Source organism: Mycobacteriales bacterium, assembly GCA_035995165.1.
Taxonomy (GTDB): Bacteria; Actinomycetota; Actinomycetes; order Mycobacteriales; family CADCTP01; genus CADCTP01.
Genome location: DASYKU010000136.1, coordinates 1 through 42,413, shown reverse-complemented (window position 1 = coordinate 42,413; position 42,413 = coordinate 1). Strand labels below are relative to the sequence as shown.

At 73.0% G+C, this 42,413-nt stretch carries 42 protein-coding genes and 1 pseudogene; 32 read left to right on the top strand and 11 right to left on the bottom strand.

The window, feature by feature from the left end:
* The 3 genes from VGP36_23070 to VGP36_23060 form a co-directional block, all read right to left on the bottom strand.
* A partial coding sequence (locus VGP36_23070; GenBank protein ID HEV7657592.1) for a succinate dehydrogenase/fumarate reductase iron-sulfur subunit occupies positions 1–746 on the bottom strand: 746 nt, incomplete at its 3' end.
* Positions 747–752: 6 nt separating this feature from the next.
* Entirely contained in the window at positions 753–2,699 is a 1,947-nt protein-coding gene (locus VGP36_23065; GenBank protein HEV7657591.1) for a fumarate reductase/succinate dehydrogenase flavoprotein subunit, read from the bottom strand.
* A gap of 9 nt (positions 2,700–2,708) precedes the next feature.
* On the bottom strand, positions 2,709–3,524 hold the full coding sequence (locus tag VGP36_23060; protein ID HEV7657590.1) for a hypothetical protein: 816 nt from the start codon (positions 3,522–3,524) through the stop codon (positions 2,709–2,711).
* 178 nt (positions 3,525–3,702) lie between these two features.
* Here VGP36_23060 and typA point away from each other — a divergent pair, with 178 nt between their 5' ends.
* From typA to VGP36_23000, 12 genes and pseudogenes are all read left to right on the top strand, one after another.
* Complete coding sequence (gene typA / locus VGP36_23055) at positions 3,703–5,559, top strand: translational GTPase TypA (GenBank protein HEV7657589.1); 1,857 nt, start codon at positions 3,703–3,705, stop codon at positions 5,557–5,559.
* 256 nt (positions 5,560–5,815) lie between these two features.
* Positions 5,816–7,543 (top strand): ABC transporter family substrate-binding protein, encoded by a 1,728-nt coding sequence (locus VGP36_23050; GenBank protein HEV7657588.1) that lies wholly within the window; start codon positions 5,816–5,818, stop codon positions 7,541–7,543.
* 158 nt (positions 7,544–7,701) lie between these two features.
* On the top strand, positions 7,702–8,691 hold the full coding sequence (locus VGP36_23045; protein ID HEV7657587.1) for an ABC transporter permease: 990 nt from the start codon (positions 7,702–7,704) through the stop codon (positions 8,689–8,691).
* A gap of 25 nt (positions 8,692–8,716) precedes the next feature.
* A complete protein-coding gene (locus VGP36_23040) occupies positions 8,717–9,655 on the top strand; it encodes an ABC transporter permease (GenBank protein ID HEV7657586.1) in 939 nt (312 codons plus the stop codon).
* A 78-nt stretch (positions 9,656–9,733) separates the two neighbouring features.
* Positions 9,734–10,744, top strand: a pseudogene (locus tag VGP36_23035) (ABC transporter ATP-binding protein).
* A 257-nt stretch (positions 10,745–11,001) separates the two neighbouring features.
* Positions 11,002–12,069, top strand: a complete 1,068-nt coding sequence (locus VGP36_23030) for an oligopeptide/dipeptide ABC transporter ATP-binding protein (GenBank protein HEV7657585.1) — start codon at positions 11,002–11,004, stop codon at positions 12,067–12,069.
* A gap of 23 nt (positions 12,070–12,092) precedes the next feature.
* Complete coding sequence (mshB, locus tag VGP36_23025) at positions 12,093–12,983, top strand: N-acetyl-1-D-myo-inositol-2-amino-2-deoxy-alpha-D-glucopyranoside deacetylase (protein HEV7657584.1); 891 nt, start codon at positions 12,093–12,095, stop codon at positions 12,981–12,983.
* A gap of 2 nt (positions 12,984–12,985) precedes the next feature.
* A complete protein-coding gene (locus tag VGP36_23020; GenBank protein HEV7657583.1) occupies positions 12,986–13,543 on the top strand; it encodes a DUF6113 family protein in 558 nt (185 codons plus the stop codon).
* 11 nt (positions 13,544–13,554) lie between these two features.
* Positions 13,555–14,103 (top strand): flavin reductase family protein, encoded by a 549-nt coding sequence (locus tag VGP36_23015; protein HEV7657582.1) that lies wholly within the window; start codon positions 13,555–13,557, stop codon positions 14,101–14,103.
* 66 nt (positions 14,104–14,169) lie between these two features.
* Positions 14,170–16,908, top strand: a complete 2,739-nt coding sequence (locus VGP36_23010; protein HEV7657581.1) for a UvrD-helicase domain-containing protein — start codon at positions 14,170–14,172, stop codon at positions 16,906–16,908.
* A 143-nt stretch (positions 16,909–17,051) separates the two neighbouring features.
* On the top strand, positions 17,052–17,564 hold the full coding sequence (locus VGP36_23005; protein HEV7657580.1) for a 3'-5' exonuclease: 513 nt from the start codon (positions 17,052–17,054) through the stop codon (positions 17,562–17,564).
* Between the two features lie 246 nt (positions 17,565–17,810).
* Positions 17,811–18,023 carry a hypothetical protein gene (locus tag VGP36_23000; GenBank protein ID HEV7657579.1) on the top strand — a complete coding sequence of 71 codons (213 nt, stop codon included), beginning with the start codon at positions 17,811–17,813 and terminating at the stop codon, positions 18,021–18,023.
* On the opposite strand, the gene VGP36_22995 is transcribed toward VGP36_23000, so the two are convergent.
* Positions 18,020–18,949: a GNAT family N-acetyltransferase gene (locus VGP36_22995; protein ID HEV7657578.1), complete on the bottom strand. Its 930-nt coding sequence runs from the start codon at positions 18,947–18,949 to the stop codon at positions 18,020–18,022. The two genes, VGP36_23000 and VGP36_22995, sit on opposite strands and share 4 nt — an antisense overlap.
* A gap of 43 nt (positions 18,950–18,992) precedes the next feature.
* Here VGP36_22995 and fdxA point away from each other — a divergent pair, with 43 nt between their 5' ends.
* Both fdxA and dapC read left to right on the top strand, forming a co-directional pair.
* Positions 18,993–19,322, top strand: a complete 330-nt coding sequence (gene fdxA / locus VGP36_22990) for a ferredoxin (GenBank protein ID HEV7657577.1) — start codon at positions 18,993–18,995, stop codon at positions 19,320–19,322.
* A gap of 7 nt (positions 19,323–19,329) precedes the next feature.
* The gene (gene dapC / locus VGP36_22985; GenBank protein HEV7657576.1) at positions 19,330–20,424 is read left to right on the top strand and encodes a succinyldiaminopimelate transaminase; all 1,095 of its coding nucleotides are present in this window, start codon (positions 19,330–19,332) and stop codon (positions 20,422–20,424) included.
* Here dapC and VGP36_22980 read toward each other — a convergent pair.
* Together VGP36_22980 and dapD are read right to left on the bottom strand one after the other, a co-directional pair.
* On the bottom strand, positions 20,421–21,257 hold the full coding sequence (locus tag VGP36_22980; GenBank protein ID HEV7657575.1) for a hypothetical protein: 837 nt from the start codon (positions 21,255–21,257) through the stop codon (positions 20,421–20,423). The two genes, dapC and VGP36_22980, sit on opposite strands and share 4 nt — an antisense overlap.
* Before the next feature lie 11 nt (positions 21,258–21,268).
* Positions 21,269–22,210: a 2,3,4,5-tetrahydropyridine-2,6-dicarboxylate N-succinyltransferase gene (gene dapD / locus VGP36_22975; protein ID HEV7657574.1), complete on the bottom strand. Its 942-nt coding sequence runs from the start codon at positions 22,208–22,210 to the stop codon at positions 21,269–21,271.
* A 58-nt stretch (positions 22,211–22,268) separates the two neighbouring features.
* Between dapD and VGP36_22970 the strand changes: the two genes are divergently transcribed.
* Both VGP36_22970 and dapE read left to right on the top strand, forming a co-directional pair.
* Complete coding sequence (locus VGP36_22970; protein HEV7657573.1) at positions 22,269–22,664, top strand: VOC family protein; 396 nt, start codon at positions 22,269–22,271, stop codon at positions 22,662–22,664.
* Positions 22,661–23,728, top strand: a complete 1,068-nt coding sequence (gene dapE / locus VGP36_22965; protein HEV7657572.1) for a succinyl-diaminopimelate desuccinylase — start codon at positions 22,661–22,663, stop codon at positions 23,726–23,728. Before VGP36_22970 ends, dapE begins: the two co-directional genes overlap by 4 nt.
* Here the strand turns inward: dapE and VGP36_22960 are convergent.
* Entirely contained in the window at positions 23,715–25,436 is a 1,722-nt protein-coding gene (locus tag VGP36_22960; protein HEV7657571.1) for a PQQ-binding-like beta-propeller repeat protein, read from the bottom strand. The two genes, dapE and VGP36_22960, sit on opposite strands and share 14 nt — an antisense overlap.
* Before the next feature lie 74 nt (positions 25,437–25,510).
* On the opposite strand from VGP36_22960, the gene VGP36_22955 reads away from it, so the two are divergent.
* From VGP36_22955 to VGP36_22945, 3 genes are read left to right on the top strand one after another with little or no spacing between them, the layout of a single operon-like run.
* On the top strand, positions 25,511–26,080 hold the full coding sequence (locus VGP36_22955; protein HEV7657570.1) for a hypothetical protein: 570 nt from the start codon (positions 25,511–25,513) through the stop codon (positions 26,078–26,080).
* Positions 26,081–26,136: 56 nt separating this feature from the next.
* The gene (locus VGP36_22950; protein HEV7657569.1) at positions 26,137–26,928 is read left to right on the top strand and encodes a TIGR00730 family Rossman fold protein; all 792 of its coding nucleotides are present in this window, start codon (positions 26,137–26,139) and stop codon (positions 26,926–26,928) included.
* Positions 26,925–27,473, top strand: a complete 549-nt coding sequence (locus VGP36_22945; protein HEV7657568.1) for a TIGR00730 family Rossman fold protein — start codon at positions 26,925–26,927, stop codon at positions 27,471–27,473. The genes VGP36_22950 and VGP36_22945 overlap by 4 nt, the downstream gene beginning before the upstream one ends.
* 147 nt (positions 27,474–27,620) lie before the next feature.
* Here the strand turns inward: VGP36_22945 and folP are convergent, their stop codons facing one another.
* A complete protein-coding gene (gene folP / locus VGP36_22940) occupies positions 27,621–28,484 on the bottom strand; it encodes a dihydropteroate synthase (protein HEV7657567.1) in 864 nt (287 codons plus the stop codon).
* A gap of 205 nt (positions 28,485–28,689) precedes the next feature.
* On the opposite strand from folP, the gene VGP36_22935 reads away from it, so the two are divergent.
* Genes VGP36_22935 through VGP36_22925 form a run of 3 tightly spaced genes read left to right on the top strand, consistent with a single transcriptional unit; the run spans position 28,690 to position 30,256 of the window.
* On the top strand, positions 28,690–29,187 hold the full coding sequence (locus tag VGP36_22935) for a DivIVA domain-containing protein (GenBank protein HEV7657566.1): 498 nt from the start codon (positions 28,690–28,692) through the stop codon (positions 29,185–29,187).
* A complete protein-coding gene (locus VGP36_22930; GenBank protein ID HEV7657565.1) occupies positions 29,184–29,672 on the top strand; it encodes an SRPBCC family protein in 489 nt (162 codons plus the stop codon). The genes VGP36_22935 and VGP36_22930 overlap by 4 nt, the downstream gene beginning before the upstream one ends.
* A gap of 26 nt (positions 29,673–29,698) precedes the next feature.
* On the top strand, positions 29,699–30,256 hold the full coding sequence (locus tag VGP36_22925; protein HEV7657564.1) for a DNA-3-methyladenine glycosylase I: 558 nt from the start codon (positions 29,699–29,701) through the stop codon (positions 30,254–30,256).
* A gap of 8 nt (positions 30,257–30,264) precedes the next feature.
* Here the strand turns inward: VGP36_22925 and VGP36_22920 are convergent, their stop codons facing one another.
* A complete protein-coding gene (locus VGP36_22920; protein HEV7657563.1) occupies positions 30,265–31,053 on the bottom strand; it encodes an enoyl-CoA hydratase-related protein in 789 nt (262 codons plus the stop codon).
* Positions 31,054–31,255: 202 nt separating this feature from the next.
* Between VGP36_22920 and VGP36_22915 the strand changes: the two genes are divergently transcribed.
* The 3 genes from VGP36_22915 to VGP36_22905 all read left to right on the top strand — a co-directional run bounded on the left by VGP36_22915 (position 31,256) and on the right by VGP36_22905 (position 33,281).
* Positions 31,256–31,423 (top strand): DUF3117 domain-containing protein, encoded by a 168-nt coding sequence (locus VGP36_22915; protein ID HEV7657562.1) that lies wholly within the window; start codon positions 31,256–31,258, stop codon positions 31,421–31,423.
* A gap of 386 nt (positions 31,424–31,809) precedes the next feature.
* Complete coding sequence (locus VGP36_22910) at positions 31,810–32,493, top strand: peptidyl-tRNA hydrolase (protein HEV7657561.1); 684 nt, start codon at positions 31,810–31,812, stop codon at positions 32,491–32,493.
* Positions 32,490–33,281 carry an enoyl-CoA hydratase/isomerase family protein gene (locus VGP36_22905; protein ID HEV7657560.1) on the top strand — a complete coding sequence of 264 codons (792 nt, stop codon included), beginning with the start codon at positions 32,490–32,492 and terminating at the stop codon, positions 33,279–33,281. Before VGP36_22910 ends, VGP36_22905 begins: the two co-directional genes overlap by 4 nt.
* A 3-nt stretch (positions 33,282–33,284) precedes the next feature.
* Here VGP36_22905 and glgA read toward each other — a convergent pair whose 3' ends face one another.
* Complete coding sequence (glgA, locus tag VGP36_22900) at positions 33,285–34,436, bottom strand: glycogen synthase (GenBank protein ID HEV7657559.1); 1,152 nt, start codon at positions 34,434–34,436, stop codon at positions 33,285–33,287.
* Positions 34,437–34,459: 23 nt separating this feature from the next.
* Here glgA and glgC point away from each other — a divergent pair, with 23 nt between their 5' ends.
* From glgC to VGP36_22880, 4 genes are all read left to right on the top strand, one after another.
* Positions 34,460–35,680, top strand: a complete 1,221-nt coding sequence (gene glgC, locus VGP36_22895) for a glucose-1-phosphate adenylyltransferase (GenBank protein ID HEV7657558.1) — start codon at positions 34,460–34,462, stop codon at positions 35,678–35,680.
* A 131-nt stretch (positions 35,681–35,811) separates the two neighbouring features.
* Positions 35,812–36,714, top strand: coding sequence for an ABC transporter substrate-binding protein (locus VGP36_22890; protein ID HEV7657557.1), 903 nt, complete (start codon positions 35,812–35,814; stop codon positions 36,712–36,714).
* A gap of 13 nt (positions 36,715–36,727) precedes the next feature.
* Complete coding sequence (locus VGP36_22885; GenBank protein HEV7657556.1) at positions 36,728–37,744, top strand: amino acid ABC transporter permease; 1,017 nt, start codon at positions 36,728–36,730, stop codon at positions 37,742–37,744.
* A 17-nt stretch (positions 37,745–37,761) separates the two neighbouring features.
* Positions 37,762–38,514, top strand: a complete 753-nt coding sequence (locus VGP36_22880; GenBank protein ID HEV7657555.1) for an amino acid ABC transporter ATP-binding protein — start codon at positions 37,762–37,764, stop codon at positions 38,512–38,514.
* Positions 38,515–38,648: 134 nt separating this feature from the next.
* Here the strand turns inward: VGP36_22880 and VGP36_22875 are convergent, their stop codons facing one another.
* A complete protein-coding gene (locus VGP36_22875; GenBank protein HEV7657554.1) occupies positions 38,649–39,290 on the bottom strand; it encodes an O-methyltransferase in 642 nt (213 codons plus the stop codon).
* Between the two features lie 162 nt (positions 39,291–39,452).
* On the opposite strand from VGP36_22875, the gene sigE reads away from it, so the two are divergent.
* From sigE to VGP36_22860, 3 genes are all read left to right on the top strand, one after another.
* Entirely contained in the window at positions 39,453–40,073 is a 621-nt protein-coding gene (sigE, locus tag VGP36_22870; protein HEV7657553.1) for an RNA polymerase sigma factor SigE, read from the top strand.
* Entirely contained in the window at positions 40,070–40,780 is a 711-nt protein-coding gene (locus VGP36_22865; protein ID HEV7657552.1) for a zf-HC2 domain-containing protein, read from the top strand. Before sigE ends, VGP36_22865 begins: the two co-directional genes overlap by 4 nt.
* A gap of 430 nt (positions 40,781–41,210) precedes the next feature.
* The coding region (locus VGP36_22860) for a trypsin-like peptidase domain-containing protein (protein HEV7657551.1) at positions 41,211–42,413 on the top strand (1,203 nt) is incomplete at its 3' end.

The following is a 42,413-nucleotide window of genomic DNA, read 5'->3' as shown; positions in this document are numbered from 1 at the left end:
GGGCGGCGCTTGATCTTGTTGCCCAACCAGACCAGCGGGTCGTACTTCCGGTCGACGACGCGCTCCTTCATCGGGATCAGCGCGTTGTCGGTGATCTTGATGTGCTCGGGGCAGACCTCGGTGCAGCACTTGGTGATGTTGCAGAACCCGAGGCCGTGCTCCTCCTGGGCCACGTCCTTGCGGTCGGCCTGGTCCAGCGGGTGCATGTCGAGCTCGGCCACCCGCATGAGGAACCGCGGCCCGGCGAAGGACTGCTTGTTCTCGTCGTGGTCACGCACGACGTGGCAGGTGTTGTTGCACAGGAAGCACTCGATGCACTTGCGGAACTCCTGCGAGCGCTCGACATCGACCTGCTGCATCCGGTACTCGCCCGGGGCCAGGTCCGCCGGCGGCTGGAAGGCCTGGACCTCGCGGGCCTTCTGGTAGTTGTAGCCGACGTTCGTGACCAGGTCCCGGATCACCGGGAAGGTCCGCAGCGGCGTGACCGTCACGGTCTCGGTCTGCTCGAACGTCGACATGCGGGTCATGCACATCAGCCGCGGCTTGCCGTTGACCTCGGCGCTGCAGGAGCCGCACTTGCCGGCCTTGCAGTTCCAGCGGACGGCCAGATCGGCGGCCTGGGTGGCCTGCAGCCGGTGGATGATGTCCAGCACGACCTCGCCGTCGTTCACCTCGACGGTGTAGTCGGCGAGCTCGCCGCCGGCGTCGTCCCCGCGCCAGACCCGGAAGTGGTGCTCGTACCCCATGCTGGATCAGGCTCCTTCGGGCGGGTCGGCGGGGAGATCGGCCTTCTTCTCGGCACCGGGCAGCTGCTCCAGCTCCGCCGGCGTCATGTACTTCGACAGCTCGCTCCACTCGAACAGCGAGAGCAGCTCCAGCGGCATGGTCGGCAGCGGCTGCCGGGCCACCGACACCGCGTCCTCGCTGCCGGGGTCGCCGGTCAGCGTGCAGACCAGGTTGACCTTGCGCCACTCCGGCTCCATCGCCGGGTGGTCGTCGCGGGTGTGGCCGCCGCGGGACTCGGTCCGGATCAGCGCGGCCTTCGCGACGCACTCCGAGACCAGCAGCATGTTGCGCAGGTCCAGCGCGATGTGCCAGCCGGGGTTGAAGAACCGGCCGCCCTCGACGCTGACCTTGGCCACCCGGCCGCGCAGGTCCTGCAGCGCCAGCAGGGCCTGCTCGACCTCCTCGGCCTTGCGGATGATGCCGACCAGGTCGTTCATAGACTGCTGGAGATCGGACTGGATCGTGTACGCGTTCTCGCCGCCCTTGAGGCTGAACGGCGCCAGCGCCGACTCCTCGGCCGCGGTCACGTCGGCCTCCGCCGTGACCGGCAGCGCGCCGCCCAGGCTCTTCACGTACTCGGCGGCCGAGGTGCCCGAGCGCATCCCGAACACCAGCAGGTCCGACAGCGAGTTGCCGCCGAGCCGGTTGGAGCCGTGCATGCCGCCGGAGACCTCGCCGACCGCGTAGAGCCCCGGGACCTTGGACTGCTGGGTCTCCGGGTTCACCTCGACGCCGCCCATCACGTAGTGACAGGTCGGGCCGACCTCCATCGGCTCGGCGGTGATGTCGACGTCCGCCAGTTCCTTGAACTGGTGGTACATCGAGGGCAGCCGGCGCTGGATCTCGTCGGCCGGCAGCCGGGACGCGATGTCCAGGAACACGCCGCCGTTGGGCGATCCGCGGCCGGCCTTGACCTCGGAGTTGATGGCCCGGGCGACCTCGTCGCGGGGCAGCAGCTCCGGCGGCCGGCGGTTGTTGTCGGGGTCGTCGTACCAGCCGTCGGCTTCCTTCGGATCCGTCGCGTACTGGTTCTTGAAGACGTCCGGGATGTAGTTGAACATGAAGCGCTCACCCTCGGAGTTCTTGAGGATGCCGCCGTCACCGCGCACGGACTCGGTGACCAGGATTCCCTTCACCGACGGCGGTGAGACCATGCCGGTCGGGTGGAACTGGATGAACTCCATGTTGATCAGCGTCGCGCCGGCCCGCAGCGCCAGCGCGTGCCCGTCGCCGGTGTACTCCCAGCTGTTGCTGGTCACCTTGAACGACTTGCCGACGCCGCCGGTCGCCAGGATCACGGCCGGCGCGGAGAAGGCCAGGAAGCGCCCGTTGTCCCGCCAGTAGCCGAACGCGCCGGAGATCCGGTCGCCGTCCTTCATGAGCTCGGTGATCGTGCACTCGGCGAAGACCCGGATCCGGGACTCGTAGTCGCCGGTGTCGCGGAAGTCCTCCTGCTGCAGCGACACGATCTTCTGCTGCAGCGTCCGGATCAGCTCCAGGCCGGTGCGGTCGCCGACGTGCGCCAGCCGCGGGTACTCGTGCCCGCCGAAGTTGCGCTGGCTGATCTTGCCTTCCTTGGTCCGGTCGAACAGGGCGCCGTACGTCTCCAGCTCCCAGACCCGCTGCGGCGCCTCCTGGGCGTGCAGCTCGGCCATCCGGTAGTTGTTCAGGAACTTGCCGCCGCGCATGGTGTCGCGGAAGTGGACCTGCCAGTTGTCCTTGGAGTTGACGTTGCCCATCGCCGCGGCGGCGCCACCCTCGGCCATCACCGTGTGGGCCTTGCCGAACAGCGACTTGCAGATGATCGCCGTGCGCATACCGGCTTCACGGGCGGCGATCGCGGCCCGCAGGCCGGCCCCGCCGGCGCCGATCACCAGGACGTCGTACTCGTGCCGCTCCGGCTGCTCTGTCATGGCTGTCTCCTAACCGACGAATCGGAGGTCGGAGAACCACCCGGCGGAGACGGCCATGACGTAGAAGTCCGTCACCACCAGGGTTCCGAGGGTGGTCCAGGCCAGTTGCATGTGCTTGCCGTTGAGCTTGGAGACGAAGCCCCAGGCCTGATAGCGCACGGGGTGCTTCGAGAAGTGCCGCAGCCGGCCGCCGATGATGTGCCGGCAGGAGTGGCACGAGGCCGTGTACGCCCAGAGCATCACCACGTTGACCACCAGGATCACGTTCCCGAGCCCGAAGCCGAACCCACCGGGGGAGTGGAACGCGCGGACGGCGTCGAGCGTGTTGATCGCCGAGAGGATGATCGCGAAGTAGAAGAAGTAGCGGTGCGAGTTCTGCAGGATGCCGGGGAAACGGCTCTCGCCCTGGTACTTGCCGTGCAGGTCCGGCACCCCGCAGGCCGGCGGCGAACCCCAGAACGACCGGTAGTAGGCCTTCCGGTAGTAGTAGCAGGTCAGCCGGAAGAGGCCGAGGAACGGCAGCGAGAGCGCGGCGTACGGCAGGATCGGCCAGTCGGGGAGGAACCGGCCGAACTCGGCGGCCTCGGGCGTGCAGCCGGTGGAGATGCAGGGCGAGTAGAACGGCGTCAGGTAGTGGTAGTCGGCCACGTAGTACCACTTCTGCATGAAGGCCCGGACCACGGCGTAGAGGATCCACGCGGTCAGCAGGACCACCGTGGTCACCGGCGAGCGCCGCCAGTTGTCCGTGCGCAGCGTGCGTGCCGCGATGGCGGCGCGGGCGCCGGACGCGGTGCCCGCGGGTGTGTCGAGGGTGCCCGAGGCCATGTGTTTCTCCACGTTGAGGTTGCGGCGTCGGCGGTATGGGGGCTGCCGTAGGGCGGCACGCCCCGGGACCGAACGATGCACAGTATTCTGCGCCCGGTTGTTCCGGCATGCCGGGTCGGATGCTGTGAGTCTGGCCACCGGCGCAGGTCAGGCAGGCGTCCGGGTATTCTGGTTAGTCGTGCCCACCAGAAACGACATCCGCGACGTCGCGATCGTCGCCCACGTCGACCACGGCAAGACCACGCTGGTGGACGCCATGCTCTGGCAGTCCGGAGCATTCGGCAGCCACGCGAGTGAACCCGACCGCATTCTCGACTCGATGGACCTCGAGCGCGAGAAGGGCATCACGATCCTCGCCAAGAACACCGCGGTGCGGTACGGCGGGACCCTCATCAACATCGTCGACACCCCCGGCCACGCCGACTTCGGCGGCGAGGTGGAGCGCGCGCTGTCCATGGTCGACGGCGTGCTGCTGCTGGTCGACGCGAGCGAGGGACCGCTGCCGCAGACCAGGTTCGTGCTGCGCAAGGCGCTGGAGGCCCGGCTGCCGGTGGTGCTGGTCATCAACAAGGTGGACCGGCCGGACGCGCGCATCGCCGAGGTCGTCGACGAGACGTACGAGCTGTTCCTGGACCTGGAGGCGAGCGAGGAGCAGATCGAGTTCCCGATCGTCTACTGCCACGCCAAGGCCGGCCGGGCCTCGCTCACCCGGCCGAAGGACGGCGAGACGCCGGACAACGACAACCTCGGCCCGCTGTTCGACACCCTGGTGGCGACCGTGCCGGCACCGACCTACACCGACGGCGTGCCGCTGCAGGCGCGGGTGGCCACTTTGGACGCCTCGCCGTACCTGGGCCGGCTGGCGCTGTGCCGGGTCCACAACGGCACCATCAAGCGCGGCCAGCAGGCCGCCTGGTGCAGGGCCGACGGCACGATCGAACGGGTCAAGATCAGCGAGCTGCTGATGACCAACGGGCTCGAGCGCAAGCCGGTCGACGAGGCCGGCCCCGGCGACCTGGTCGCGGTGGCCGGCATCCCGGAGATCACCATCGGCGAGACGCTGGCCGACCCGGACGACCCCCGGCCGCTGCCGGTGCTGGCGATCGACGAGCCGTCGATCTCGATGACCCTCGGCGTGAACACCTCGCCGCTGGCCGGCCAGAGCGGCACCAAGATGACCGCCCGGCTGGTGAAGAACCGGCTGGACGCCGAGCTGGTCGGCAACGTCTCGATCCGGGTGCTGCCGACCGAGCGGCCGGACACCTGGGAGGTCCAGGGCCGCGGCGAGCTGCAGCTGGCCGTGCTGGTCGAGATCATGCGCCGGGAGGGTTTCGAGCTGACCGTCGGCAAGCCGCAGGTGGTCACCCGGGAGGTCGACGGCAAGATCCACGAGCCGATGGAGCGCCTGACCATCGACGTGCCGGAGGACTACGTCGGGGTGATCACCCAGCTGCTCGGGCTGCGCAAGGGCCGGATGGAACAGATGGTCAACCACGGCACCGGCTGGGTCCGGCTGGAGTACGTGGTGCCGGCCCGCGGGATGATCGGCTTCCGCACCGAGTTCCTCACCGAGACCCGGGGGACCGGCCTGCTGCACCACGTCTTCGAGCGGTACGAGCCCTGGCACGGCGAGCTGCGGACCCGGCCGAGCGGCTCGCTGGTCGCCGACCGCCGCGGCCTGACCAGCACCTACGCGCTGTTCAACCTGCAGGAGCGCGGCTCGATGTTCTGCTCCCCGGGCACCGAGGTCTACGAGGGAATGATCATCGGCGAGAACGCCCGCGCCGACGACATGGACGTCAACCCGACCAAGGAGCGCAAGCTCACCAACGTCCGGTCGTCCTCCGGTGAGGAGCTGGAGCGGCTGGTGCCGCCGCGGCTGCTGTCGCTGGAGCAGGCGCTGGAGTTCTGCCGCGAGGACGAGTGCGTCGAGGTGACTCCGGGTGCGGTCCGGATGCGCAAGGTGGCGCTGGCCCAGCACGACCGCGAGAAGCTGCGGGGACGGCGGGCGAAGGCGAACCTTCCGCAACTCTGACACACTTCCGGGTCACTCGGCGTAACGGCCGGGAGGCGCCCCCTTCGGCCGCCCGGCGCAGCCCCGAGCAGGCCGTTCGGGGATGGAAGGCGGGAGACGCCACGGCCCAACGTCGGTTCGGTCACTCCTTGGTCACGATTGGCTGACCACGTCTGATGCCCCGCACGGACGCTGGCTACTGTCGCCCAGTCCGGCGGCACCCCCCGTTGGATCCGGTGTGCTCCCGCGCATCGCGGGACGGAGGAGGCGCAAGAACGTGAAGTTGTGGAGGAAGTCGGCGCTCATCGCGCCCGCGGTCATCATCGCGATGACCGCCGCTGCCTGTGGTGGTGGCGGAGATAGTGGCAGTAGTGGTGGAACCAGTGGTGGCGGCACGCAGAACGGCGGCCAGCTGGTCTATGGCCTTGACACGGCGTTCCCGGACAACCTGTTCCCGCTGATCTCGGCGGGAAACTCGGTCGCGACCGCGTACGCCGAGATCCGCGTGCTGCTCTCGCCCTACCGGCTGTACCCGGACTTCACCTACAAGCCGGACAACGACCTCGTCACCGGTGAGCCGACCAGTGCGGTCACTGGCGGCAAGCAGGTCGTCACGTACAAGATCAACCCGAAGGCCGTCTGGAGTGACGGACAGCCGATCACGGCCAAGGACTTCGAGTTCACCTGGCAGATCCAGAAGAGCTCGGACCCGAAGACCGGCGGTTGCGCCGACCTGATCTCCACCGTGGGCTACGACCAGATCGCCTCTGTCGAGGGCTCCGACAGCGACAAGACGGTCACCGTCACCTACGACAAGCCGTACGGTGACTGGAAGACGCTGTTCACGCTGTTCCCGCAGCACTCGATGGACAAGGGCAGCCCGACGGCGAACTGCGCCGCGGTCAAGGCCGGCTGGCCGACCGCGTCCGGCATTCCGATCGCCAGCGGTCCGTACCTGCTGGACAAGGCCGGCATCGACTCCGGCAAGCAGATCATGACCCTCACCAAGAACCCGAAGTGGTGGGGCGAGGGGTCGAAGCTCGACCGCATCATCATCCAGAGCATCGGCAACGACCCGACGGTGTCGGTCAACGCGCTGCGCAACAACGAGGTGCAGCTGATCTACCCGCAGCCGCAGCTCGACCTGGTGAAGCAGATCAAGGGCCTCGAGCCGACCGTCACCAGCAGCACGAACTTCGGTCTGTCGTTCGAGCACCTGGACTTCAACACCAAGGACGCCCAGCTCGGTCAGCTGCCGATCCGGCAGGCGATCGCGTACGCGTTGAACCGTCCGGACATCGTGGCCAAGACCGTCGGCCAGTTCGACGGCCGCGCGCAGGTCCTGAACAACCGCTACCTGGTCAACAACCAGCCCGGGTACAAGGACAACAGCGGCGGGCTGTACGCCAAGCAGGACATCTCCAAGTCCGACGCGCTGCTGACGGGTCTCGGATACGCCAAGGGTGCCGACGGCATCTACGCCAAGGGTGGCCAGAAGCTGTCCTTCGAGATCATGACCACGCAGGCCAACCCGCTGCGTGAGGCCACGATCGACGTCATCACCCAGCAGCTGAAGCCGGCCGGTATCCAGATCAAGAAGTTCCTCAACCCGGACATCTTCGCCGGGCCGGAGAAGCCTCGCAGCCTGGAGGGCGGCCAGTTCCAGATCGCCCTGTTCGCGTGGGTCAGCTCGCCCGCGGCCAGCCAGAACGCGTCGATCTACGCCAGCCCCAAGGGCGACAGCATCGGCCAGAACTACAGCCGCGCCGGTGACCCGGCTGTCGACGCCCTGCTCCCGCAGGTCGCGGCGGCCACCGACGCGACAGCGACGCAGGACCTGAGCAACCAGGTGGACTCGCTCCTCTGGAAGGACATGTACACCCTGCCGCTGTTCCAGAAGCCGACGTTCCTCGCGTACAGCAGCAACTACACCGGCATCGTGGAGAACGCGACCAACGCCGGTCCGCTGTGGAACTCGACGGCGTTCGCCCGCAAGGCGGGGTAGTCAGCACGACCGAGCAAGGGCCGGCTGTCCGTAGCCGGTAGCTAGGAAGGTTGGTGGCCTCCCGGGACGGGAAACCCCGTACCGGGAGGCCGCCTCCGTCTTCCGTCCAGCACCCGACCATCTCCCGGTGGGTGATCTCGCGGCGTAAGGTGACGCTCATGCTGCTGTACAGCATTCGACGCATATTGGCGTCGATCCTGGTGCTGCTGGCCAGCTCCGCGCTGGTCTTCGTGCTGACCGCGCAGACGGTTGACCCCCTCTCGCAGTACCGCACGCGACAGCCCGTCCCGTCGGCCGCGTTCTTCGCCCAGAAACGGGCTGAGCTGGGCTTGGACAAGCCGATCCTGGCGCGTTACTGGGACTGGCTGACCGGGGTGCTGCACGGCGACTTCGGCAACAACATCAACGGGGTGCCGGTCCGCGGTGACCTCTTCGAGCGGCTCGGCGTCACCGCGCGCATGGTCGCGGCCGCGATGCTGCTGGCGATCGTGCTGGCGGTCATCGTCGGTGTGGTCACCGCGGTGCGGAAGAACAAGGCCTCCGACTACGTCGCGACGATCATCTCCTACGTCCTCATCGCGCTGCCGGTGTTCTGGTTCGCGGTGCTGCTCAAGGTCTTCGTCGCGATCAAGTTCAACCAGCTGGTCGGCAAGACGTTGCTCTACACCGCCAGCGAGGAGTCACCCGGCATCTCGACGTACGGGACGACCGCGGAGATCTTCAAGGACCGGTTCCAGCACCTGGTGCTGCCGACGATCGCGCTCGCCGCGATCACGTACGCGGCCTGGAGCCGGTTCCAGCGCGCCTCGATGCTCGACGTCATGAGCTCGGAGTACATGCGCTTCGCCCGCGCCAAGGGTCTGCCGTACCGGAAGGTGCTGCTCAAGCACGGCCTGCGTAACGCGCTGATCCCGACCACCACCGTCGTGGCCCTCGGCATCGGCGGGGTCTTCGGGGGCGCGATCATCACCGAGACAGTGTTCAACTGGAACGGTATGGGGAGATATCTGACCCAGAGCGGACTCGGTCAGAACGACATCAACGTCGTGACGGGATGGCTCATCGTCTCGTCCTTCTTCATCGTGTTGTTCAACCTCATAGCTGACCTCTTGTACGCGGTCCTGGATCCGCGCATCCGGCTGAGCTGAGGAACTCCGAGGGAACGAGGGCGACATGACCACCGATGTCCAGCAGGCAACGGCGCCGCCGCGGAGTACCGCCACGGCCCCGGTCGAGCGTGAGTTCACCGTCAAGTCCCGGAGCCAGACCCAGCAGGCCCTGCGGCGTTTCCTGCACAACCGGCTCGCCGTCGGCGGGCTCGCGGTGTGGGTGTTGATCCTGCTCGTCTCGTTCATCTACCCGCACTTCTACAAGTACGGGTTCAGCGACCAGGACTCGGCCGCGCTGTCGGTCGGCCCGGGCACGCTCGGCCACCCGCTCGGCACCGACGAGATCGGCCGTGACCTGCTGGCCCGGATGATGCGCGGGATCCAGCGCTCGACGTACATCAGCGTGATCTTCGTGCTGATCGCCGGCTTCCTCGGGATAACGGTCGGCGCGGTCGCCGGCTACTTCGGCCGGTGGATCGACAACATCCTGATGCGTGTCGTCGACATCATCCTGACCGTGCCGATCCTCGTCGCGATCATCGTCATCGCGGCGAACTTCCCCAGCGCCCGGTCCCCGCTCGGCATCGCGTTGTTCATCGCGCTGCTCGGCTGGATGGACCTGGCCCGGATCGTGCGCTCGACGTTCCTGTCCCTGCGCGAGCGGGAGTACGTGGAAGCGGCGCACGCGCTGGGCGCCTCGAACCGGCGCATCATCCTCAAGCACCTGATCCCCAACTCGCTCGGTCAGATCATCGTCTGGGGCACCCTGGGCGCGGCGACGGCCGTCATCAGCGAGGCGGCGCTGAGCTACCTCGGCTACGGCGTGCAGGGATCGGACACCTCGCTCGGCTCGCTGGTGGCCAACGGCGCGCAGGCGGCGGAGACCCGGCCCTGGTTGTTCTACTTCCCGGGCCTGGCGATCCTGCTGATCGTGCTGTCGATCAACCTGATCGGCGACGGCATCCGGGACGCCTTCGACCCGTCGGCCAACCGGGTCCGCTGACCCCGGTCCGACGGCCCCACCTCACCCTCACCGCACACCCCGTCCGGAGTTCTCCCGGGCCTTGTCGAGCGGAGCCCTATGTCCACCCTGACCGACACCACCGAGCAGGACCGTCGGTCCAGCACGGGCGCGTTGTTGGAGGTCGACGACCTCAACGTGCGCTTCCCGACCGACGACGGCGTCGTGCACGCCGTACGCGGGGTGAGCTTCGCGCTGCATCCGGGTGAGGTGCTCGGCATCGTCGGTGAGTCCGGCTCCGGCAAGTCCGTGACCTCGATGGCGGTCATGGGGCTGCTGCCGGGCTCGGCGAACATCACCGGGTCGGTCAAGTTCCGCGGCCGGGAGCTGCTCGGCCTCGGCGACCGGCAGTTGTCCGCGGTCCGCGGCAAGCAGGTCGCGATGGTCTTCCAGGACCCGATGACCTCGCTCGACCCGGTCTACAAGATCGGCGTGCAGATCGCCGAGACCGTCCGGCAGCACGACAAGTCGGTGTCCCGCGCGGCCGCGCGGGCCCGCGCGGTCGACCTGCTCAAGCTGGTCGGCATCCCCAACGCGGGCGACCGCATCGACTCCTACCCGCACGAGTTCTCCGGCGGCATGCGCCAGCGCGTGGTCATCGCGATCGCGATGGCCAACCAGCCCGAGGTGATCATCGCCGACGAGCCCACCACCGCTCTGGACGTCACCGTGCAGGCGCAGGTGCTGGAGGTGCTCAAGACCGCCCAGGAGGAGACCGGGGCGGCCACCGTCCTGATCACCCACGACCTCGGCGTCGTCGCCGGCATGGTCGACCGCGTCCTGGTCATGTACGCGGGGCGCGCGGTGGAGAAGGGCAGCGTCGAGGACGTCTTCTACCGCGCCCGGATGCCGTACTCGATCGGCCTGCTCGGCTCGATGCCGCGCATCGACGCCGGCGAGAAGCAGCGGCTGACCCCGATCAAGGGCTCCCCGCCCTCCCTGATCAACCCGCCGCCGGGCTGCCCGTTCGGCCCCCGCTGCCCGCTGCACTACTCCGAGTGCGACGTCGAGGAGCCGGACCTGCGCCGGGTCGACGGGCGCGACCACACCGCCGCCTGCATCCGGGTCGAGGAGCTGGTCGAGACCGAGGTCGCGGCCGAGGACATCTTCAGCCAGGACTCCTCGGACACGACGCTCGCGGCCGCGTCCGAGATCGGCGCCGGGGCCGGCGACGAGGCCGTGCCGATCGAGGAGATCATCGCCGCGAAGGCCGAGGCCGAGGGCCAGCCGAGCACGAACGGCACCGCCCCGGCCGAGGCGGCCGTACAGCCGGCCGTCACCGCACGCGCGGACGACGCGGACGGACACCGCGATTCCGAGGAGCGGGCATGACGACGACCGAGGACCAGCCCGCCGCGGAGGCGCGGCACCGCGGCATCGGCACCGACCCGGTGCTCGAGGTCCGCGGCCTGGAGAAGTACTTCCCGATCAAGGGCAAGGGCCTGGTCCGCCGGACCGTCGGCAACATCAAGGCCGTCGACGGCATCGACCTCACCCTCTACCCGGGCGAGACGCTCGGGCTGGTGGGCGAGTCCGGCTGCGGCAAGTCCACGACCGGCCGGGCGATCCTCAACCTGCAGCCGGCCACCGGCGGCTCGGTGAAGTACAACGGGCGCGAGCTGATCGGCCTGAGCCGGGCCCAGATGCGACCGCTGCGGCGCGAGATCCAGATCGTCTTCCAGGACCCGTACGCGTCGCTGAACCCGCGGCTGCCGGTGCTCGACATCGTCGGCGAGCCGTTGATCATCCACAAGGTCGTGCCGCGGTCCCAGCTGCGCAACCGGGTCAACGAGCTGCTGCAGCTGGTCGGCCTGAACCCCGAGCACAACAACCGGTACCCGCACGAGTTCTCCGGCGGTCAGCGGCAGCGCATCGGCATCGCCCGCGCGCTCGCGCTGGAGCCGAAGGTGCTGATCCTGGACGAGCCGGTGTCCGCGCTGGACGTGTCGATCCAGGCCGGCGTGGTCAACCTGCTGGAGGACCTGCGCGACCAGCTCGGCCTGTCCTACCTGTTCATCGCGCACGACCTGTCCGTGGTGCGGCACACCTCCGACCGGGTCGCGGTCATGTACCTCGGCAAGATCGTGGAGCTCGCCGACACCGAGGACCTCTTCGACCGGCCGGCCCACCCGTACACGCAGGCGCTGCTGTCCGCGATCCCGATCCCGGACCCGCAGCGGGAGCGGGCCCGGCAGCGGATCCTGCTGCACGGGGACGTGCCCTCGCCGGCCAACCCGCCCAGCGGCTGCCGGTTCCGGACCCGGTGCCCGAAGTTCGCCAACGAGCTCTCGGACGACCAGCGGGAGAAGTGCGTGACCGAGGACCCGCCGCTGATGGACCGCGGCAACGGCCACGACGCGGCCTGCCACTACGCGGAGGCCCTGAGCCTGCTCTGATCGGCTGCACCTAACCTGAAGGCATGTCTTCCGACGCCGGTCGCCGGCTGCTGCTCGTCCACGCCCACCCGGACGACGAGACCACCAGCACCGGTGCCGCGATGGCGCGGTACGCGGCCGAGGGCGCCGAGGTCACGCTCGTCACCTGCACCCTGGGTGAGGAGGGCGAGGTGCTGGTGCCGGCGCTGTCCCACCTGGCCGCGGCCGAGGGCGACCAGCTCGGCGGGTACCGCTACCACGAGCTGTCCCGGGCGATGGCCGAGCTCGGCGTCACCGACTACCGGCTGCTCGGCGGACCGGGGCGGTGGCGGGACAGCGGGATGATGGGCCTGGACACCAACGCCGCGCCCCGGGCGTTCTGGCAGGCCGACATGACCGAGGCGACGACCGCGCTGGCCGAGATCCTGCGCGAGGTCCGGCCCCAGGTCGTGGTCACGTACGACGAGAACGGCGGGTACGGGCACCCGGACCACATCCAGGCCCACCGGGTCGCGATGGCCGGGGTGGAGGCGGCCGCGGACCCCGGGTTCGCGGCGGCCGGCCCGGCCTGGTCGGTGCCGAAGGTCTACTGGACCGCGATGCCGCGCTCGGCCATCCAGCGCGGGATCGACATCATGATGGAGCAGGGGGAGTCCGGCTTCTTCGGCGCGAGCTCGGTCGACGACCTGCCGTTCGTGGTGCCGGACGAGCTGGTCACCGCCTCCCTGGACGCCCGCAAGTACCTGCCGCAGAAGGTCGCGGCGATGCGGGCGCACGCCAGCCAGATCGCCGCCGACGGTCCGTTCTTCGAGATGATGGACAAGCTGGGCGAGGAGGCGTTCGGGCTGGAGCACTACCGGCTGGTCCGGGGCGAGCCCGGGCCGATGGACGGTCCGGAGGGGCGCGAGACCGACCTGTTCGCCGGGCTGGACTGACCGTGCGCACCCGCAACGGTTCCTCCGACCCGGCCGGGTCGCCGCCGGCGGCCGGGCCGGCTCCCGCCCGGCGCCCGGGCGGCGCGGCGCCGGGATCCGGCCGGGTCGAGCCGTCGGGGGACGGACGGCATCAGCGGGGTGCGGCGCGCCGGGATCCGCCGGTCGACCACGGCACCGATCCCGTGGTCGTCCGGGCCCTGGCCGGGGTGCTGGTCGCGGTCGCCGCGGCCGGGCTGGCGCTGGTGGAGTGCTTCCTGGTGCCGCTGCGGATCGGCTCGGTGCCGTTCCCGATCACGATCCTGCTGGCGATGGCCGGCAACATCCTGCTGGCCCGCCTCGCCGTCCGGCAGACCGGCAGCATCGCCGCCGGCGCCGTCCCGGTCGCGCTCTGGCTGATCGTGGTGATCGTGCTCTCGCTGCCCCGGGCCGAGGGCGACCTGATCGTGCCCGGCAGCGTGACCGGGCTGGTGTTCCTGTTCGGCGGGACCGTGGCCGGCGCGTTCGGGGTCGCGTCCGAGATCACCCGAAGGGCCCGATCGGTCGCCGCCACGCCGAGGTAGCGTGGGAAGAGATGGATCACGCCTCGCGGGCAGCCGACCCGGTCCGGCAGCGGAGCTTCCGCGACGCGATGGGACTGTTCCCGACCGGCGTCACGCTGGTCACCGCCCGCGGCGCCGACGGCACCGACCACGCGATCACCGCGAACAGCGTGACCTCGGTGTCGCTGGACCCGATGCTGCTGCTGGTCTGCGTCGAGCACGCCTCCCGGCTGCACGCGGCGGTGCTGGAGTCCGGGCTGTGGGCCGTCTCGGTGCTCGGCCTGGACGGCGAGCCGGTGTCCCGGCGGCTGGCCCGCCGCGGCCACGACACCGCCGGCGCGCTGGCCGGCGTACCGCACTCGCGCGGCCCGCACACCGGCGCGCTGATGCTGGACACCGCGCTGTCGACGTTCGAGTGCCGGACCGTGGCCGCGCATCCCGGCGGTGACCACACGGTCCTCATGGGCGAGGTGCTCGCGGTCACGACGCCGCGGCCGGAGGCGCCGCCGCTCACCTGGCACCGCGGCCGCTACACGGCCCTGGCCGACCCGGTCGCGCTCGGCACCTCGGATGGGCACTGACCTGACCGGGTGACGGTCGGCGCGTCCGCTCCTGGCGCCGCGCGGCACCCGCCAGGATGGAGCGCCATGCCTTTCGTCGCCGACCTGCACATCCACTCGCGGTACTCGCGCGCGTGCAGCCGGGACTGCGACCTCGAGCACCTGGCCTGGTGGGCCGCGCGCAAGGGCATCGCGCTGATCGGCACCGGCGACCTGTGCCACCCGGCCTGGGCCGAGGAGATCCGGACCAAGCTGGTGCCGGCCGAGCCGGGACTGTTCCGGCTGCGCCCGGACCTGGAACGGGACGTGCTGGCCTCGCTGCCCGCGTCCGTACGGACCCCGGTGCGGTTCCAGCTCTCCGTCGAGATCTCCACGATCTACAAGCGCGACGACAAGACCCGCAAGGTGCACCACCTGCTCTACGCGCCCGACCTGGAGGTCGCCGGTGAGCTGACCCGGCGGCTCGGGCGGATCGGCAACATCTCCTCCGACGGCCGGCCGATCCTCGGGTTGGACTCCCGCGACCTGCTGGAGACGCTGCTGGAATCGGGCGAGGGCGGCTACCTGGTCCCGGCGCACGTCTGGACGCCCTGGTTCGCCGCGCTCGGCTCGAAGTCCGGCTTCGACTCGATCGCCGACTGCTACGCCGACCTGGCCGAGCACATCTTCGCGATCGAGACCGGGCTGTCCTCGGACCCGGCGATGAACCACCGGGTGTCCGCGCTGGACCGCTACCGGCTGGTCTCGAACTCCGACGCGCACTCGCCGCCGGCGCTGGGCCGGGAGGCCACCGTGCTGTCCTGCGACCTGTCCTACGCGGGGGTGCGGGCGGCGCTGGAGACCGGCGCCGGCCTGGACGGGACGATCGAGTTCTTCCCGGAGGAGGGCAAGTACCACCTCGACGGGCACCGGACCTGCGACGTACGGCTGGAGCCGGCGCAGACCCGGGAGCGCGACGGCCGCTGTCCGGTCTGCGGCAAGCCGGTCACGGTCGGGGTGCTGCACCGGGTCGAGGCGCTGGCCGACCGGCCGGACGGCTTCCGGCCGGCCGCCGCGCCGGGCTGGCGCTGCCTGGTGCAGCTGCCGCAGGTGGTGGGGGAGCTGATCGGGGTCGGCCCCAAGTCCAAGGCCGTGGAGGCCGCGGTGTCCCGGCTGGTCGACCGGTTCGGGCCGGAGCTGACGATCCTGCAGGACGTCCCGCTGGATGAGCTGACCCCGGTCGGGCCGCCCGGGCTGGACGAGGCGCTGCGGCGGCTGCGGGCCGGCGAGGTCGTGCTCGCCGGCGGCTACGACGGCGAGTACGGCGTGGTCCGCCTGTTCGAGCCCAAGGAGCTGGCCGACCTGCGGCCGGGCGGCACGGACACGCTGTTCGACCTGGACCTTCCGGCGCCGCGGCCGGCGCCGGCCCGGCCGGCGGCTCCCACCGGGTTGTTCGAGGCGCCCGAGCCGGTCGTCGTGGCCGAGCCGGAGCCCGTCGCGGTGGCGACCACCGTCCTGGACGGGCTGGACGAGGAGCAGCGGGCGGCGGCCGCGACGGCCGGGCCGCTGCTGGTGGTGGCCGGCCCGGGGACCGGCAAGACCCGCACGCTGACCACCCGGATCGCGCACCTGATCGCCGAGCAGGGCGTCCCGGCCCGGGAGTGCCTGGCGCTGACCTTCACCCGGCGGGCCGCGGGCGAGCTGACCGAGCGGCTGGCCGCGCTGCTGCCGACGCCGCCGCTGGTGACCACGTTCCACGGGCTGGGCCTGCGGATCGTGCGCGAGCAGGCGGCCCGGCTCGGCCTGGGCGAGGACGTCCGGGTCGTGGACGAGGCCGAGCGGCTCGCGCTGGCCCGGGAGGCGATGGGTCAGGACGCGCCGGCCCGGGACGTCCGGCGGCTGCTCGACCACGTCTCGCTGCTGGCCCGCGACCCGGACGCGCGCGAGCCGGAGCTGGCCGGGCCGCTGGCCCGCTACCGGGCCGGCAAGCGCGCCCGCGGGCTGGTCGACCTGGACGACCTGCTGGCCCGGCCGGTCGAGCTGCTGCGCTCGGACCCGGAGCTGGCCGCCGCCTACCAGCGGCGGTGGCCGCACGTGAGCGTGGACGAGTACCAGGACGTCGACCCGGCCCAGTACGCGCTGCTCACCCTGCTGGTCCCGGCCGGCGGCGACCTCTGCGCGATCGGCGACCCGGACCAGGCGATCTACTCCTTCCGTGGCGCCGACGTCGGCTTCTTCCTGCGCTTCGGCGAGGACTTCCCGGGCGCGCGCGAGGTCCGGCTGACCCGCAACTACCGCAGCACCGCGACCGTCGTGGACGCGGCGCTCGGCGTGGTCGCGCCGGCCACGCTGGTGCCCGGGCGGACGCTCACCGCGGTCGCGCCCGGGGACGGCCCGGCGACCGTCACCCTGCACACGGCCGCGGACGAGGCCGCCGAGGCCGCGTACGTGCTGGGCACGATCGAGCGGGTGCTCGGCGGGTCGGACCTGACCGCGCTGCTGCGCGGGGCGGCCGACCCCTGGACCGACGCGGTCCACTCGTACGCGGACTTCGCCGTGCTCTACCGGACCGACGCGCAGTCGGCGGCGCTGGTGGAGGCGCTGGAGGCGGCCGGGGTGCCGTACCAGAAGCGGTCGCACCACCGGCTCGGCGACCAGCCCGGCGTACGGGACCTGCTCGGCGTGCTGCGCGAGGACCTGGTCCGGGCGGCCGGCGACCCGCGGCCGGTGCTCGCCCGCGTCCGCGCCGCCGCCCAGGTCGCCATCGACCGCGCCGGCGGCCTGACCCCGGTCGCCGCCGCCCTCCCCACCCCGCCCCCGCCGCCCCCGCGACGGCCGCCCCCGTGACGGCCGCCCCCGTGACGGCCGGCTCCGCGACGGCCGCCCCCGCGACGGCCGCCCCCGCGACGGCCGCCCCCGTGACGGCCGGCTCCGCGACGGTTGATCCCGGGGGTGGCGGGGTTGGGGAGATCGGGGCGGATCAGTGGTCGTTGCTGACGCCGGCGACGGCGCGCGCCGCGGCGGCCGGGCGGACCGAGGCCGACCCGGCGCAGCGGGTGGCCGACCTGCGGGCCGCGGTCGAGCTGCTGACCCCGCTGGCCGAGCGGGCCGGCGCCGACGCGGCCCAGTTCCTGGCCGACCTCGCGCTCGGCGCCGAGGTCGACCTCTGGGACCCGCGCGCGGACCGCGTCTCGCTCCTCACCCTGCACGCGTCCAAGGGCCTGGAGTTCCCGGTCGTGTTCGTGGTCGGCTGCGAGGACGGCCTGCTGCCGATGCGCTTCGGCGACGAGGACGTGGACGCCGCCGAGGAACGCCGGCTGCTGTTCGTCGGCATGACCCGGGCCCGCACCCACCTCTCCCTGTCCGGCGCCCGCCGCCGTACGGTCCGCGGCCGGCCGACCGAACCCGCGCCGTCGCCGTTCCTGGCCGACCTCCCGCCGGCCCTGGTCGAGCGCACCACCCGCGCCGAACGCCGCCGCACCGTCCAGCTCCGGCTGATCTGATCACTTTCCGTCACCGGCCTCATGCCGTACGACACACACCGATGTCAGAGTTAATGCGGTTCAGCAACGCTCCGAGCCGTGTTGATCACGGGGTCGTCGGGTAACGATCTCGTACGGCGTGTCCACTCCTCCGGGACGGGATTCCCCGGAACGCTGGGCGCACGCGCACGCGGCAACGGGAGGCACCAGGTGGTCGAGGCAGGACGGGACGGGTGGTTCGCGGGTCCTCCGGGACCGAGCGGGACGGTGGAGGAGGCCCAGCGGGTCGCGTCCCGACTCGCTACTCCGAGTGAAGGCGCCACCCGCGCCGGGCTGCCCAGACGCCGATCCCAGGCCCACCTCGTCCCGGGCGCGTTCGAGGGCAGCACCCCGGACACGCCGGAGCGCTCCGCCGACGACGTCCGGGACCGGCTGCGCGGCTACCAGTCCGGCGTGCGCAAGGCGCGAGAGGCGAACTAGGAGGGCGCTACCACATAGTGGTAGCCATGGTGACGGAGGTAGCCGAGGCGGTCGTAGAGCGCGAGCGCGCCGGTGTTCTCCTCCGCCACCTGGAGGTACGTGCTGGTCGCGGCGCGCTCGGCGGCCCAGGCCAGCAGCGCCCGCATCACCGCGGTGGCCAGGCCCTGTCGCCGGTGCCCGGCGTCGACCTCGACCGCGGTCACCCCGAGCCAGCCCTCGTCGACCGAGCCCCGGGCGATCGCCAGCGGCGTGCCGCCCCGGTCCCGCAGCACCGCGAACCCGGGCTCGCGCGCGCCGGCCAGCACCGTCCGCGCGACCGGCGGCAGCTCCGCCCCGCCGCGGTAGTGGTAGAGGCTCAGCCAGTCCGCGCTCGGCGCGGGCTCGACGAGGACCGCATGCTCGGAGACGGGCAGCCGCCGCAGCAGCACGCCCACGTCGCCGGTCAGTACGGCCGTCGGGTTGTACGACCGCCAGCCCCGCTGTGCCAGCGCCCCGTCCAGCAGCTCCCGGGCCGGTGTCGGGATCGTGAAGCGGGCCGGCAGGCCGCGCTCGCCGTACCAGGCCGTGACGTCGGCCAGCGCCTGGTCCAGCGGGAGGCCGGGCTCGCCCAGCGGCAGCACCGAGTTCCCGCGGCCGGTCCAGCCCGCCGCCGCCCGCAGCAGCCAGCGCCCCAGCCAGCGGGTCTCGGGGGCCGGCCAGCCCTGCGCCGCAACCTCCTCGAGGGCCAGCACGTCCCGCGGCGCGGCCGCCACCGTCCTCATCACATTCACCGCCGATCGCGACATCTCGACTAGGCTTCCGTCCCGGCGGCGGACCACCAGGACGTCCGGTCCGGCGTCGACGAGGACACCCACCACGTCGGCCAGGCCCCCGTCGACGAACCGGCGGACGACCACCCTGTGCCCCAACGGTTCGGCCGCCGACATGGGCGGCATACTAAAGTCAGATCTCCGAGAGAGGACCGCGCCCGTGACGTACGTTATCGCCGAGCCCTGTGTGGATCTGCTCGACAAGGCGTGCATCGAGGAGTGCCCGGTCGACTGCATCTACGAGGGCAAGCGGATGCTCTACATCCACCCCGACGAGTGCGTCGACTGCGGTGCCTGTGAGCCGGTCTGCCCGGTCGAGGCGATCTTCTACGAGGACGACGTGCCGGAGAAGTGGCGCGACTACTACCAGGCCAACGTGGACTTCTTCGAGGACCTCGGCTCGCCCGGCGGCGCGGCCAAGATGGGCAAGATCGACAAGGACCACTCGTTGGTCTCGGCGCTGCCGCCGCAGGTTCACGACGAGCAGTGAGCGCCCGGTGAGCTGGGCGGGCGTGCTGCCCGACTTCCCCTGGGACCTGCTCGTGCCGCACAAGGACACCGCCGCCGCCCATCCGGACGGGCTGGTCGACCTGTCCGTCGGCACGCCGGTGGACCCGACGCCGGAGGTGGTCCGGGCGGCGCTGGCGGCCGGCTCGGACTCGCCCGGCTACCCGCTCACCGCCGGTACGGCCGGGTTCCGCGCGGCCGCGGCCGGCTGGCTGCGCCGGGTGCACGGCGTCACCGACCTGCCGGACGACGCCGTGCTGCCCACGATCGGCTCCAAGGAGCTGGTCGGGCTGCTGCCGCTGCTGCTGCGGGTCGGTCCCGGCGACCGGGTCGTGCTGCCGCCGGTGTCCTACCCGACGTACGAGGTGGGCGTCCGGATCGCGGGCGCCGAGCCGGTCCGGTCCGACTCGACCGTGGCCGCCGGTCCGGGCCCGGTCCGGCTGGTCTGGATCAACTCGCCGGCGAACCCGTCCGGGCGGGTGCTGCCGGTCGAGCACCTGCGCAAGGTCGTCGACTGGGCCCGCGAGCGCGGCGCCGTGGTCGCCAGCGACGAGTGCTACCTGGACTTCGGCTGGGAGGCCGAGCCGGTCTCGGTACTGCACCCGTCGGTGACCGGCGGCGACCACACCGGCGTGCTGGCCGTGCACTCCCTGTCCAAGCGCAGCAACCTGGCCGGCTACCGGGCCGGGTTCGTGGCCGGTGACCCGGCCCTGGTCGCCGGCCTGCTGGAGGTGCGCAGGCACGCCGGGCTGATCGTGCCGCGCCCGGTCCAGGACGCCGCCACGGTCGCGTACGGGGACGACGCCCACGTCGCGGTCCAGCGCAAGCGCTACCTGGACCGCCGGGCGCTGCTGCGGCCGGCGCTGGAGAAGGCCGGCTTCACCGTCGAGCACTCCGAGGCCGGGCTCTACCTCTGGGTGACCCGCGGCCGGGACTGCTGGGCCGAGGTCGCGGAGCTGGCCGCGCTGGGCATCCTGGTCGCGCCGGGCGGCTTCTACGGGCCGGCCGGGGCGAACCACGTCCGGGTCGCGCTGACCGCGACGGACGAGCGGGTCGCCGCCGCCGCGGACCGCCTCGCCGGTTAGGCCGCCGGCGGGATCTTCGCGACCTCGAACCGGACCCGGTCCGTGGCCGCACCCGCGTCCACCCGCCAGCCGTCCGAGCGGGTCCACCGCCGCCCGTCCAGCGCGACCGCCTCGATGCCGAGCCGGTCGGCCTTGGCCACCAGCCAGCCGGCCGTGGCCCAGGGCGCCTCACCCGGCTTGAGCTCGCCCATCTGGGGCGTCGCGGACAGCTTGGTGTGCGGCAGCTCCAGCGCCAGCAGCTGCATCACCTTGGCCGGCGACGCGGCCACCGTCGGCTCCGGGAACGAGCAGGACAGCAGCGCCGGCTCGGCCCCGGTGAAGGCCTTGGTCAGCGTCCCGGCCTGGTCCTCCCACTGCCGGTACGCCGTCGGGTGCGCGCTCTGCTGCACGGCCTGGGCGGCCGCGGTCAGCGGCATCGTCTCCCAGCCCCGCACCTTGACCAGCGCGTCGAAGAACTTCCCGGCCGAGTAGCGCGGGTCGAGGATCTGGCCCTGGCTGCCCCAGCCCTGCGACGGCCGCTGCTGGAACAGCCCGACCGAGTCGCGGTCGCCGTACTCGACGTTGATGAGCTTGGACTCCTGCAGTGCGGTGGCCAGCGCGACCGCCACCGCCCGGGACGGCAGCTTGCGGGAGATCGCGACCGCGCTGATCGTGGCCGCGTTCGCAGCCTGCTCCGTGCTCAGCGTGTACGGCGAGTTGATCACGTCGCAGCTGGCGGTCTGGGCCGCGGGCAGCTTGGTGTTGATCAACGACCGCACGACGTACGCCGTCCCGGTCACCAGCAGTCCGATGGCGACGAGGACGACGGCGGCGCGGCGCACCACGCGGCTCATGGGCACATCGTCTAGACGTTCGCGTGCAGCTCTGTGTTGAGACCGGACCAGGATCCGGCCGGGCCGCCGGAGCGGTCCACCACCTCGAGCGCGCCGGTGACGCTGTTGCGCCGGAACAGCAGGTTGTCCCGGCCGGAGAGCAGGCGGGCCTTGGCCACGGAGCCGCCGGGCAGCGTGAGCTTCGCCCCGCCCGTCACGTACGTCCCGGCCTCGACGATGCAGTCGTCGCCGAGCGAGATCCCGATGCCGGAGTTGGCGCCGAGCAGGCAGCGCCGCCCGATCGAGATGACCTCGCTGCCGCCGCCGGACAGCGTGCCCATGATCGAGGCGCCGCCGCCCACGTCGGAGCCGTCGCCGACGGTGACGCCGGCCGAGATCCGGCCTTCGACCATCGAGGCGCCGAGCGTGCCGGCGTTGTAGTTGACGAAGCCCTCGTGCATGACGGTGGTGCCCTCGCCGAGGTGGGCGCCGAGCCGGACCCGGTCCGCGTCGGCGATCCGGACGCCGGCCGGGATCACGTAGTCGACCATCCGGGGGAACTTGTCCACGCCGTACACGGCGACCGGGCCGTCGGCCAGCAGCCGCAGCCGGGTCTCCTCGAACGCCTCCGGCACCGCCGGCCCGGCCGAGGTCCAGACCACGTTCGGCAGCACGCCGAAGATCCCGGCCATCGACAGCTCGTGCGGGCGGACCAGCCGGGCGCTGAGCAGGTGCAGCCGCAGGTAGGCGTCGGGCGTGTCGGCCGGCGGCCGGCTCAGGTCGTCCAGCTGCACGGAGACCGGCCGCCGCTCGACCCCGCGGCGCTCGTCGGTCCGGGTCAGGGCCTGGAATGCGGCCGGGACCGCGGCGTCCGCCGGGCGCGGGCCGAGGGCCGGCGCCGGGAACCACACATCGAGCACCCGGCCGGTGCCGGTGACGGTGGCCAGCCCGTCGCCCCACGCACTCGCGGTCATCCGGCAACCGTACCGGTCCGCGGCAGGACCCGGTCGGTGCCGGCACTACGGTGACGCTGTGCGAGGCATCCGGTTGAAGGACATCGTGATCGACGCCCGGCACCCGGCCGGGCTGGCCCGGTTCTGGGCCACGGTCCTGGGGTACCAGGTCCGTCCGTACGAGGCCGACGACCTCGCCTTCCTGACCTCGATCGGGCGTACGCCGGAGAGCGACCCGGCCGTCGCGATCGACCCGCCGGACGGGGTGGACGCGCCGTCGGTGTTCTTCAACGAGGTCCCGGAGGTCAAGACCGTGAAGAACCGCCTGCACCTGGACGTCTGGCTGCCCGGTCCGGCGATCGAGCCGCTGGTCGGGCTCGGGGCCCAGGTCCTGCGCGGCCCGGACGAGGAGATCGACTGGTGGGTGGTCGCCGACCCGGAGGGGAACGAGTTCTGCGCGTTCCCGGCCCGATGAGCGGGCTCGACCTCGGCCTGTCCGGGGAGGACCTGACCGCCGCCCTGGTCGACTTCCCGTCGGTGTCCGGGACCGAGGGCCCGCTGGCCGACGCGGTCGAGGCGGCGCTGCGGGGTGCCGACGGGCTGGAGGTCGTCCGCGACGGCGACACGGTGCTGGCCCGTACGGCGCTGGGCCGGGCGCGGCGGGTGCTGCTGGCCGGGCACCTGGACACGGTCCCGATCGCGGACAACGTCCCGTCCCGGGTCGAGGGCGACCTGCTCTACGGCTGCGGTACGTCGGACATGAAGTCCGGGGTCGCGGTGCTGCTGCGGCTGGCCGCGCTGGCCGACCCGGCCGACGACCTGACCTTCGTCTGCTACGACAACGAGGAGGTCGAGGCGGCCAGGAACGGCCTCGGCCGGGTGGCCCGGACGCTGCCGGACTGGCTGACCGCCGACCTCGCGATCCTGCTGGAGCCGACGAACGGGGCGGTCGAGGCCGGCTGCCAGGGCACCATGCGGGCCGACGTGCTGGTCCGGGGCCGGCGCGCGCACAGCGCCCGGTCCTGGCTCGGCGTCAACGCGATCCACGCGGCGGCGCCGGTGCTGACCCGGCTGGCCGCGTACGAGCCGGCACGGGTGCTGATCGACGGCTGCGAGTACCGCGAGGGGCTCAACGCGGTCGGCGTCTCCGGCGGCGTGGCCGGCAACGTGCTGCCGGACGAGTGCCGGGTCAGCGTGAACTTCCGGTTCGCCCCGGACCGGTCCGAGGCCGAGGCGGCCGACCACATCCGCTCGGTCTTCTCCGGTCTGGACGCGGAAGTGTCCATCATGGACAGTGCGCCGGCCGCGCTGCCCGGGCTGTCCGCGCCGGCCGCGCAGGACTTCGTGGCCGCGGTCGGGACGACCCCGGTGGCCAAGTACGGCTGGACGGACGTGTCCCGGTTCGCCGCGCTCGGCATCCCGGCGGTCAACTTCGGCCCGGGCGACCCGAACCTGGCGCACACCCGGGAGGAGCACGTCGTCCGGTCCCGGATCGCGGACTGCGAGGACGCGCTGCGGGCGTACCTCACCCGGAGCTGATGCCCACCAGCTGACCGGTGATGCCGCGCCGGTCCGGCACGATCACCAGTGTCCCGCCCACGCCGGCCAGCGAGCCGGTGTCGCGGGGCTGCGCGCCGGCGGCGGCGCAGAACTGGCCGCAGCCGTCGTACCGGCGGGAGGCGACCACGCGGCCGGTGCCGTCCAGCACGGTGAGCAGGGTGCTGCCGGGGCCACCGGGGGACAGGCCCTGCAGCAGGTACCAGTGGGTGCCGTCGGTGCCGGCCAGCTGCTCGTGCTCGTCCGGGTCGGCGGTGGCCGCGGTCGGCGGCAGCCCGGTCGTCCACTGTGGACTGCCGGTGCGCGGGTCCAGGGCGACCGCGAGCGGACCGCGCCCGCGCCCGGGGGCCGGCAGCACGAACCGGCCGGCGACCACGGCACCGGTCAGCTGCTCGACGGCGGGGGCCGGCCGCCGCCAGAGCACCCGCCCGGTCGCGACCTCGACCCCGGCCAGCACGCCCTGCTCCCGCTCGTCGAACCAGATCCCGGCCACCCCGCCGGCCACCAGCACCGGCCGGTTCACGCCGCCGCTGATCACCGGCAGGTCCGAGATCGTGGCCGTCCAGGCGTCCGCCCCGGTGTCGACCCGGTACGCCGGCACCGTCCGGCTCTGGCAGAGGCTGACCACGACGAGCAGGTCGCCGGCCCGGACGTACTGGGCCGAGGAGGCGCAGCCGGCCTCGACCGCGCGCTGCCAGCGCATCGCGCCACTGCGCGGGTCCAGCGCGCGCAGCCGGCCGGCCCGCTGGTCGAGCAGCAGCAGCACGCCCGCCGGCATCAGCGTGCCGCCGGCGTGGAACGGGTAGCCCGCCCCGCGGACCGAGCCGCCGTCCCGCCGGTTCCACAGTGGACGGCCGGAGGCGAGGTCGAACGCCCGCAGCTCGCCGGCCCCGTCCCGGTCCAGCGCGAGCACCAGCACGCCGGTGGCCGGGTCGGCGCTGAACTCCGCGTTCGCGTCGGCATTGCGGTACGACCACCGCTCGGTCCCGTCGGCGGCGTCGGCCACCACGATCCGGGGCCGTCCGCTGGTGGCCAGGGTCCGGAACACCACGTACGGGCCGAAGACGGCGGCGCGGTCGGTGGCGCTCTGCCAGCGGACCGGGCCCGGGGCGGCCGGCCCGGTACCGCCGGTGGGGGCGGTGGCGTCGGTGGTGGTCCGGTCGACCAGCCGCCCGGACACCCACCAGGGGCCGCCGATCGGCGCCAGCACCGCGACCGCGACGACGATCGCCAGCCCGGCCGGCAGCGTGCCGCGCCCCCGCAGCGCGACCAGGGTCCAGGCCAGCGCGGCCCCCGCGAGCACGACCGCCTCCCGCGGCACCGCCGGCGTGGCCCGCCCGGCCAGCTGCCAGGCCGCCAGCGCGGTCGTCAGCGTGGCCAGCGCGTGCAGCGCGGCGGTCCAGCCCGCGGCCCGGCGGCTGCGGCCGGCCGGGATCGCGGTGAGCAGCGCGACCAGGACGAGCACGATCGCGAGCCGGACCCAGCCCAGCCCGGGGACGTTGTCGGGGGCGCTGGTGATCGGGGCGAGCACGGCCGGGCCGCGGCGGGAGGAGGTGCCGTCGGCGTACCAGACCGTGGCCAGCAGCAGCGCGGCCACGACCGACAGCGCGGCGGCCGGCACCAGGGCCCGGCTCCGGCCGGGGCCGCCGCGAACGACCACCGCGACCCGGTCGGCTATCCGTACGGTCATGCGCGTCCCCTCATCGGTCCCGGCCGTCGGACGCGGCCCGGTCCGGACCGGTTCCCCGGGGTAGTTTGCGCGCCATGCGCTGGACTGTGGTCGCGACCCCGGTCCTTGTGTCGACGCTGCTGCTCGCCGGCTGCCAGGGCGGGTCGGACGAGCCGACGGAGCTGCCGGTGACGACCCCGCCGGCCTCGGCCACGGCGGCTCCGGCGGTCTCCACGCCGGCCCCGATCACCACGACGACGCCAGTGCCCACCACGACGCCGGTGCCCACGACGAGCGCCGCACCGGTGACGCAGTCGCAGGCGTACCAGCGGATGGTGCAGGACTGGCAGGTCGCCCGGTCCACGTTCTTCGCCGCGGTCTCGGACGGCCGGCGCCGGACCGTCGCCCAGCAGCAGGCGCTGGCCGCGGCCCTGCTGGCCGGGGAGCGGACGTTCGCGGCCCGGCTGCGGGCGACCGACTGGCCCGACGGCGTACTCCGGCCGGTGACCGCCCTGATCGCGCAGAACCGGGCCCAGCAGGCGCGGATCACGGCGATGACGCAGGCCGGCGGCGCGGGTGAGTTCACCGCCCGGCTGGCCGACTACGGCACCGGGACGGCGGCCGAGAACGCGGCTGTCGCGGCGGTCACGTCGGCGCTGAACTGAGCCGTCGCCGGGCCCGGGTAGCGTTGTCCGTCGTGACCGAGGGCGACGAGGACGGCGTGACCGACGACGGGCGGCCTGACCGGCGGCTGCCCGAGTACCACCGCGGGCCGGTGGTGCTCCGGCGCGGCCAGATCAAGCCCGGCACGACCGACGAGCGGCTGCTGTCCAACCGCGGCCCCAAGGACTGGGTGCACACCGACCCCTGGCGGGTGCTGCGGATCCAGTCCGAGTTCGTGGAGGGCTTCGGGCTGCTGGCCGAGCTGCCCAAGGCGGTCAGCGTGTTCGGCAGCGCCCGTACGCCCCGCGACCACCCCGAGTACGAGGCCGGCCGAACGCTCGGTGCCGCGCTGGCCCGGGCCGGCTTCGCGGTCATCACCGGCGGTGGCCCGGGCGTGATGGAGGCGGTCAACCGGGGCGCGTCCGAGGCCGGCGGGGTCAGCGTCGGGCTCGGCATCGAGCTGCCGTTCGAGCAGCGGCTCAACGACTGGGTCGACATCGGGCTGAACTTCCGGTACTTCTTCGCCCGCAAGACCATGTTCGTCAAGTACGCGCAGGCGTTCGTCATCCTGCCCGGCGGTTTCGGCACCCTGGACGAGCTGTTCGAGGCGCTCACGCTCGTCCAGACCCGGAAGGTGACCAAGTTCCCGGTCATCCTCTACGGCACCGCGTACTGGGCCGGGCTGATCGCCTGGATCCGGGACACCCTGGTGCCGGCGGGCAAGGTCAACCCGGCCGACGTCGAGCTGCTCACGCTCACCGACGACGTGGACGAGACGATCAAGCTCATCAGCGACGCCGACGCCAACATGGAGGGCGGCCCGCTCCGCCCGGAGTACGACGCGGAATGACCGCGATCGCCGTCTACTGCGCGTCCGCCTCCCAGATCGACCCGTCCTACCTCACGCTCGCGGCCGAGGTCGGCACCGCGGTGGGGGACCGGGGCCACCTGCTCGTCACCGGCGGGGGCTCGGTCGCGATGATGGGCGCGGTCGGGAAGGCCGCCCGGGCCGCCGGCGCGCACACCGTCGGGGTGATCCCGCGGCACCTGGTGCTCATGGAGGTCGCCGACCACGACTCGGACGAGCTGGTCCTGGTCGACACGATGCGCGAGCGCAAGGCCGAGATGGACCGGCGGGCCGAGGCGTTCCTGGTGCTGCCGGGCGGGATCGGCACGCTGGAGGAGTTCTTCGAGGTCTGGACCGCGGCCAGCCTCGGCATGCACGCCAAGCCGGTTGTCGTGCTCGACCCGGACGGTTTCTACGACCCGCTCTGGGCCTGGCTGACCGACCTGGAGAAGCGCGGCTTCGTCCGCCGGGCCGCGCTCGACACGCTCCTGCTCGCCCGTACGGTCCCGGCCGCCCTGACCGCCGCCGAGACCGGCCGCCTGCCGTAGGCCCCGGGCCTGACCCCGCCGGGACACGGCCGGGCCCGCAGCATCCGGCCCCGGCCATGCCGAGACACGGCCGGCCCGCAGCATCCGGACCGCGGCCCGGGCGAGGCCGCGCCGGGACACGGCCGGGCCTGCGGTATCCGGCCCGCCTCAGGCGAGGCCGCGCCGGGATACGGCCGGGGGGCGGGTGCCGCGGATGGAGGCGACGGTGTCCAGCGCCCGCCGGGTCGCGGCGACATCGTGCGCGCGGAAGACCCGCGCCCCCAACCAGGCCGAGACCGCCGTCGCCGCGAGCGTGCCCTCCAGCCGCTCGCCCGGCGGCAGATCGAGCGTCTCGCCGACGAAGTCCTTGCGGGACAGCGAGACCAGCACCGGCCAGCCGGTCGCGACCAGCTCGCCGAGCCGCCGGGTCACCTCCAGCGAGTGCCGGGTGTTCTTGCCGAAGTCGTGGGCCGGGTCGATGAGGATCCCGTCGGCCCGGACCCCGGCCGCGACTGCCCGCTCGGCCAGCCCGGTCACGGTCGTGACCACGTCCGCCACCACGTCGTCGTACGCGACCCGATGCGGGCGGGTGCGCGGCGGCAGCCCGCCCGCGTGCGCGCAGACCAGCCCGGCGCCGTGCTCGGCCGCGACCGCGGCCAGCTCCGGGTCGGTGCCGCCCCAGGTGTCGTTGAGCAGGTCGGCGCCCTCGGCGGCCAGCGTCCGGGCGACCTGCGAGCGCCAGGTGTCCACGCTGATGACCAGCTCCGGGTGCCCGGCCCGGACCGCGGCGACCAGCTCGGCGGTCCGGCGCAGCTCCTCGGCCGGGTCGACCTCGGCGCCGGGTCCGGCCTTCACCCCGCCGATGTCCACGATCCCGGCGCCCTCGGCCACCGCGCGGTCGACCGCGTCCAGGGCGGCGCCCAGCGCGTAGGTCGCGCCGCGGTCGTAGAACGAGTCCGGGGTCCGGTTCACGATCGCCATCACGACCAGCTCGTCGTCGCCGAAACTGCGGCGGCCCAGGCGCAACGGCACCCGCCCACCCTCGCACGGCCGCCTCCGGACAGCTCCGCCGGACCCGGGCGGGGCGCCCGGCCGGATGCGCGCGGCTGCGCCCGCCGGACCCGTCCGGCCGGATGGTGCGCGGCTGCGCCCGCCGGACCCGTCCGGCTGCTCCGCCGGGCATCGGCCCGGCGAGCCCGGGCGGGCCGCGGACAGGCGCCCGTGCCACCATCAGGGCGTGGGTACGGTGCTGGGCTACATCATCGCGCTGCTCGTGGTCGGCGGCGTGCTGTTCCTCGTCGCGTCGTACGCGTTCGGCCGGGGCGAGGAGATGGCGCCGGTGCTGCCCGAGGGCACGCCGGTCGAGCTGCCGGAGGACCGGCTGGCCGACGGCGACGACCTGCGCGGGCTGCGGCTGTCGGTGGCGCTGCGCGGCTACCGGATGGACGAGGTCGACTGGCTGCTGGACCGGCTGTCCGAACAGGTCGACACCCGGGACCGGGAGATCGCCCGGCTCCGCTCGGTCCTGCACGTCGAGCCCGTCGACGAGCCCGAGCCCACCCACCTGTACGGGGACCGGTACGCCCGCGAGGAGCACGGCGAGGACGCGGTCGAGGACGAGGGCAGCAACGGGCACCGGCCCCGTGCCGTCCCCGAGGACCTGCGCCCGGACTCCGGGGCGCGCCCGGACGAACCGGCCCGCGACGTCCACACCCACCGGGCCGAGTCCGAATGACGGTCCGGGACACCTCGTCCGGACCGTCCCAGGTCCGGCTGGAGGTCGACGTCGACGCCCCGGTCGAGCGGACCTGGGCCGCTGCGATCGACTGGGACCGGCAGCGGGAGTGGATGCTCGGCACCACCGTGCGCGGCACCGAGCAGGGCGGTCACGGCGTCGGCGCCCGGATCCGGGCCGCGACCGGATTCGGCCCGCTCGCGGTCGTCGACACGATGGAGATCACCGGCTGGGACCCGCCGCGCGGCGCGTACGTCCGGCACCTGGGCAAGGTCGTCCGCGGCACCGCCGCCTTCGAGGTCCGGGAGCGCCCCGGCGGCTCGACGTTCGGCTGGACCGAGGACCTGGACCTGCCGCTCGGGGCGGTCGGCCGGCTCGGCTTCCGGGTGCTGCGGCCCGCGTTCGTCTCCGGGCTGACCCTCTCGCTGCGCCGGTTCGCGGACTGGGCCCGGACGTACCCCGGTTCTGTCGGAGGCGAGGGCTAGCGTCCCGGGACGTGGACGACATCGTGGTGGGCGCGGACGGGCGCCCGCGCTGCGGCTGGGCCGGCGCGACCGAGATCTACCGGGGCTACCACGACGACGAGTGGGGCGTGCCCCAGCGCGACGAGGTCCGGCTGTACGAGAAGCTCTGCCTGGAGGCGTTCCAGTCCGGGCTGTCCTGGCTGACGATCCTGCGCAAGCGGGAGGCGTTCCGGTCCGCGTTCTCCGGGTTCGAGCCGGAGAAGGTGGCCGCCTTCGGGCCGGACGACGTGGCCCGGCTGATGGCCGACGCCGGCATCGTCCGCAACCGGGCCAAGGTCGACGCGGCCATCGCCAACGCCCGGGCCACGCTGGAGCTGCCGGCCGGGCTGGCCGCGCTGCTCTGGTCGTTCGCGCCCGACCCGGCGACCCGGGCCCGGCCGCGGACGTTCGCCGACGTCGCGGCGACCACGCCGGAGTCGACCGCGATGGCCAAGGAGCTGCGCAAGCGCGGCTTCAAGTTCGTCGGTCCCACCACGGCGTACGCGTTGATGCAGGCCTGCGGGCTGGTCGACGACCACCTGGTCGGCTGCTGGCGGGCCGGCTGAGCTCAGACTCAGTAGCCCCGGAAGACGGGCCGCTCCTTGCGGACGAACGCGGCCGTCGCGTCCCGGTGGTCGGGGCTGGCGCCGAGCGCGTTCTGCAGCACGCCCTCCTTCTCCAGTGCGGAGGCCAGCGGGTGCGCGGCCGAGTAGGCCAGCGCCTCCTTGATCGCGGCGTACGCGGCGGTCGGGCCGGCGGCGAGCCGGGCGGCCAGCTCGAAGGCGGCCGTCTGCACCTCGTCGGCCGGGACGACGGCGTTGACCAGCCCCATCTCCAGCGCGGCGGAGGCGCTCACCGGCTCGGCCAGGATGGCCAGCGCGGTGGCCCGGGCGTGCCCGATCAGCCGGGGCAGCGTCCAGGACGCGCCGGTGTCCAGGCCCAGCCCGACGTTCGCGAACGCGAGCAGGAACTTCGCGTTGTCGGCCGCGATCCGGAAGTCGCAGGCGAACGTCAGCGACGCGCCGGCGCCGGCCGCGATCCCGTTCACGGCCGCGATCACCGGCTTGGGCATGGTCGCCAGGGCCAGGCAGATCGGGTTGTAGTGCCGCTCGACCGTGTTCAGCGGGCTCGCGTCGCCGGCCGCCAGCAGGTCGGCGTGCTCGCGCAGGTCCTGCCCGGCGCTGAAGCCGCGGCCCGCCCCGGTGAGCACCACGGCCCGCGCCGCGGGGTCCGCGGCGACCTGCAGAAACGTCTCCAGCAACGCCTCTTTGAGCTCCACGGTGAGCGAGTTGAGGGCGTCAGGACGATTCAACGTGATCGTCGCGACGCCCTCGCTCATGCTCACCAGTACGGTGTCGGACACCACAGACCTCCCGGGACGGCGGCGACGGCGGAGCGGTCCCTGCCGCTCCTACCGTACGGGGCTCGGCCAGCCCGGTTTCCTACCACGCCCGCGATCAGGAACAATGATCGGCGCCACATGCTGGCCGGCCGCTACCGCGGACGGTGAGCGCCCAGGTCAGAGATTGGAGCGGGTCCCGCAGGACCCGCTGGAGGAGGCAGGAATGGCGGCCATGAAGCCGCGGACGGGTGACGGTCCGCTCGAGGTCACCAAGGAGGGGCGCGGCATCGTCATGCGCGTCCCGCTGGAGGGCGGCGGTCGCCTCGTCGTCGAGATGTCGGCCGAGGAGGCCACCGCGCTCGGTGACGCCCTCAAGTCTGCCGCCGGCTGACTCCTGCCCGTGCTGCTCGGCCCCGGCCCACTCGGCCGGGGCCGCGCTGTACTCGGCTGCCGGTCCGGCCGTTCCGGGACGGGACCGACCGCCGGTCCGGTCGTTCCGGGACGGGACCGACCGCCGGTCCGGCCGTCTGTCGGCGCCCGACGCCGGCCCGGGGGTGTCGCCGGCGCTCCGACCGGGCCGCGGACATCGGCCTCCGGGCCTGCCGTGGGCCGCGGCACACGGCGGTGCGGCGGCCGCAGGGCGGGCCACGGTGCGCCGCTCGGGCAGCCGCCGGAGGGCCGGCTGCGGTGCGCCGTCCGGAGGGCCGGGCGCGGGCGCGGGGCGTCGGGAGCGGGTCTCGCGGGACGGGTGGGGGATGGGGTGCGAGGAGGGTCAGGGTGACGGGAGTGCAGGCGGGGGATCCGCGGGATCTGGCGCCGCAGTACGTGCTGCCGCTGGTGGTCCGCGTGGAGCGGGCCGACCCGCCGGCGCGGACCGACGCGCTGGAGGGCGCGGCCCAGGCCGTCCTCACCCTGCTCACCGATCCTCGTACGGAAGGTGACGGCGACTGGGCCGAGGCGGTCCGGGCCTGGTCCGACGCCCGGATCCGCAAGGTCGTCCGCCGGGCCCGCGGCGCCGAGTGGCGCCGGGCCGAGGCCCTCGACGGCATCACCGTGACGCACGGCACAGCCGAGGTCCGGGTCTTCCCGCCGGTCCCGCTGGACGCCTGGCCCCGGGACCTGGCCCGGCTGCAGGTCTCCGGCACCGACTTCGACGACCCGGACCCGCCGGCCCCGCCCGCGCCCGGCGTCCCGGTCCTGTGGCTGAACCCGGCCGTCGAGCTCACCGCGGGCAAGGCGATGGCCCAGGTCGGGCACGCGGCCCAGCTCGGCCTGGTCGCCCTGGACGAGGCCGACGCCCGGAAGTGGCGCGACGACCGCTTCCCGGTCGCGGTCCGGGTCGCCGACCGCTCCCGCTGGGAGGACCTGCTGGCCCGGGACCTGCCGGTGGTCCGCGACGCCGGCTTCACCGAGGTCGCGCCGGGCACCTGCACGGCGGTGGCGGAGATACTCCGGGCATGACCCTCGTCGATCTCGCCGACCGGGACGCCGGCGTCGTCCTGCTCACCCTGAACGACCCGGACCGCCGCAACGCGATGACCGCACAGATGGGCGCGGACCTGGCCGCCGCGCTGGCCGAGCTGGGCACCCGCGACGACGTCCGCGTGGTCGTGCTCACCGGGGCCGGCTCGGCGTTCTCGGGCGGCGGGGACCTGGCCCTGCTGGCGGACAAGGCCGCGGACGCCAAGGCCGGGCACGACCAGACCGCCCCGATGCGCCGGTTCTACGAGGCGTTCCTGTCCGTGGTCGACGCGCCGTTCCCGGTGCTCGCGGCCGTGAACGGACACGCGATCGGCGCGGGCGCCTGCGTCGCGATCGCCTGCGACCTGACCGTCATGTCGAAGGACGCGGCGATCGGCTTCAACTTCGTCCGGCTCGGGATCCACCCCGGGATGGGCGGCTCCTGGTCGCTGCCCCGGCTGGTCGGGCCGCAGCGGGCGGCCGAGCTGCTCTACACCGGGCGGCTGCTGTCCGGCGAGGAGGCGGCCGAGTACGGCATGGCGCTGCAGGCGGTCGCGCCCAAGGACGTGCTGCCGCGGACGCTGGAGCTGGCCACCGCGATCGCCCGCAGCGCGCCGCAGCCGGTCCGCCAGCTCAAGCAGTCGCTGGCCGGCGCGGGCAGCCGGACGCTGGCCGAGCAGCTCGACGTCGAGGCCGCGGCCCAGGCCGAGAACTACCGGACGGCGGACGTCGACGAGGGCCTGCGCGCCGCCCGCGACCGCCGCCCCCCGCACTTCCAGGGCGCGTAGGACTCAGCGCAGCGACCCGTACACCTCGATGGTCCGGCGGGCGATCGCGTCCCAGCCGAACTCCCGCTCGGCCCGGGCCCGCCCCGCCCGGCCCATCTCGGCCGCTTTCGCCGGGTCGGTGACCAGCGCGTTCACCGCCTCGGCCAGGGCAGCCTCGAACCCCTCCGGGTACGAGCCCGCGTACGGCACGAGGGTCCCGGTCTTGCCGTCCTCGACCACCTCGGGGATCCCGCCGACGGCCGAGGCGACGACCGCGGTCTCGCAGGCCATCGCCTCCAGGTTCACGATGCCGAGCGGCTCGTACACCGAGGGGCAGACGAACAGGGTGGCGTGGGTGAGCAGCTGGACCACGTCCGCGCGGGGCAGCATCTCGGAGATCCAGACCACCCCGGTCCGGCTCGCCCGCAGCTCCTCGACCGCGGCCGCCGTGGCCGTGCCGATCTCCGGCGTGTCCGGCGCGCCCGCGCAGAGCACCAGCTGGGCCTCGGGCACGAACGACTTGGCCGCCTCGAGCAGGTGCCCGACGCCCTTCTGCCGGGTGATCCGCCCGACGAAGATCACGTACGGCCGGGAGGTGTCGATCCCGTGCCGCTCCAGCACGTCGGTCGCGGGATCCGGCGCGTAGAGCATCGCGTCGATGCCGTTGTGGACGACGTGCACCTTGTCCGGGTCCATGAACGGGTACACCGCCATGATGTCGGACTTCATCCCGTGGCTGACCGCGATCACCGCGTCGGCGTTGCGGTACGCGGTCCGCTCGGCCCAGGACGACACCCGGTAGCCGCCGCCGAGCTGCTCGACCTTCCACGGCCGCTGCGGCTCCAGCGAGTGCGCGGAGAGCACGTGCGGCACGCCGTGCAGCAGCCCGCCGAGCACGCCGGCGACGTTCGCGTACCAGGTGTGGGAGTGCAGCACGTCGCAGTCGGCGACCGCCTCGGCGATCTCCAGGTCGACCCCGAGCGTCTGCAGCGCGGGGTTGGAGCGGGTCAGCCCGTCGGGCACCGAGTGCGCCACGGCGCCCTCCCGGGGCCCCCCGAAGCAGTGCACCTCGACATCGACCAGCCGCCGCAACTCGCGGACGAGGAAGTCGACGTGAACGCCGGCACCCCCGTAGACGTCAGGCGGATACTCCCGCGTCAGCACTCCCACTCGCACAACCCACAGGTTAGGGTCAATGCATGCGCGCGAACCCTCGTGTCCTGGGGATTGTTCTCGCGGGGGGCGAGGGAAAACGTCTGTGGCCGCTGACGGCCGACCGCGCCAAGCCCGCGGTCCCCTTCGGTGGCTCCTACCGGCTGGTCGACTTCGTCCTGTCCAACCTGGTCAACGCCGGGTATCTGCGGATCGCGGTGCTGACCCAGTACAAGTCGCACTCGCTGGACCGGCACATCACCCAGACCTGGCGGATGTCGACGATCCTCGGCAACTATGTGACGCCGGTGCCGGCCCAGCAGCGGCTCGGCCCGCGCTGGTTCACCGGCAGCGCCGACGCGATCTTCCAGAGCTTCAACCTGATCTACGACGACCAGCCCGACCACATCGTCGTCTTCGGCGCCGACCACGTGTACCGGATGGATCCCCGGCAGATGGTCGAGCAGCACATCGAGAGCAAGGCCGCGGTCACCGTGGCCGGCATCCGGGTGCCGCGCAACGAGGCCAGCGGCTTCGGCATCATCGACGCCGACGAGAACGGCAGGATCAAGGGCTTCCTGGAGAAGCCCACCGACCCGCCCGGCCTGCCCGACAGCCCCAACGAGTCGTACGCGTCGATGGGCAACTACGTCTTCACCACCGAAGCGCTGGTCGAGGCGCTGCGCACGGACGCCGGTGACGAGGCCTCGATCCACGACATGGGCGGCAGCATCATCCCGATGCTGACCAAGGACGGCGCCGCCCGGGTGTACGACTTCGCCGACAACGACGTGCCCGGCGCCTCCGAGCGGGACCGCGGCTACTGGCGCGACGTCGGGACCATGGACTCGTACTACGACGCCCACATGGACCTGGTCGCGGTCCACCCGATCTTCAACCTCTACAACAAAGAGTGGCCGATCTTCACCAACACCCCGCAGCTGCCGCCGGCGAAGTTCGTCGAGGGCGGGCTGGCCCAGGAGTCGATCGTCGGGGCCGGCACGATCCTGGCCGGCTCGACCGTGCGGCACTCGGTGATCTTCCCGGGCGTGACCGTCCTGCAGGGGGCGTACGTCGAGGGCAGCGTGCTGATGCCGGGCACCCGGGTCGAGGCCGGCGCGGTCGTCCGGCGCGCCATTCTGGACAAGAACGTGCAGGTCCCGGCAGGTGCGCACATCGGCGTCGACACCGAGCTGGACAAGCAGCGATACCACGTCAGCGACGCCGGGATCGTGGTGCTGGGCAAGGGGGAGCTGGCGCAGCCGTAGTCGGTCGGTCACTCTGAGTGTCGGAAATGTAACGCGGCGTTCACCCCGTCACGAGTTGGTCTCCCCTGCTGCGGCTTTGCCGGAGAGTGGCTTAGTGTTCCGGCATTCGTCCCTGCCCGAGGAGGCCCCTGGTGAAGGTCCGTCGCGTGTACGTCGCCGCCGCGGTGGCGATGGCCCTCGCTGCCGCCGGCTGTGCGAACAACGAGGACTCCGACTCCGGAACCGCGGCCGCGCCGTCCGGGTCGGCCTCGTCGGCCTTCAGCATCGACTCGATCCAGAAGGACGCCGCGCTGGCCGGGCAGGTGGACAGCAAGATCTCCGCCGACGGCAAGCTGGTCTTCGGCACCGACCCGACGTACGAGCCCAACGAGTTCAAGCAGGGCGGCAAGATCGTCGGGTTCGACGTCGACCTGGGCACCGCGATCGCGAAGAAGCTCGGGCTGACCGCGGACTTCGAGGAATCGAAGTTCGACGCGATCCTGCCCGCCCTCGGCACCCGGTACGAGCTGGGCATGTCCTCGTTCACCGACAACCCGGACCGGGAGAAGGTCGTCGACTTCGTCACCTACTTCAGCGCCGGGACGCAGTGGGCCTCGAAGGACTCCGCGTTCGACCCGGACAACGCCTGCGGCAAGAAGGTCGCCGTGCAGACCGGCACCGTGCAGGACACCGACGACCTGCCGGCCCGGCAGAAGAAGTGCGCCGGCAACGCCATCCAGATCCAGCGCTACGACGCCCAGGACGAGGCCACCAACGCGGTCGTGCTCGGCAAGGCCGACGCGGTGCTCGCCGACTCCCCGGTCATGGCCGGCGCGGTGAAGAAGGTCGGCGGCGGGCTCACCCTGGTCGGCCAGGTCTACGACGCCGCGCCGTACGGGATCGCGATCCCGAAGACCTCCGGCACCACCAAGGACGCCGTGCTCGGGGCGGTCAAGGCGCTGGTCACCGACGGCTCGTACAAGGCGATCACGGCCAAGTGGGGGGTCAGCGCCGGGGCGATCACCGACCCGGTGATCAACGGCGCGGCCAGCTGATCCGGACGGACCGGTGACGACGACCTCGCGGGAGGCGCCCGCGGCGACGGGCGGCGCGCCCGAGGACATCACGGCGGTCCCGGTCCGCCACCCCGGTCGCTGGATCGGGGTGGCGGTGCTCGCCGTCCTGGTCGCCATGCTCGTCAACGGCGTGGTGAACAACGACGCCTACCACTGGGACACGGTCGGCAAGTACGTCTTCGACCAGCGGCTGTCCGCGGCCGCGGTGGTCACGCTGGAGCTCACCGTGCTGGCGATGTTCTTCGCCGTCGTGCTCGGCGTGATCCTCGCGGTGATGCGGCTCTCGCCGAACCCGATCCTGTCCTCGGCGGCCTGGGTCTACCTCTGGGTCTTCCGCGGCACGCCGGTCTACACCCAGCTCGTGTTCTGGGGCCTGATCAGCGTGCTCTACCCGAAGCTCGGGTTCGGGATCCCGTTCGGCCCGGAGTTCGTGTCGTTCCAGACCCAGAACGTGATCACGTTCTTCGTGGCCGCGGTGATCGGGCTGTCGCTGAACGAGTCCGCGTACATGGCCGAGATCGTGCGGGCCGGCATCACCTCGGTCGACCTCGGCCAGAACGAGGCCGCCGCGGCGCTGGGCATGCAGCGGACCCAGATCATGCGCCGGATCGTGCTGCCGCAGGCGATGCGGGTGATCATCCCGCCGACCGGCAACGAGCTGATCTCGATGCTCAAGACCACCTCGCTGGTGGTCGCGGTGCCGTTGACCTCGGAGCTCTACTCCAAGAGCCGGGAGATCGCGCTGGCCCTGTTCCAGCCGGTGCCGCTGCTGATCTGCGCCGCGCTCTGGTACCTGGCGGTCACCTCCGTGCTGATGGTCGGGCAGTACTACCTCGAGCGGTACTACGCCCGGGGCAGCTCGCGGCAGCTGCCGCCGACCCCGCTGGAGCGGCTGCGGGCCCGACTGCGGGGAATGCGGCCGCCGCCGGCCCGCGGCGCGGACGTCGTCCCGGGCGCCCGCGGACCCGGCGGCTGGACAGATCCCGGCGGCAGCGGGCACGGCCTGTGACCGCGACCCCGCCGCCGATGGTGCTGTCCGAGGGCGTGCACAAGCGCTACGGCCGGCTCGAGGTGCTCAAGGGCATCGACCTCACCGTCGCCTCCGGCTCGGTGATGTGCGTGATCGGGCCATCCGGCTCGGGCAAGTCCACGTTCCTGCGTTGCATCAACCACCTGGAGCAGATCAACTCCGGCCGGCTGTACGTCGACGGCGTCCTGGTCGGCTACCGGCAGCGCGGCGACAAGCTGCACGAGCTGCGCGAGTCCGAGATCGCCACGCAGCGCGTCGACGTCGGCATGGTCTTCCAGCACTTCAACCTGTTCCCGCACATGACCGTGCTCGGCAACCTCATCGAGGCGCCGCTGAAGGTGAAGCGGGAGCCGAAGAAGGAGGCCGTCGCCCGGGCCCGCGAGCTGCTGGACCGGGTCGGCCTCGGCGACAAGCACGACGCGTACCCGCGGCAGCTGTCCGGCGGTCAGCAGCAGCGGGTGGCGATCGCCCGGGCGCTGTGCATGCGGCCGAAGCTGATGCTCTTCGACGAGCCGACCTCGGCGCTGGACCCGGAGCTGGTCGGCGAGGTGCTGGACGTGATGCGCGGGCTGGCCGAGAGCGGCATGACGATGGTCGTGGTCACCCACGAGATGGGCTTCGCCCGCGAGGTCGGCGACCAGCTTGTCTTCATGGACGGCGGCGTGGTGGTCGAGGCCGGGCAGCCGCGGGACGTGCTCGGCAGCCCCAAGCACGAGCGCACCCGCTCGTTCCTCTCGAAGGTGCTCTGAGCCTCCGGGGGCGCCCCGGACCCCGGCGCGAGATGCCGGCCCGCGGCCCGTCAGGACGCGCGGTCGCCCGATCGAGCAGGCCGTGACCGGCGGCGCCGGTCAGGCCTTCTTGACGGCGGCGAGCAGGCCGTCGGTCAGGCCTTCTTCACCGCGGCGAGCAGGCCGTCGCCGGCGTGGAGGAGGACCGGGACCAGGCGCTCGTCGTCGCGGATCGCGCGGCCGAGGTCGCGCATCGCCACGGTCTCGGGGTCGCGCTGGGCCGGGTCGGCGACCTTGTCGTGCCAGAGCACGTCGTCGAACGCGACCACGCCGCCCGGGCGCAGCAGCCGCAGCGCCTCGGTGAGGTAGTCGCCGTACTCGGGCTTGGCCGCGTCGATGAAGACCAGGTCGTACCCGCCGTCGGCGAGGCGGGGGAGGACCTCCAGCGCGTTGCCGCCGATCAGCCGGGCCCGGCCGGAGGGGATGCCGGCCTCGGCGAACGCCTGCCGCGCCGCCCGCTGGTGTTCCGGGTCCTTGTCCACGGTCGTGAGCACGCCGTCCGGCCGCATGCCGCGCAGCAGCCACAGCCCGGAGACGCCGGCGCCGGTGCCGACCTCGACCACGGCCCGCGCGTTCGTCGCCGCGGCCAGGAACCGCAGCGCGGCGCCCCCGCCGGGGCCGATCGGGACACAGCCGAGCTCGGCGCCCCGGGTCCGGGCGGCCTGCAGGGGCGGGTCCTCGGCCAGGTAGGCCTCCGCGTACTCCCGGCTGGCGAGGACCGCCGATTTGTCCGGCACGCCCGGCAGCGTAGCCGCATCACACCAGGGAACGGGGGCGGCACCCCGCACGTTGGGGGAAGCAAGAAAGGGCACCGCAAGCTGTGGGCTTGCTGACGCGAGCTGTGGGCTTGCTGAGACAACGGGTGCCACGGGTCGGCTTGAGGGGAGTGGTCAGGCACCATGGCGGTGTTCGCATCGTCGTACGCGTCGGATACCGGAGGTGCCGTGATCGACGCCTCGGCATCCACGTGGGTGCCCCCGACCTGGGATGAGGTCGTGCGAGAGCACTCCGCCCGGGTCTACCGCCTCGCCTACCGGCTCTCGGGCAACCAGCAGGACGCCGAGGACCTCACCCAGGAGACGTTCGTCCGGGTGTTCCGGTCCCTGGCCGACTACACCCCCGGCACGTTCGAGGGCTGGCTGCACCGGATCACCACCAACCTGTTCCTGGACATGGTCCGGCGCCGGCAGCGCATCCGGTTCGACGCGCTGCCCGAGGACACCGAGCGCCTGCCGGGACGGGAACGCAGCCCCGAGCAGGTGTACGCGGAGGGGGCCTTCGACGCGGACGTGCAGGCCGCGCTGGACGCGCTGCCGCCGGACTTCCGCGCCGCCGTGGTGCTGTGCGATATCGAGGGCCTGTCGTACGAGGAGATCGCGGCGACCCTGGGCATCAAGCTCGGCACTGTCCGCTCGCGGATCCACCGCGGCCGGGTGCTGCTGCGGGAGGCGCTGGCGCACCGCGCGCCGCGGGTGCCCGCCGCCGAGATCGCGCCGGCGGCCGAGGGAGGTGCGTCGTGACCCTGCCCGACCTGCACCTGGCCGAGGACGCGCTCGTCGGCTACGTCGACGGCATGCTGTCCTCCGCCGCGGACGAGCGCGCGTCCCGCCACCTGCGAGCCTGCGCCGAGTGCCGGGCCGCGGTCGACGCCGAGCGGGAGGCGAAGGCGCTGCTCGGCGCGACGCCGGACCCGTGCCTGCCGGCCGGCCTGCTGGCCAAGCTGCTGGACGTGCCGATGACCGCGGACATCGGCAGCACCGACCGGATCCTCGCCTTCGACGGCGACTCGCTCGGCTGGTCGTCCTCCTCCTTTCCCGACCGTACGGCTCCGAGGCGTTCCTTTCCCGGCCGCACGGCTCCGAGGCGTTCCTTTCCCGGTCGCTCCGCTCGGGAGCCGCGGGTCATGGAGCGCCGGGCCACCGCACCGGCGCGCTCCGGCGCATCCGTCCGCCCCGGCGGGACCTCCCGTCCGGCCGGGCGCAGCGCCCGGTCCCGGCGGACCCGCCGCGGGCTGGCGGTCTCACTGGCCGGGCTGGCGTTCGGGGTGATCGCCTCGGCCGCGTCCGGCGGCACGTCCGGCGCGGCGGCGCCGTCGCGGCCCGGGGACGGGCCCGGGACGACTCGGCTGGTCGTCGGCAGCACGACGCCGATGGACGTGAGCCGCCCGTTCCTCTTCCGCCGCCCCGACAGCAAGACCCTCACCCCCGCTGCCACCCCGGCCCCGTAACCCACCTTCCCTGCCGGCTCGCGCCTCGACCGAGCCGCCTCGGCCGGCTCCACCGGACGTCCCGTCCGTGTCCGTCCGCGGCGCCGCCGCCCGGCCGACCTCCCGGGTGCGGTTCGCCTGCGGGTTCCGTCGCCTGGCCGGCCTCCCGGTGCGGGTCCGCCGCGAGGGGGGCGTCCCGGGTGTGGTTCCTCTGCGGTTCCGCCGGGCCTCCCGTCGCCGCCGGGTCGGCCGGCGCCCGCGACCGGACGCCCCGGGTCGGCCGGGACGCGGCCGGGATCGGCCGGGACGCGCGGGCGCCGGCCGCGGGGGCTGTCGTGCGGCGCGGCGGCGGGTGCCGGGCGGCGTGTGGGTGGGTAGACGGGGAGAGCGGTTCCTGACGGGGACTTGACGGCGGGTCGGGCAGGGTTGGGGACGTGCCGGGGAGGGGTCGATGACCGAGCAGGACCCTCGGGCGAACGGCAACGGCCGTTCGTCCGCGCTGGAGGCCGCCTTCGGGCGCCCGCCCGGCGTCGACTCGTCGTTCGCGCCGGGCGCCCCGCCCGTGCCGCCCCCGGCTCCGCCGCCACCCCCACCGGCCCCGGGCCTGCGCCGGATGTTCGGCCGCCCGAACGGCGTGGCCCAGTCGTTCGACCCGCCGCCCGGTGCGCTCCGCGACAACACCCCGCTGCCGGAGTCGCCCTGGTGGAAGCCGGATGCGGCCCGCGATCCCTGGCGGGACGCGCAGTCCCCGTCCCGCCTGGGCGGCCCGCCGGACTTCGGTGACGGCACGACCCCGCCGGCCGAGGCCGCCGAGGCCGAGCCGGGCAAGGGCGGCAGACGCCGCTGGGGCCTGCGCAACATCACCCTGACCGCCGCGGTCGTCCTGCTGCTGGCCGGCCTGCTCACCGGCATCGCCGGCGGCGTGGTCGGCTACCTCGCCGCGGACCGGATCACCCCGGCCCTGCTCGACCCGGACTCGACGCTGTCCTCGGTCAGCCCGCCGGTGAACCGGCCGCCCGGCTCGATCGCCGACATCGCCAAGCGGGTGCTGCCGGTGGTCGTCTCGGTCGAGGTCAGCTCGTCGGCCGGCTCCGGGACCGGCTCGGGCGTGGTGATCGACGGCGCCGGCTACGTGCTGACCAACAACCACGTGGTCTCCGAGATCGCGACCAGCGGCTCCGGCACGCTGCGGGTCCGCTTCAACGACCAGTCCGCGGTGACCGCCCGGATCGCGGGCCGGGACCCGAAGACCGACCTGGCCGTGCTCAAGGTGGAGAAGCCGGGCCTGACCGTGGCCTCGCTGGGCGACTCCAGCCAGCTCGCGGTCGGCGACCCGGTGATCGCGATCGGCTCCCCGCTCGGCCTGGCCAGCACGGTCACCTCCGGCATCGTCAGCGCGCTGGACCGGCCGGTCCGGCTCGGCGGCGAGGGCGGCACCTCCGGCAGCGACACCAACGCGGTGATCAACGCGATCCAGACCGACGCCTCGATCAACCCCGGCAACTCCGGCGGGGCGCTGGTCGACAGCTCCGGCGCGGTCGTCGGCATCAACTCCGCGATCGCCACGCTGAGTTCGGGCGCCGGCCAGTCCGGCAGCATCGGGCTCGGCTTCGCGATCCCGATCAACGAGGCCCGGGCGATCGCCCAGCAGCTG

Bases quoted from the DNA above. Each gene is read 5' to 3' on its own strand.
- VGP36_23065 (HEV7657591.1), bottom strand. From the start codon at position 2,699: ATGACAGAGCAGCCGGAGCGGCACGAGTACGACGTCCTGGTGATCGGC.
- VGP36_23060 (HEV7657590.1), bottom strand. From the start codon at position 3,524: ATGGCCTCGGGCACCCTCGACACACCCGCGGGCACCGCGTCCGGCGCC.
- VGP36_23045 (HEV7657587.1), top strand. From the start codon at position 7,702: ATGCTGCTGTACAGCATTCGACGCATATTGGCGTCGATCCTGGTGCTG.
- VGP36_23040 (HEV7657586.1), top strand. From the start codon at position 8,717: ATGACCACCGATGTCCAGCAGGCAACGGCGCCGCCGCGGAGTACCGCC.
- VGP36_23030 (HEV7657585.1), top strand. From the start codon at position 11,002: ATGACGACGACCGAGGACCAGCCCGCCGCGGAGGCGCGGCACCGCGGC.
- mshB (HEV7657584.1), top strand. From the start codon at position 12,093: ATGTCTTCCGACGCCGGTCGCCGGCTGCTGCTCGTCCACGCCCACCCG.
- VGP36_23015 (HEV7657582.1), top strand. From the start codon at position 13,555: ATGGATCACGCCTCGCGGGCAGCCGACCCGGTCCGGCAGCGGAGCTTC.
- VGP36_23010 (HEV7657581.1), top strand. From the start codon at position 14,170: ATGCCTTTCGTCGCCGACCTGCACATCCACTCGCGGTACTCGCGCGCG.
- VGP36_22995 (HEV7657578.1), bottom strand. From the start codon at position 18,949: ATGTCGGCGGCCGAACCGTTGGGGCACAGGGTGGTCGTCCGCCGGTTC.
- VGP36_22980 (HEV7657575.1), bottom strand. From the start codon at position 21,257: ATGAGCCGCGTGGTGCGCCGCGCCGCCGTCGTCCTCGTCGCCATCGGA.
- dapD (HEV7657574.1), bottom strand. From the start codon at position 22,210: ATGACCGCGAGTGCGTGGGGCGACGGGCTGGCCACCGTCACCGGCACC.
- dapE (HEV7657572.1), top strand. From the start codon at position 22,661: ATGAGCGGGCTCGACCTCGGCCTGTCCGGGGAGGACCTGACCGCCGCC.
- VGP36_22960 (HEV7657571.1), bottom strand. From the start codon at position 25,436: ATGACCGTACGGATAGCCGACCGGGTCGCGGTGGTCGTTCGCGGCGGC.
- VGP36_22955 (HEV7657570.1), top strand. From the start codon at position 25,511: ATGCGCTGGACTGTGGTCGCGACCCCGGTCCTTGTGTCGACGCTGCTG.
- VGP36_22945 (HEV7657568.1), top strand. From the start codon at position 26,925: ATGACCGCGATCGCCGTCTACTGCGCGTCCGCCTCCCAGATCGACCCG.
- VGP36_22930 (HEV7657565.1), top strand. From the start codon at position 29,184: ATGACGGTCCGGGACACCTCGTCCGGACCGTCCCAGGTCCGGCTGGAG.
- VGP36_22915 (HEV7657562.1), top strand. From the start codon at position 31,256: ATGGCGGCCATGAAGCCGCGGACGGGTGACGGTCCGCTCGAGGTCACC.
- VGP36_22905 (HEV7657560.1), top strand. From the start codon at position 32,490: ATGACCCTCGTCGATCTCGCCGACCGGGACGCCGGCGTCGTCCTGCTC.
- glgC (HEV7657558.1), top strand. From the start codon at position 34,460: ATGCGCGCGAACCCTCGTGTCCTGGGGATTGTTCTCGCGGGGGGCGAG.
- VGP36_22880 (HEV7657555.1), top strand. From the start codon at position 37,762: ATGGTGCTGTCCGAGGGCGTGCACAAGCGCTACGGCCGGCTCGAGGTG.
- sigE (HEV7657553.1), top strand. From the start codon at position 39,453: ATGGCGGTGTTCGCATCGTCGTACGCGTCGGATACCGGAGGTGCCGTG.